Annotated in this window: 52 protein-coding genes and 1 riboswitch (1 of these 53 cut by a window edge); of the genes, 23 read left to right on the top strand and 29 right to left on the bottom strand. The window is 72.7% G+C overall.

Annotated features, from left to right (window positions below; translation table 11 throughout):
* Positions 1–817 carry the 5' portion of a helix-turn-helix transcriptional regulator gene (locus QC282_RS22100; RefSeq protein WP_279551272.1) on the bottom strand. 50 nt of this gene lie to the left of the window's left edge, so 817 of the gene's 867 nt are visible here — the first part of the coding sequence; it begins with the start codon at positions 815–817; its stop codon lies off the left edge, out of view.
* Between the two features lie 185 nt (positions 818–1,002).
* On the opposite strand from QC282_RS22100, the gene QC282_RS22095 reads away from it, so the two are divergent.
* Positions 1,003–1,422 (top strand): ATP-binding protein, encoded by a 420-nt coding sequence (locus tag QC282_RS22095; RefSeq protein ID WP_279551271.1) that lies wholly within the window; start codon positions 1,003–1,005, stop codon positions 1,420–1,422.
* Positions 1,403–1,699: a hypothetical protein gene (locus QC282_RS22090; protein WP_279551270.1), complete on the top strand. Its 297-nt coding sequence runs from the start codon at positions 1,403–1,405 to the stop codon at positions 1,697–1,699. Before QC282_RS22095 ends, QC282_RS22090 begins: the two co-directional genes overlap by 20 nt.
* Here the strand turns inward: QC282_RS22090 and QC282_RS22085 are convergent.
* Positions 1,689–2,537, bottom strand: a complete 849-nt coding sequence (locus tag QC282_RS22085; RefSeq protein WP_279551269.1) for a helix-turn-helix transcriptional regulator — start codon at positions 2,535–2,537, stop codon at positions 1,689–1,691. The two genes, QC282_RS22090 and QC282_RS22085, sit on opposite strands and share 11 nt — an antisense overlap.
* A gap of 257 nt (positions 2,538–2,794) precedes the next feature.
* On the opposite strand from QC282_RS22085, the gene QC282_RS22080 reads away from it, so the two are divergent.
* Positions 2,795–3,028 (top strand): DUF397 domain-containing protein, encoded by a 234-nt coding sequence (locus QC282_RS22080; RefSeq protein WP_279551268.1) that lies wholly within the window; start codon positions 2,795–2,797, stop codon positions 3,026–3,028.
* Between the two features lie 77 nt (positions 3,029–3,105).
* Positions 3,106–3,606, top strand: a complete 501-nt coding sequence (locus QC282_RS22075) for a hypothetical protein (RefSeq protein WP_279551267.1) — start codon at positions 3,106–3,108, stop codon at positions 3,604–3,606.
* Here the strand turns inward: QC282_RS22075 and QC282_RS22070 are convergent.
* Positions 3,587–4,423, bottom strand: coding sequence for an ABC transporter permease (locus tag QC282_RS22070; protein WP_279551266.1), 837 nt, complete (start codon positions 4,421–4,423; stop codon positions 3,587–3,589). The genes QC282_RS22075 and QC282_RS22070 overlap by 20 nt on opposite strands.
* Complete coding sequence (locus tag QC282_RS22065; protein ID WP_279551265.1) at positions 4,420–5,397, bottom strand: ATP-binding cassette domain-containing protein; 978 nt, start codon at positions 5,395–5,397, stop codon at positions 4,420–4,422. The genes QC282_RS22070 and QC282_RS22065 overlap by 4 nt, the downstream gene beginning before the upstream one ends.
* Before the next feature lie 97 nt (positions 5,398–5,494).
* On the opposite strand from QC282_RS22065, the gene QC282_RS22060 reads away from it, so the two are divergent.
* Positions 5,495–6,301 carry a TetR/AcrR family transcriptional regulator gene (locus QC282_RS22060; protein WP_279551264.1) on the top strand — a complete coding sequence of 269 codons (807 nt, stop codon included), beginning with the start codon at positions 5,495–5,497 and terminating at the stop codon, positions 6,299–6,301.
* 244 nt (positions 6,302–6,545) lie between these two features.
* Here the strand turns inward: QC282_RS22060 and QC282_RS22055 are convergent, their stop codons facing one another.
* Positions 6,546–7,520 carry a WD40 repeat domain-containing protein gene (locus QC282_RS22055; protein ID WP_279551263.1) on the bottom strand — a complete coding sequence of 325 codons (975 nt, stop codon included), beginning with the start codon at positions 7,518–7,520 and terminating at the stop codon, positions 6,546–6,548.
* A 99-nt stretch (positions 7,521–7,619) separates the two neighbouring features.
* Here QC282_RS22055 and QC282_RS22050 point away from each other — a divergent pair, with 99 nt between their 5' ends.
* The gene (locus tag QC282_RS22050; protein WP_279551262.1) at positions 7,620–8,294 is read left to right on the top strand and encodes an SGNH/GDSL hydrolase family protein; all 675 of its coding nucleotides are present in this window, start codon (positions 7,620–7,622) and stop codon (positions 8,292–8,294) included.
* Positions 8,295–8,427: 133 nt separating this feature from the next.
* On the opposite strand, the gene QC282_RS22045 is transcribed toward QC282_RS22050, so the two are convergent.
* On the bottom strand, positions 8,428–11,022 hold the full coding sequence (locus QC282_RS22045; RefSeq protein ID WP_279551261.1) for a DUF6185 family protein: 2,595 nt from the start codon (positions 11,020–11,022) through the stop codon (positions 8,428–8,430).
* Positions 11,023–11,183: 161 nt separating this feature from the next.
* Between QC282_RS22045 and QC282_RS22040 the strand changes: the two genes are divergently transcribed.
* Positions 11,184–12,179 (top strand): aldo/keto reductase, encoded by a 996-nt coding sequence (locus QC282_RS22040; RefSeq protein WP_279551260.1) that lies wholly within the window; start codon positions 11,184–11,186, stop codon positions 12,177–12,179.
* Between the two features lie 142 nt (positions 12,180–12,321).
* Here QC282_RS22040 and thpR read toward each other — a convergent pair whose 3' ends face one another.
* From thpR to QC282_RS22025, 3 genes are all read right to left on the bottom strand, one after another.
* Positions 12,322–12,894 (bottom strand): RNA 2',3'-cyclic phosphodiesterase, encoded by a 573-nt coding sequence (thpR, locus tag QC282_RS22035; protein ID WP_279551259.1) that lies wholly within the window; start codon positions 12,892–12,894, stop codon positions 12,322–12,324.
* A gap of 220 nt (positions 12,895–13,114) precedes the next feature.
* Positions 13,115–14,479 (bottom strand): MFS transporter, encoded by a 1,365-nt coding sequence (locus QC282_RS22030; RefSeq protein WP_279551258.1) that lies wholly within the window; start codon positions 14,477–14,479, stop codon positions 13,115–13,117.
* Between the two features lie 26 nt (positions 14,480–14,505).
* Entirely contained in the window at positions 14,506–14,943 is a 438-nt protein-coding gene (locus QC282_RS22025; RefSeq protein ID WP_279551257.1) for a MarR family transcriptional regulator, read from the bottom strand.
* Positions 14,944–15,097: 154 nt separating this feature from the next.
* Here QC282_RS22025 and QC282_RS22020 point away from each other — a divergent pair, with 154 nt between their 5' ends.
* Complete coding sequence (locus tag QC282_RS22020) at positions 15,098–15,280, top strand: ribbon-helix-helix protein, CopG family (protein WP_279551256.1); 183 nt, start codon at positions 15,098–15,100, stop codon at positions 15,278–15,280.
* A 23-nt stretch (positions 15,281–15,303) separates the two neighbouring features.
* Here the strand turns inward: QC282_RS22020 and QC282_RS22015 are convergent, their stop codons facing one another.
* Positions 15,304–16,752 carry an NCS2 family permease gene (locus tag QC282_RS22015; protein WP_279551255.1) on the bottom strand — a complete coding sequence of 483 codons (1,449 nt, stop codon included), beginning with the start codon at positions 16,750–16,752 and terminating at the stop codon, positions 15,304–15,306.
* Between the two features lie 151 nt (positions 16,753–16,903).
* On the opposite strand from QC282_RS22015, the gene QC282_RS22010 reads away from it, so the two are divergent.
* Positions 16,904–17,230, top strand: a complete 327-nt coding sequence (locus tag QC282_RS22010; RefSeq protein WP_279551254.1) for a DUF2530 domain-containing protein — start codon at positions 16,904–16,906, stop codon at positions 17,228–17,230.
* Between the two features lie 95 nt (positions 17,231–17,325).
* Positions 17,326–19,713 carry an HAD-IC family P-type ATPase gene (locus QC282_RS22005; RefSeq protein ID WP_279551253.1) on the top strand — a complete coding sequence of 796 codons (2,388 nt, stop codon included), beginning with the start codon at positions 17,326–17,328 and terminating at the stop codon, positions 19,711–19,713.
* A gap of 9 nt (positions 19,714–19,722) precedes the next feature.
* Here QC282_RS22005 and QC282_RS22000 read toward each other — a convergent pair whose 3' ends face one another.
* Together QC282_RS22000 and QC282_RS21995 are read right to left on the bottom strand one after the other, a co-directional pair.
* Entirely contained in the window at positions 19,723–20,595 is an 873-nt protein-coding gene (locus tag QC282_RS22000; RefSeq protein WP_279551252.1) for a hypothetical protein, read from the bottom strand.
* Positions 20,596–20,787: 192 nt separating this feature from the next.
* Positions 20,788–23,955, bottom strand: a complete 3,168-nt coding sequence (locus tag QC282_RS21995; RefSeq protein ID WP_279551251.1) for a sacsin N-terminal ATP-binding-like domain-containing protein — start codon at positions 23,953–23,955, stop codon at positions 20,788–20,790.
* A 152-nt stretch (positions 23,956–24,107) separates the two neighbouring features.
* Between QC282_RS21995 and QC282_RS21990 the strand changes: the two genes are divergently transcribed.
* Positions 24,108–24,356, top strand: a complete 249-nt coding sequence (locus tag QC282_RS21990) for a hypothetical protein (protein WP_279551250.1) — start codon at positions 24,108–24,110, stop codon at positions 24,354–24,356.
* 145 nt (positions 24,357–24,501) lie between these two features.
* Here the strand turns inward: QC282_RS21990 and QC282_RS21985 are convergent, their stop codons facing one another.
* Positions 24,502–25,134, bottom strand: coding sequence for an HAD family hydrolase (locus QC282_RS21985; protein WP_279551249.1), 633 nt, complete (start codon positions 25,132–25,134; stop codon positions 24,502–24,504).
* A 208-nt stretch (positions 25,135–25,342) separates the two neighbouring features.
* The gene (locus tag QC282_RS21980; protein ID WP_279551248.1) at positions 25,343–26,371 is read right to left on the bottom strand and encodes a hypothetical protein; all 1,029 of its coding nucleotides are present in this window, start codon (positions 26,369–26,371) and stop codon (positions 25,343–25,345) included.
* Positions 26,372–26,691: 320 nt separating this feature from the next.
* On the opposite strand from QC282_RS21980, the gene QC282_RS21975 reads away from it, so the two are divergent.
* Positions 26,692–29,277, top strand: a complete 2,586-nt coding sequence (locus tag QC282_RS21975) for a helicase C-terminal domain-containing protein (protein ID WP_279551247.1) — start codon at positions 26,692–26,694, stop codon at positions 29,275–29,277.
* 286 nt (positions 29,278–29,563) lie between these two features.
* Positions 29,564–29,947: a cold-shock protein gene (locus QC282_RS21970; protein ID WP_279551246.1), complete on the top strand. Its 384-nt coding sequence runs from the start codon at positions 29,564–29,566 to the stop codon at positions 29,945–29,947.
* Between the two features lie 36 nt (positions 29,948–29,983).
* Here the strand turns inward: QC282_RS21970 and QC282_RS21965 are convergent, their stop codons facing one another.
* The 4 genes from QC282_RS21965 to QC282_RS21950 form a co-directional block, all read right to left on the bottom strand.
* The gene (locus tag QC282_RS21965) at positions 29,984–30,832 is read right to left on the bottom strand and encodes a 1,4-dihydroxy-6-naphthoate synthase (protein WP_279551245.1); all 849 of its coding nucleotides are present in this window, start codon (positions 30,830–30,832) and stop codon (positions 29,984–29,986) included.
* A complete protein-coding gene (locus QC282_RS21960) occupies positions 30,822–31,535 on the bottom strand; it encodes a futalosine hydrolase (protein WP_279551244.1) in 714 nt (237 codons plus the stop codon). Before QC282_RS21960 ends, QC282_RS21965 begins: the two co-directional genes overlap by 11 nt.
* The gene (locus QC282_RS21955) at positions 31,505–31,978 is read right to left on the bottom strand and encodes a DUF2771 domain-containing protein (protein WP_279551243.1); all 474 of its coding nucleotides are present in this window, start codon (positions 31,976–31,978) and stop codon (positions 31,505–31,507) included. The genes QC282_RS21960 and QC282_RS21955 overlap by 31 nt, the downstream gene beginning before the upstream one ends.
* Positions 31,979–32,091: 113 nt before the next feature.
* On the bottom strand, positions 32,092–33,477 hold the full coding sequence (locus tag QC282_RS21950; RefSeq protein ID WP_279551242.1) for an MFS transporter: 1,386 nt from the start codon (positions 33,475–33,477) through the stop codon (positions 32,092–32,094).
* A gap of 435 nt (positions 33,478–33,912) precedes the next feature.
* Between QC282_RS21950 and QC282_RS21945 the strand changes: the two genes are divergently transcribed.
* Positions 33,913–34,836 carry a DUF3027 domain-containing protein gene (locus tag QC282_RS21945; RefSeq protein WP_279551241.1) on the top strand — a complete coding sequence of 308 codons (924 nt, stop codon included), beginning with the start codon at positions 33,913–33,915 and terminating at the stop codon, positions 34,834–34,836.
* A gap of 94 nt (positions 34,837–34,930) precedes the next feature.
* Entirely contained in the window at positions 34,931–36,574 is a 1,644-nt protein-coding gene (locus QC282_RS21940) for a DNA repair helicase XPB (RefSeq protein ID WP_279551240.1), read from the top strand.
* Here QC282_RS21940 and QC282_RS21935 read toward each other — a convergent pair.
* Together QC282_RS21935 and QC282_RS21930 are read right to left on the bottom strand one after the other, a co-directional pair.
* A complete protein-coding gene (locus QC282_RS21935; protein WP_279551307.1) occupies positions 36,526–37,575 on the bottom strand; it encodes a glycosyltransferase 87 family protein in 1,050 nt (349 codons plus the stop codon). The genes QC282_RS21940 and QC282_RS21935 overlap by 49 nt on opposite strands.
* Positions 37,576–37,694: 119 nt before the next feature.
* Entirely contained in the window at positions 37,695–37,880 is a 186-nt protein-coding gene (locus QC282_RS21930) for a hypothetical protein (protein WP_279551239.1), read from the bottom strand.
* A gap of 374 nt (positions 37,881–38,254) precedes the next feature.
* On the opposite strand from QC282_RS21930, the gene QC282_RS21925 reads away from it, so the two are divergent.
* Entirely contained in the window at positions 38,255–40,219 is a 1,965-nt protein-coding gene (locus tag QC282_RS21925; protein ID WP_279551306.1) for a UvrD-helicase domain-containing protein, read from the top strand.
* Positions 40,220–40,255: 36 nt separating this feature from the next.
* Here the strand turns inward: QC282_RS21925 and QC282_RS21920 are convergent, their stop codons facing one another.
* A complete protein-coding gene (locus tag QC282_RS21920; protein ID WP_279551238.1) occupies positions 40,256–40,948 on the bottom strand; it encodes a copper homeostasis protein CutC in 693 nt (230 codons plus the stop codon).
* Between the two features lie 216 nt (positions 40,949–41,164).
* Positions 41,165–41,845, bottom strand: a complete 681-nt coding sequence (locus QC282_RS21915; protein WP_279551237.1) for a maleylpyruvate isomerase family mycothiol-dependent enzyme — start codon at positions 41,843–41,845, stop codon at positions 41,165–41,167.
* Between the two features lie 66 nt (positions 41,846–41,911).
* Here QC282_RS21915 and QC282_RS21910 point away from each other — a divergent pair, with 66 nt between their 5' ends.
* The gene (locus QC282_RS21910; protein ID WP_279551236.1) at positions 41,912–42,574 is read left to right on the top strand and encodes a hypothetical protein; all 663 of its coding nucleotides are present in this window, start codon (positions 41,912–41,914) and stop codon (positions 42,572–42,574) included.
* A 27-nt stretch (positions 42,575–42,601) separates the two neighbouring features.
* A complete protein-coding gene (locus QC282_RS21905; RefSeq protein WP_279551235.1) occupies positions 42,602–43,672 on the top strand; it encodes a GNAT family N-acetyltransferase in 1,071 nt (356 codons plus the stop codon).
* 91 nt (positions 43,673–43,763) lie between these two features.
* Here QC282_RS21905 and QC282_RS21900 read toward each other — a convergent pair whose 3' ends face one another.
* Entirely contained in the window at positions 43,764–44,027 is a 264-nt protein-coding gene (locus QC282_RS21900; RefSeq protein ID WP_279551234.1) for a DUF4031 domain-containing protein, read from the bottom strand.
* The gene (locus QC282_RS21895; RefSeq protein ID WP_279551233.1) at positions 44,024–44,419 is read right to left on the bottom strand and encodes a hypothetical protein; all 396 of its coding nucleotides are present in this window, start codon (positions 44,417–44,419) and stop codon (positions 44,024–44,026) included. The genes QC282_RS21900 and QC282_RS21895 overlap by 4 nt, the downstream gene beginning before the upstream one ends.
* A gap of 56 nt (positions 44,420–44,475) precedes the next feature.
* Between QC282_RS21895 and QC282_RS21890 the strand changes: the two genes are divergently transcribed.
* From QC282_RS21890 to QC282_RS21880, 3 genes are all read left to right on the top strand, one after another.
* A complete protein-coding gene (locus tag QC282_RS21890) occupies positions 44,476–45,429 on the top strand; it encodes a MurR/RpiR family transcriptional regulator (protein ID WP_279551232.1) in 954 nt (317 codons plus the stop codon).
* A gap of 88 nt (positions 45,430–45,517) precedes the next feature.
* On the top strand, positions 45,518–46,480 hold the full coding sequence (murQ, locus tag QC282_RS21885) for an N-acetylmuramic acid 6-phosphate etherase (RefSeq protein WP_279551305.1): 963 nt from the start codon (positions 45,518–45,520) through the stop codon (positions 46,478–46,480).
* A 102-nt stretch (positions 46,481–46,582) separates the two neighbouring features.
* On the top strand, positions 46,583–47,152 hold the full coding sequence (locus QC282_RS21880; RefSeq protein WP_279551231.1) for a hypothetical protein: 570 nt from the start codon (positions 46,583–46,585) through the stop codon (positions 47,150–47,152).
* A gap of 25 nt (positions 47,153–47,177) precedes the next feature.
* On the opposite strand, the gene QC282_RS21875 is transcribed toward QC282_RS21880, so the two are convergent.
* The 5 genes from QC282_RS21875 to thrC form a co-directional block, all read right to left on the bottom strand.
* Positions 47,178–48,311 (bottom strand): NADH:flavin oxidoreductase, encoded by a 1,134-nt coding sequence (locus QC282_RS21875; RefSeq protein ID WP_279551230.1) that lies wholly within the window; start codon positions 48,309–48,311, stop codon positions 47,178–47,180.
* Positions 48,312–48,517: 206 nt separating this feature from the next.
* Positions 48,518–50,140 carry a chaperonin GroEL gene (gene groL / locus QC282_RS21870; protein ID WP_279551229.1) on the bottom strand — a complete coding sequence of 541 codons (1,623 nt, stop codon included), beginning with the start codon at positions 50,138–50,140 and terminating at the stop codon, positions 48,518–48,520.
* 300 nt (positions 50,141–50,440) lie between these two features.
* The gene (locus QC282_RS21865; protein WP_004986573.1) at positions 50,441–50,644 is read right to left on the bottom strand and encodes a cold-shock protein; all 204 of its coding nucleotides are present in this window, start codon (positions 50,642–50,644) and stop codon (positions 50,441–50,443) included.
* Positions 50,645–51,059: 415 nt separating this feature from the next.
* Complete coding sequence (locus tag QC282_RS21860; RefSeq protein WP_279551228.1) at positions 51,060–51,338, bottom strand: MoaD/ThiS family protein; 279 nt, start codon at positions 51,336–51,338, stop codon at positions 51,060–51,062.
* Positions 51,335–52,618 carry a threonine synthase gene (gene thrC, locus QC282_RS21855; RefSeq protein ID WP_279551227.1) on the bottom strand — a complete coding sequence of 428 codons (1,284 nt, stop codon included), beginning with the start codon at positions 52,616–52,618 and terminating at the stop codon, positions 51,335–51,337. Before thrC ends, QC282_RS21860 begins: the two co-directional genes overlap by 4 nt.
* An 18-nt stretch (positions 52,619–52,636) precedes the next feature.
* A riboswitch (SAM riboswitch) is annotated at positions 52,637–52,793 on the bottom strand.
* Positions 52,794–52,959: 166 nt separating this feature from the next.
* Between thrC and QC282_RS21850 the strand changes: the two genes are divergently transcribed.
* Positions 52,960–53,904 carry a glucosyl-3-phosphoglycerate synthase gene (locus QC282_RS21850; RefSeq protein ID WP_279551226.1) on the top strand — a complete coding sequence of 315 codons (945 nt, stop codon included), beginning with the start codon at positions 52,960–52,962 and terminating at the stop codon, positions 53,902–53,904.
* An 84-nt stretch (positions 53,905–53,988) separates the two neighbouring features.
* Positions 53,989–55,404 (top strand): trehalose-6-phosphate synthase, encoded by a 1,416-nt coding sequence (locus tag QC282_RS21845; RefSeq protein ID WP_279551225.1) that lies wholly within the window; start codon positions 53,989–53,991, stop codon positions 55,402–55,404.
* Positions 55,405–55,855: the final 451 nt, after the last annotated feature.

Here is a 55,855-nt window from a genome sequence, read left to right as displayed (position 1 = left end):
TCACCTCCGGCGTCAATGCCGCTGAGTGCAGCAGGTCAAACAATCTGGCGTAAACCTCGAGATCGTCGGGGGACTCGAGGACCGACGAACTCATCAGGTCATCCATCGTCACCGCCTCGATGGCCGCCCCGGCGTCGAAGCTGAACGCGGCGAACGCGGAGGCAGCTGCCACGAGCGCTCCCGCGCTGAACGGCAAGACCTGCACAGTGACATTCTCCCGCTTCCCCACATCGAGGAGCGACGCCAACTGCTCCCGGTGAATGTCCATGCTCGCCAGGGGGTGCTCAATGACCGCTTCCCAGAGGACAGCGGCGAACCTGGCCCCGCCCTCCGCGATCTTCTCCTGCCGCCGCATCCTTACCTTCACCAACCGAGCCACCTGCTCAGTAGCGAGGGTGTCGGGTCCGCCGGTGATGACTGCCTCCGCGTACGCCGGAGTCTGCAAAAGCCCTGGAATCAGAACCGGCTGCCATTGACGGATATGGCATGCGTCATCTTCGAGGGCGATGTGATCGACGTAGTCCGAACGCAAGTGCGGGGCATACTCAAGCCACCAGCCCCGCTTCTTGGGCTGCCTGGCCAACTCCTCCAGCTTCATCCGGACTTCCGGGTCCTTGACCCCGTAGGCGTCCAGCAGCAGTCGTACTTCGATGACGCGCGCGGTGACGTGGCCCGTCTCAAGGCGGCTGATTCTGGCCTGACTTGACGCGATCACTTCGGCAGCCTGTGGCTGATCGAGCTTGGCGGCTTGCCGGTACCGCCTGAGCACCGCGCCCAAACGCCTGCTGCGCACCGTCGGCCGTCCACCTGCAGGCATGAAACCTCCCTTTTTCTGTCGCAACCATGCCACACGGCCCTCAAGCCTGGGAGTACTTCACTCGATTGAGTAAACGAGCGCATGCATTCACTGGAATCTGTTGCAGAGCCTACTCATGCATCCGTAGCTTCGTCCGGGCGTCACACAGACGCATCTTGGCGGCACGTCAGGAGGTAGGCACCCCCATGCCCCCAACCGAAACCTTCCTCATCCCCAAGCACAGGCGGCACGTGGCCGGCGCCCGGCAGCGCGTGCGCAAAGTCCTCGCGGACTGGGGCGTCACCGGCGAGCTCGCCGAGGGGGTGACCCTTTTGGCGAACGAGCTCGTCACCAACGTCGTGACCCACTGCCGGATTTCCTACGCCCAGGCCAAGGTCACGCTGACCCTCCACGGCACCGAATTACTCCTGGAGGTCTCCGACCCGGACCGGGACCGCCTCCCCCGGCTCCGCGAGCCCCACCCGGACCAGGAAGGCGGACGCGGACTCGCGCTGGTCGCGGCGCTCGCCGAGGACTGGGGGTGGCGGCAGGACCCGTACACGAAGTGCGTGTGGGCCAGGATCACGCTCGCGGGGACGGAGGCACATGTTCCGGCTGGTTCGTGACGCGGTGGCCCACCTGCTCGGCCGCGAGGAAGAGGCCGAGGAAGAGGTGAACGACAAGGACCTCGCGCGGGAGGTCCGCCCACCGGACCCGTACGTATGGCGGCTCCCCAACCCGTACGACGCCCGCTGGCGCCGCTGGTTCAAGCGCTCCCGCGCCGCCGGTCACTACCTGCCGTTTCCCGCCGAGGATGCCCACTGGCAGGTCCCGTCGCACTCCCGGGCACCGGCCCGGCCGACCGGTGACGACCTGGCGCGGCCGTACGCCCTCAGACCTTGATGCTCCGCCGGACCCGCGCGATGACCTGCTGGGCCTCGGTGCCGAAGACGGCCGCGTCGGCGAAGGTGTCCCAGACGCGGCGGTAGAGGGCAATCGTTTCGGCGTCGTCCAGCCAGAGCTCGGCGTGCCAGTCCTCGACCACGACGAGGCGTTCGTCCATCATCCAGAAGGCGTTACCGGGAGACAGGGACAGCGGTGCGTCCAAAGGCACGATGCCCAGGTTGACCGTGTCCATCCCCACGACGCCGAGCAGACGGTCCAGTTGTGCCGCCAGCACCTCCGGCGGACAGATCCGGGCCCGCAGCGCGCCCTCCCACATCACCACGTTCAACCGCTTGCCCGGCCGGTACAGCCACTCCTGCCGCTTCATCCGAACGCGCACCGCGTCCTCGGTGTCCCTCGGGGACCGGTGAAGCTGGGCATGGCGCTCGAAGACACACCGGGCGTAGTCGGCGGTCTGCAGCAGACCGCAAATGATGGTGCCTTCCCAGACGTGGAGGGTTCTGGCGTCGGAGACGGTCCTGTTCCAGGTTTCCTGGACGGGGCGGTGGCCTGCCGCCAATTGGCGGCGCCAGGAGCGGATCTGGCTTTCGAAGCCTTTGAGCCGGGCGCTCAGCTCACCGAAGACCGCAGGCTGCCCGGTGGCCTCGGCCCATGCCCGCAGATCGTCGTCCGTCGGCGTCCGCCGACCGTTCTCCAGCTTGCTGACCTTCGACTGCTGCCAGCCGAGCCGTTGCGCCAGTTGAACACCGGTGAGCCGGCCGTCAGGGGTCGTGACCCGCAACTCACGCAGCTTGCGCCCGAGTTCCTCACGCGCCCTCTGATAATCCGTGCTCACCGGTATCCGCTCGGTTCCCTACATGTCAGCCGTGAACTGCTTCCACGGTACGGCGTGGTGCCATGCAGCATCCCGGATCATGGCGCAGCGCACCCCATAGGTCTCAACGATGTTGCGCAGTCAGCATGTCGGTGACCGAGAGCGAATGTCCATGCATCCAGAGTGACCACGCGAGAATAACGGAGAATATTCTCCCCGCCGCCGCCTTCCCGCTTCCTACGGTCGTCCCGACCACACCCGACCAGGAAGGGCCGGCCGTGCCGAACCGAAACGACCTCTACCGACTCGACCTCTCCCACGCCTCGTTCGTGAAGGCGTGCGGTGGCAACACCCATCCGGACGGCGAGTCCTGCGTGACGCTCGCCCGGATCGGGGACGACGCCTGGGCGTTGGGCGACAGCAAGCGGCCGGACGCGCAGCCGCTGCGGTTCACCACCGAGGAGCTGAGCGTGGCCGGGATCGACCCGGCGCGGTTCGGGCTCGCCCTCTGACCGTCCCGCCGCTCCAGCCGTTCCGGCCCGCCCACCCTCTCGGGGAGCGGGCCGGAATCACCCCGAACAGGAACCCGGTGCACCATCACGGCTATCTCTGGACCGGCCCGAAGGACCGCTTCGACCAGGAGGCCCTGCGGCGTCCGCCCCACCCCGAACCGCCCCCGCCCGGCAGCCGGCCCGAGCTGGTCCAGCGCTACCGCGAGGTCGCCTCGGCGTTCCCCGCCTCGGAACTGCCGCCGCTGGAAACGGCGTACTGGCTCCTCAAGCCGCCCGCGCTGGTGCGCGGCACCTGGGGCGAGGCGGAGGACGCGGCGGCGTGGCTCGGGGAGCGGCTGGCCGAGTTCGCTCCCCGGTTCGCGGCCGGGGGCGGGCGCGAGGGCGGGTACCTGGCCCGTCACGTCGGCTCCGCCGTCGCGCGGCTCCGGGCGGGCGGGGACGTGTCGCTGGGCTTCTACCTCGAACGCCCCTCGTACCTGTCCCTCGCCCTCGTGACCTGTTCCCCCAACCGGGAGCGGCCGGAACTCCCGTGCCCGCAGCGCTCCCGGGGGAAACCGCTCAGCGACTCAGCTTCTTGAACCTCCGCACCGCCAGCGGCAGGAAGATCGCCGTCAGGATCACCGGCCACACCCCCGCCATCAGCAGCGCGTGCTGCTCGACCCACGTGTCGCCGCCGCCGACCGGCGTGCCGAACAGGTCGCGGGCCGCCGCCGCCGTGGAGGAGATCGGGTTCCAGGCGGCGAGCCAGCCCAGCCAGTCGGGCATGAGCTGCGGGGCGACGAAGATGCTGGAGATCATCGTGAGCGGGAAGGCGACCGCGAACAGGCCGCCAGCCGCCTCCGGGTTGGGGACCAGCAGCCCCAGCCACACGCCGATCCAGATGAGCGCGAAGCGCAGCCACAGCAGCAGTCCGAAGGCGGCCAGGAAGCCCCAGCCGCCGTCCGGCCGCCAGCCCATGGCCAGCGCCGTCAGCATCATGATGCCCAACTCGGCGCACGCGACGACGAGATCGGTCACCCCGCGCCCGGCCACGACCGCCGACGAGGCCATCGGCATGGAGCGGAACCGGTCGATGACGCCCCGCGTGGAGTCGTACACGACGACCGTCGCGGTGTTGATGAAGCCGAACGCCATCGTCATCACGAACATCCCGGGCATCAGGAAGTCCTTGTAGTCCCCGCCGCCGGGCACCTTCATCGCGCTGCCGAAGACATAGCCGTACAGGAGGACCGACAGGATCGGGAAGCCGAGCTGCCAGGCGATGTTGACCGGCTGGCGGCGGTAGTGGGTCAGGCCGCGGCGGACGATGTTCCAGGTGTCGGCGAGCAGCCAGTACGTGCGGCCGCGGGCGGCCGGGGCGGCCGGGGCGGCCGGTTCCAGGCCTACGGCGGTCATGCGGCGGCCTCCTTCTCCGTGCGGTGTCCGGTCAGGCGCAGGAACACGTCGTCCAGGCTGGGCCTGCGCAGCCCGATGTCCTCCACGCGCACGCCCTCGTCCTGGAGGGTGCGCGCCACGTCCGTCAGGGCCGCCACCCGGTCGGTCACCGGGGCGTGCACCCGCAACTCGCCCTCTTCCGCCTCGGGTTCGCCGTCGGCGACCCGGGCGACGACCTTCACCACGCGCGGGATGTCGGAGCGTTCGGCGACGACGACCTCGATGCGGTCGCCGCCGACGAGGTTCTTCAGCCCGTCCGGGGTGTCGTCGGCGATGGCCCGGCCGCGGTCGATGACCGTGATGCGGGAGGCGAGCCGGTCGGCCTCCTCCAGGTACTGCGTGGTCAGCAGCACGGTCGTGCCGCTCGCCACCAGCTCCCGCACCGAGTCCCACACCTCGCCGCGGCTGCGGGGGTCCAGGCCGGTCGTCGGCTCGTCCAGGAAGAGGACCGCCGGGGCCAGAATCATGGAGGCGGCCAGGTCCAGGCGCCGCCGCATACCGCCGCTGTAGTCGCCGACGCCCTTGTCGGCGGCGTCGGTCAGGTCGAACTGCTCCAGCAGCTCGGCGGCCCGCAGCCTGGCGCGCCGTCCGCCGAGGTGGAACAGCCTGCCGAACATCTCCAGGTTCTGCCGGCCGGTGAGGACCTCGTCCACGGCCGCGTACTGGCCGGTGAGTCCGATCCGGGCGCGCACCTCGCGCGGCTGCCGGGCCACGTCGAGCCCGGCGACCTCCGCCCGTCCCCCGTCCAGCCGCACGAGCGTGGACAGGATGCGCACGGCGGTGGTCTTGCCCGCGCCGTTCGGCCCGAGCAGGCCGTGCACGGTGCCCTGGCGGACGGCCAGGTCGAAGCCGTCGAGGGCGCGTTTCTCGCCGTAGCGCTTCTCCAGCGCCTCGGCCCGCACCGCGTATCCGTCGCGTCCGTCGTGTCCCGTCATGTGCCCCTCCCGTGCGTCACACGCTCAACCGAGTACACCGTACCCGATTGCGCGTACGCCGTACTCAGTTTTTCGCGGGGGGACTTAAGCTGACCTCATGACGAGCGGCACGAGCGGGGCGGACAGCGCCGGAAGCAAGGGCGCGGGCAGCGCGGGGGCCAGCGGCAGCGGAGACATCGCGCGCACCCTCGAACTGCTCTGGGACACCGGCCGCCGCCCCAGTCGCGGCCCCAGACCGACCCTCACCCTCGACCAGATCGTGGAAGCGGCCGTCCGCATCGCGGATGCCGAAGGGCTGGACGCGGTCTCGATGCGCCGGGTCGCCACCGAGCTCGGCACGGGCGCCATGTCGCTGTACCGCTACGTCCCCGGCAAGGCCGAACTGCTCGACCTGATGCTCGACCGGGTCCAGCGCCCCAGCCAGGACCCGGCCGCGTACGGCGACGGCGGCTGGCGCCGGGCCCTGGAGGCACTGGCCCACGCCACGCTCGCCCTCTACCGCCGCCACCCCTGGCTGCTGCACGTCAACCAGTGCCGCCCGATCCTCGGCCCCGGCGCGCTCGACGGCATGGAGAGCGTCCTCGCGCGCATCAAGCCGATGGGGCTGTCCGACCCCGAACTGCTCTCGGTGATCATCATGATCGACGGGTACGTCGTCGGGGCCGCCCGCACCCAGGTGCACCAGGAGGAGGCGGAGCGCAGGTCCGGGCTCACGGACGCGCAGTTCTGGGAGGCGCAGCAGCCGGTGCTGGAGGAGGTCATGGCCTCCGGCCGCTATCCGGTGCTGGCCTCCCTGTCGGAAGACACCTTCAGCCCCGCCTTCGACCACTTCAGGTTCGGGCTCCAGCGCATCCTGGACGGCCTGGAGGTCCTGGTGGCCCGGCGCGAGCGCGGGGAGACCTGAGACCGGGCCGGGGGGCGTGAGACCCGGGGGGACGTGGCCGGGAGGACGTGGACCAGGAGCCCTGAGACCGGGGAAGACCTGAGGCCGGGGAGACCTGGGAGCGGGGAGACCTGAGACCGGTCGGCGGGGGGCGACGACGCTCCGGACGCGTGCCCCGTGGTGACCGGCAGGCCGGGGCGGGACTTCCGTACCGGAGCCCGGCACTCGGCACTCGGCGCCCGCAGCCCGGCACTCGGCGCTCGGCTCAGCCCCGGCGCAGCAGCCTGCGCACGCCGAACACCGCGGCGCACACCACGACCAGCGCGAGCGCACCGGTCCTGACCCCGGGACCGTCCCCGCCGCCGGTCCCGCCTCCGGCCCCGTTGCCGGAACCGCCGTTGCCCGGCGGTGACCCGGCGGCACGGCCGGGCGCGTCCTCGGACTGCACGGGGCTCTGTGCGCCCTCGCTGCCGAACAGGACCTTCGTGCCGTCGGCGGAGTACGTGACGGACTCGCCCTGGCCCTGCAACGGCACCTGGAGCCGGCCGCGCCGCTTGAGTTCGCCGCCGTTCCAGTCGTACCAGATGCCCCCGAAGTAGCCGCGTACGGCGAGGTGCCGGCCGTCGGGCGAGAGGGCGGCGTCGGTGGCCCACAGGTCCACGGGGGCGACGGGCCGGAAGACGTTGCTGCCGGAGGCGGACAGCTCGGCCGGGCCCTCGTACAGGTGACCGCCGTCCTCCTTCTTGTCGACGATGTAGACGCGGCCGGTCTTCGGGTGCACGACGAGCGACTCGGCGTCGCGGGGGCCGTCGGCGTACTTGACGACGTACTGCGTGGCGCGGACGACCTGGTTCCTCAGGGTCTTCGGCTCGGGCAGCTCGTAGACCCACACGTAGGGCCAGGTGCCGCCGAGGTTGTCGCCGATGTCTCCGACGTAGAGCCGGTTGCCGGGCCCGACGGCGACGGCCTCCACGTCACGCGGGGTGCCGACGCCGGTGAGGGTGACGCGGGCGACCGTCTGCCCCGTCTCGCCGCTCACCGCGTACAGATAGGGCCCGTCGTCGCTGTCGTTGTGCGTCCAGAAGACGCCCGGGTGCTGCCGGGACGCGGCGAGCCCGCTGGACTCGGTGATGCGCGGGTCCCTGATGGTGAACCCGTCGTCGCCGGCGGCGGCGGACGCGGGCACGGCCAGGGCACCCACGAGGAGGACCCCGGCGAGCAGAGCGAGCAGTCGGCGCATGCCCCAAGACTGCCACCGCGCGGGCCTGTTCACGCAGGGTGGCCGGACTCACACCCCCGGCGGTCCGCCCGGGGGCGGGCCGTCGTCCATGATGAGCGGATGCTCAGGTTCATGCCCGTCGGTGACTCGATGACGATCGGCAGCGCGGGCGAACACACGTGGCGTTACCGCCTGTGGCAGCACCTGTGCGCGTCGTACGGCCGCCCGTTCACGCTCGTCGGACCGCGCGAGGCGCTGTACGACAAGTCCGAGGACGCCCCCACCTCGTACGCGTACGCCGACCCGGACTTTCCGCGCACCCACCTGGCCGGCTGGGGCGAGGGCTGGCTGCACATGGCACCGCTGATCGGGGACGCGGTGCGCACCTGCCGGGCGGACGTCCTGCTGGTCTCCCTCGGCCTGATCGACCTCGGCTTCTACACGAACGCCGAGCAGACCGCGCAGAACGCGCGCCGGTTCATCGCCGAGGCACGGGCGGCGAACCCGCGGGTGCGGATGGTGCTGCTGCCGGTCGTCCCGAACATCCGGGCCGAGCACGACGCCCCGTTCGCCGAACAGGTCACCCGCTTCAACGAACTCCTCGCGAAGACGACGGCCGACCTCGACGAACCCCGCTCCCCCCTGCTGCTGGCGTCCCCGTACCCGCCGTACGACATCCACACCGACACCTACGACGGCACGCACCCCAACGAGAACGGCGAACACCGCATCGCGGCGGCCTTCGCGGAGGCGATGCACCAGGGCTGGGACCTGGGCGCGGCATATGACAGGTGACCGATTCCGGTCGCCTCCTCGTCACCGTGCCCGTCGTTGAACGGCGCGGCCGTGTCCGTCCGGGCGCGGCCGGGGAGGAGCGCCACGGCGACCGGACTGACCGCGAAGGTCACCGTCCGGCGAAAGCCACGGGTCACTGCGCCGGGCCCGAGCCGTTCGTGTCCGGTGGGGTGCCGTCCTGGGACGGGACGATGTCGGGCTCCGCGAAGAACTGCCAGATCGTGATCATGGCGATGAGCTGAGCGATGAGATAGGCGATCTGAAGCGAGTAGTAGCGCATCTGGTACACGGACAGGAGCAGCCCGAAGCGGCTCTGCCAGTAGCGCCGCTCGCCCCCGAAGGTGTCGAAGTCGAGCGCTATGGCCGTGACCGTGAGGACGAAGAGCATCATCGAAAGATGCAGGGCCGCGTTCGACGTGCCCTCACGCGTGAACCAGCCCACCAGCGCGTCGAGCCCCACGGGCAGCGCGAAGGCCGCTGCGAGCGGGAGCGCCTTGACCGCTCCGCGGCGCCCCGGCAGCGCCCGCCACAGGGCGCCCAGCACGAAGCCCGCCGCGGACCAGGTGAACGTCCAGTAGACGAGATTGAGCAGGAGACCGGGGAAGCCGAGGAAGTCCGAGAGGGTGTCCTGCCAGCCCTCGCCGCGGATGCGCCACGACCACGTGCCGAGCAGGGCGGCCGGCAGGCCGGGAATCAGCGCGAACAGCGCGCCGCGCCTGCCGTTGTCCCACCAGTCGTCGCGCGGGCCCAGGGCCAGGGCCGCGTCCACCACCGACACCTTGGCCGGAAGCCGGTCGCGGACGACCGGCGGGGCGCTCACCGGCCAGTCGTGCAGTCTCTCCAACCGTCTTTCCAGGTCGTCCCGTTGGGGAGGCACGTCACCGAACAGGCCCTGGTCAAGGCGGCGCAGCTCGGCGTGGATCTCGCGGTAGGAGCGCGCTTTGCGCAGCAGCGCCGTACGGGCCGCGGGCCCGGTCGCCGTGGCCAGCGGGCGGCCGGAGAACTCGAAGGGCTGGGCGAGGACGGACCGCCGGGCCAGGAGCGCCGTCGTCCCGTACAGCGCCAGCATGTTGAGGGGTATCCACAGGCTCGTGAGCAGGGAACTGGCCAGGTGGTTGCCGCTGTTGAGGCCGGCCGTGACCGCGAAGAAGGTGAGCAGCAGGAGGCGGTCCGCGGGATCGTCCAGGGGCGTTACCGAGGCGGGGCGGCGCCACGCGCGCAGCGCGGCCAGCAGGGCGACGCAGGCGAAAAGCCACATCTGGTCGTTGATCAGCTGCTCCTGGCCGAAGGAGACGGACCACATCACCTGCCAGAGGTAGTCCTCCAGGCGGTCCGTCCCGTTGCCGGGGCCCGCCGGGTCGCTCAGCCAGGAGGCCCGCTGCCAGTCACGCTCCTCCGCCAGCGCGTAGCACACGGCCACGACCAGAGTGGCGACGACGACCGCCGGCCAGGCGACACGGGCCCGCAGGACCCTATCGTTCCCCGGGTGGCGGCGGCTCCCGGGCAGCAACTGCCCCTGGACGGCGAGCCGCCACAGCACCGCGACGACCGCGAACAGGGTCAGCGCCAGGAAACAGGAGCCGAGCAGCCCCTGAACGGCGAGCGCGGGGCCCACACCGATACGGAGGTGCGCCAGTCCCACCGCGAAGACCACGGCCACCGGGTTCAGCAGGAGGACGACCCCGGCGATCCGTCGCCGTGACCACCCGGCGAAGCCGAGCAGCACGCAGATCGCCAGCAGGGCCAAGCCGTACTCCAGGAAGAGCTGCTCCTGGAACGACATCCACCCGTGGAAGGACGCCCAGACGTTCTCGATCAGCAGATCGGCGTGCACCACCGAGAAGAGGAGGACGGCCAGCACGGCCCACGCGCGCAGGTTGCCCAGGGTGAGGAGCTGCTCGGCGGTGGGCGTCCCGGGGCGCCGCCGGTACCACCGGACCGCCGTCAGCAGCAGGGCCGACACCGCCCCCACCCACAGCAGCCGCCCGAGTCCGTCCAGCCCGAGGACGATCGTGCGACTGCTCTGGGCGCTCCAGGAACGCTGCCAGGACGGCGTGAGCCCGACCTCCACCACGGGCACCGGGCGCTTCTCCGCGGCGGTCCTCCGCCCCTGCTCCGGCCCGCGCTCGGCCCCGGGCCGCCACACGAGCGCCGAGGAGCCCTCGCCCGCCGTCGGCCGTGGCCTGGCCCACTCGGCGCCGGGCGTGCCCGGGTCCACCGTGATCTCGTCCCACCGGGCGCCCTTCAGCGCGGGCGGCACCGCGAGCCGCAGGCTCCAGCGCTCGGCGCCCGCGCGGAAGCGCCACAGCCCCACATCGGTGTACGACCGGTACTCGTTGGCCCAGGAATGCGCCCGGTAGACGACCTTGACGCGACCGTCCTTCCACGTCACCACGGGCTCGCCGGCGCGCCACTCGCTCCAGCGTCGCTGCTCGCCCTGCTCGCTCCTGGTGAGACAGGACATCGCCCGGATGTAGTGGCGGCTGTCCGCGCTGAGCAACAGGTCCCGCGCGTAAGGCCAGTCCCCGGGGACGTCGGCCGTCAGTGCGGTGACGATCTTGGTGTAGGTGCGGTGCTCGTGCTGCAACGTCACCGACGTACGGACCCGGGCGTCGTCGAGCCGGTCGCTCGCGCACCGGTCGGCGGCCGGGGAATCCGCCGCCCACGCCGCCGACGGCGCGAGCGACACGCACAGCATCAGCGCCACCAGGGCCGATAACGCCCACACCGACACACGGCTTCGCAACAGAACTGCCCCCCGACAACCCGCCCCGACAGAAACCCGTAGCCGACATCATGACGCATGCCACTGACACGGCCGCGGGCCCGAAGACCGGCGGACCGCAACCGCTTGCCTGGAGCGCACTCCAGGCCGTTGGCTGGTGGACCATGAAGTACACGCAGCTCGGACGCACCGGACTCAAGGTCAGCCGCCTCGTCCTCGGCACGATGAACTTCGGTCCGCAGACCGACGAGGCCGACAGCCACGCCATCATGGACGCGGCGCTGGACGCGGGCATCAACTTCTTCGACACCGCCAACGTGTACGGCTGGGGCGAGAACAAGGGCCGCACCGAAAGGATCATCGGCAACTGGTTCGCGAAGGGCGGCGGGCGCCGCGACAAGGTGGTCCTCGCGACCAAGGTGTACGGGAACATGGCCCCCGACGGCGGCGACCCGTGGCCCAACCACGACAAGCTGTCGGCGCTCAACATCCGGCGGGCCGTCGACGCCAGCCTCAAGCGCCTGCAGACCGACCACATCGACCTGTACCAGTTCCACCACGTCGACCGCAGCACCCCGTTCGAGGAGATCTGGCAGGCCATCGACGTGCTGGTGCAGCAGGGCAAGGTCCTGTACGCCGGTTCCTCGAACTTCCCCGGTTACAAGATCGCCCAGGCCAACGAGATCGCCGCCCGCCGCGGCGGCACCATCGGTCTGGTCAGCGAGCAGTGCCTGTACAACCTCGCCGAGCGCCGCGCCGAGATGGAGGTCATCCCGGCCGCGCAGGACTACGGCCTCGGCGTCATCCCGTGGTCGCCGCTGCACGGCGGGCTGCTGGGCGGTGTGCTCAAGAAGGAGGTCCAGGGCAGCCGGCGCGCCTCCGGCCGGGCCGCGGACACCCTCGCCGACCCCGCCGGACGCGCGCAGATCCAGGCGTACGAGGACCTGCTCGACAAGCACGGCGTGGCGCCGGGCGAGGCCGCGCTGGCGTGGCTGCTGACCCGGCCGGGCGTGACGGGACCGATCGTCGGACCGCGCACCGCCGAGCAGCTGGAGTCGGCGCTGCGGGCCGTGGACCTGGAACTCTCGCAGGAGCTGCTGACCGGCCTGGACGAGGTCTTCCCGGGCCCGGGGCCGTCCCCCGAGGCGTTCGCCTGGTAGCCGGACGGCGCCGGGCGCGGTGAGCGGTACGGCGGCGGCGCGCTACCTTCCGAGCACCGCCGCCACTGCCACCACGACGAACATCAGCACGAGCACACCGGCCATGATCCGGTTCCGCGTCTTCGGGTCCACGGCACCGAGCCTAACCGGCCGCGCCCAGGGGCCACCGGGCGACCGCCTCGTACCGGGGCTGTTCACCGGGCGTCCCGGACTTCGGCAGGTCGCTGCGGACCAGGACCAGGTCCCGCACGGTCCACGTGCGGGACCTGAAGCCGTCCAGGGCCGCGAGACACGACGTCACGTCGACCGCGCCGCGGCTGCGCGCCACCGTGAGGTGGGCCTTGTACCGCCGGTGCTCCCCCATCGGAACGCCCGCCCTGCGCCCGGCGGCCTCGGCACGGTCGGCCAGCAGGCGCAGCGTCTCCAGGCCGCCCTCCGCGCCGGTCCACAGCGCCCGGCCGTGCCCGAACTGCCCGCCGCCGCGCAGGGCCAGCTCGAAGGGCTCGGTGCGGTGGGCCGCCCGCGCCAGCCGGTCCGACAGGTCCGGGACGAGGGCGTCGTCCACCTCGCCGTAGAAGGCGAGCGTGAAGTGCCAGCCGGGGCGCCCGGTCCAGCGCAGCCCGTCCGCGCCCGGCAGCTTCCGCAACGCGTCCACCTCGACGGCGAGTTCCCGCGTCACGTCGTCGGGTGGCAGCACGGCGGCGAAGAGTCTCATGGGCCCAGTCTTCCAGCGGTCCGGCCACGGTCCGGGTCTCCCGGTCGCCGTGCCTCGGCTTCGCCTTCGGCGACGCCGCCGGTGTGACGGGGGACAACCAAGCGCCTGACGGGGACGGCCGGGCGCCTGACCGGGACGGGCGGGGCCTTATCGACCGACCGGCGAGGGTGGCCTGCCGACGACCGGCGAGTTCCCCCGCGACCGCCCCCGGCGCCCTCCGCTACGCCGCCCGGGCCAGGTCCTCCCGCCGCTCCCGGGGGACGAACCGCACGCTCGGGTGGCCGTGCCGCCAGCCCACCGAGAGGCGCAGGCCGCCGACGCGGGCCAGGACGAGGGCGATGACCGCCGCCGCCGTCGCCGCCACCGCGCCGCCGGCCGCGAGGCCGACCCGGGCGCCGTAGGTGTCGGTGATCCAGCCGACGATCGGCGCGCCGACCGGGGAACCGCCGAGGAACACCATCATGTAGAGGGACATGACGCGGCCCCGCATGGCCGGATCGGTGGCCATCTGGATGGTGGTGTTGGCGGTGACGTTGACCGTCATGCCGAACAGACCCAGCGGGATCATCAGCAGGGCGAACATCCACAGCTCGGGGGCGGCGGCGGCCACGATCTCGATCGCGCCGAAGACCATCGCCGCCGCGCTCAGCACCCGCAGCCGCGCGGTGCCGCGCCGGGCGGCGAGCAGCGCGCCCGTGACCGAGCCGACCGCCATCAGCGTGTTGAACATGCTGTAGGAGCCGGCACCCGCCTGGAACACGTCGTCCGCGAACGCGGAGAGGTAGACGGGGAAGTTGAAGGCGAACGTGCCGACGAAGCCGACCAGCACGATCGGCCAGATCAGGTCGGGGCGTCCCGCGACGTAGCGCAGGCCCTCGCGGAGCTGGCCCTTGCCGCGCGGGGCGCGCTCGACGGTGTGCAGTTCCCGGCCGCGCATCATCAGCAGGCCCGCGATGGGCGCGACGAAGGACAGGCCGTTGAAGAGGAACGCCCAGCCGGTGCCGACGCCGGTGATCATCACGCCCGCGACGGCGGGTCCGATCAGGCGGGCGGACTGGAAGTTCGCCGAGTTGAGGCTGACCGCGTTCTGCAGCTGGTCGGGGCCGACCATCTCGGAGACGAAGGACTGGCGGGCCGGGTTGTCGACGACGGTGGCGAGGCCGACGGCGAACGCGGCGACGTACACGTGCCACACCTCGACGTGCCCGGTGATGGTGAGGAAGGCCAGGGCGAGGCCGGTGACGGCCATCGAGGACTGGGTGACCAGCAGGGCGGGCCGCTTGGGCAGGCGGTCGACGAGGACGCCGCCGTAGAGGCCGAAGAGGAGCATCGGCAGGAACTGCAGGGCCGTCGTCACGCCGACGGCCGTGGAGGAGCCGGTGAGGCTGAGGACCAGCCAGTCCTGGGCGATGCGCTGCATCCAGGTGCCGGTGTTGGAGACGACCTGGCCGGCGAAGAACAGGCGGTAGTTCCGGACGCTCAGCGAGCTGAACATCGAGGTCTTGCCGCGGGGGGCGGCGGGGGTGGGCTGCTTGTCGTGGGGGTGCGGTGCGGGGGCGGAGTGTGCTCCGGGTCCCGAACTCAACAGGTTCGCCTCCTCGTCAACGCTGCTTACAGGTGTGCGAGCTTCTCCAGCACGGGGGCGGCGGCGCGGATCTTCGCCCACTCGTCCTCGTCCAGTTCCCCGACCAGCGAGGCCAGGAACGCGTTCCGCTTGCGGCGGCTCTCCTCGAGCATCGCCGTGGCCTGTTCGGTCGGGGTGACGACCTTCTGGCGGCGGTCCTCGGGGTGCGGCTCCAGGCGGACCAGTCCCTTGGCCTCCAGCAGTGCGACGATGCGGGTCATCGACGGCGGCTGGACGTGCTCCTTGCGGGCGAGCTCGCCCGGGGTGGCACTGCCGCAGGTGGACAGCGTGCCGAGCACCGACATCTCGGTGGGGCTGAGCGACTCGTCGACCCGCTGGTGCTTGAGCCGACGGGACAGCCGCATCACGGCGGAGCGCAGGGAGTTCACGGCGGCAGCGTCGTCGCCATGGCTAAGGTCCGGCATCTTGTTAGCGTAACTCATTACTCTGACTAAAGACCACCGCGGACACGTCCAGGTTCCCGTGACCCCGGCCACGGAAACCCGCCCGTCACCCGTACGAGTGAGTCATATCCGGAAAGCGGCGGTCCCGCGGTCCGCTGCGGTGACCCTCGTGTACATGAGGACCAGCGTGCTCAGCCTGCGGATAGACGGGGAGCTGCTCGAACGGCTCCGGGACCACGCGGCGAAAAGAAAAATGAGCGTCCAGGACCATGTGATCCGGACGCTCATTCGCGACGACTTCGACGAGCGGTTCCAGGCCGCCGTCGACGAGACGGAGAAGTTCTACGGGGTCACGTGACCGCGGGGGGCACGTGAGCCCGGTCAGGCCAGGCCCAGCGCCGGCATCAGGTAGTAGAAGCCGAACACCGCGGCCACCACGTACATCGCCGCCGGGACCTCCCGGCCGCGCCCGGCCGCCAGGCGCAGCACCACGAAGGTGATGAAGCCCATCCCGATGCCGTTGGTGATCGAGTAGGTGAACGGCATCATCAGCATCGTCACGAAGGCCGGCACGGCGATCGTGTAGTCCGCCCAGTCGATCTCCTTGATCGAGCCGGCCAGGATCAGGAAGCCGACCGCGAGCAGCGCCGGGGTGGCGGCCTGGGACGGCACCATCGTGGCGACGGGCGTGAGGAACAGCGCGACGGCGAACAGGGCGCCCGTGACGACGTTCGCGAAGCCGGTGCGGGCGCCCTCGCCGACGCCGGCCGTGGACTCCACGAAGCAGGTGGTCGCCGAGGAGGAGCTGGCGCCGCCCGCGGCGACCGCGATGCCGTCGACGAACAGGACCTTGTTCATGCCGGGCATCTGGCCCTGCGCGTCGGTCAGTCTGGCCTCGTCGCTGACGCCCATGATCGTGCCCATGGCGTCGAAGAAGCAGGACAGCAGGACCGTGAAGACGAACAGGACGCCGGTCAGCACGCCGACCTTCCCGAAGCCGCCGAACAGGCTGACCTCGCCGACCAGCCCGAAGTCGGGGGTGGCCACCGGGTTGCCGGGCCACTCCGGCGTCGTCAGGCCCCAGGACGGCACGTCGGCGACGGCGTTGACGATCACCGCCACGACCGTCATGACGACGATGGAGACGAGGATCGCGCCGGGCACCTTGCGCACGATGAGCGCCAGCGTGAGCAGCGCGCCGAGCACGAAGACCAGCACCGGCCAGCCGGTGAGGTGACCGCCGGTGCCGAGCTGGAGCGGGACGGTGGTCTGGGCGGCGTCCGGCATGCGCGTGACGAAACCGGAGTCGACCAGGCCGATCAGCATGATGAACAGGCCGATGCCGATCGCGATGGCCTTGCGCAGCCCGTAGGGCACGGCGCTCATGACGCGCTCGCGCAGGCCGGTGGCGACCAGCAGCATCACCACGAAACCGGCCAGCACCACCATGCCCATGGCGTCCGGCCAGGACATCCGGGGCGCGAGCTGGAGCGCGACGACCGAGTTCACGCCGAGGCCGGCGGCCAGCGCGATGGGGACGTTGCCGATGACGCCCATGAGGAGCGTGGTGAACGCCGCCGTCAGCGCGGTCGCCGTGACCAGCTGGCCGTTGTCCAGCTGGTGCCCGTACATGTCCTTCGCGCTGCCCAGGATGATCGGGTTCAGCACGATGATGTAGGCCATCGCGAAGAAGGTGGCGAGACCGCCGCGGACCTCGCGGGACAGGGTGCTGCCCCGCTCGGAGATCTTGAAGTAACGGTCGAGGGCGCCCTGCGGCTGCCGGGAGGGCTGCTCGGGCGAAGGGGCCTTGGCGGTGGCCGAGGTGGACATGCGGAACCTCATCGCCGGCGGACCTCCCCCGAGCCGCTTTGGCGTTTCCTACGAACAGAAATGGTCAGAGACAAACGGTTTCAGTATGAACATACATTCCGGGATACGCCATCTCCGCGCGTAGACCTGATCACCTCGTAAGCTGTGCCGCATGGCGAAGTGGACTCCCAGGCACGAGGCGCCGGAGCCCCTGGAGGGCCCCGTGGTCGCCACCATCGTTGGCGGCACCATCATCTGGTTCGTCCTCTTCCTGGCGCAGCTGCCGTTCTACGGCTGGTTCGACGACCGCGGGCAGACCTGGTGGGTGTGGACCTGCCTGGCCGGCGGCGGTCTCGGCCTCATCGGCGTCTGGTACGTGCGCAGGCGCGAGGCCGCGATCAGGCGGGCGGCGGCCGAGCAGTCGGCGGCACCTGCCGGGCAGTCCCCCGCAACGGCGGCCGAACAGCCGGGGCAGCCCCCCGCCGGGTCGGCCGAATAGCCGCTACTACCCCGGTACCAGACCCCTCCTCCCCTGGTCGGATCTTCCGGTCGCCCGGCGAGTGAAGCGGTAGTTCCGCCCGTACCGTCGAATGCATGACGCATCTCGACGCGGGCGCCGAAGTCGACTCCGTGCCTCCCGGGCCGCCGCCGGCGACGGGGCTGACGGCTGCCGAGGTCGCCGAGCGGGTCGCGGGCGGGCAGGTCAACGACGTCCCCGTGCGCAGCAGCCGGTCCGCCGTCGACATCGTCCGCGCCAACGTCTTCACCCGGTTCAACGCGATCATCGGCGTGCTCTGGGTGATCATGCTGTTCGTCGCGCCGATCCAGGACGGCCTGTTCGGCTTCGTGATCCTCGCCAACACCGGCATCGGCATCGTCCAGGAGTGGCGGGCGAAGAGGACCCTCGACTCGCTCGCCCTGATCGGGGAGGTCAGACCCACCGTCCGCCGGGACGGGACGGCCACGGAGGTCGGCACGTCCGAGATCGTGCTGGACGACGTGATCGAGATCGGGCCCGGCGACAAGGTCGTCGTGGACGGGGTGTGCGTCGAGACCGACAGCCTGGAGATCGACGAGTCACTGCTGACCGGCGAGGCCGACCCCGTCGTCAAAAGGCCCGGCGACCCGGTCATGTCGGGCAGTTTCGTCGTCGCGGGCGGCGGCGCGTTCCGGGCGACGAAGGTGGGGCGCGAGGCCTACGCGGCGCAACTCGCCGAGGAGGCCTCCCGGTTCACGCTGGTCCACTCCGAACTGCGCTCCGGCATCTCCACGATCCTCAAGTACGTGACGTGGATGATGGTGCCGACCGCGATCGGCCTGGTCATCAGCCAACTGGTCGTCAAGGACAACGACTTCAAGGACTCCGTGGCCCGCACCGTCGGCGGCATCGTGCCGATGGTCCCGGAGGGCCTGGTGCTGCTGACGTCCGTCGCCTTCGCGATCGGCGTGATCCGGCTGGGCCGCAAGCAGTGCCTGGTCCAGGAACTGCCCGCCATCGAAGGGCTCGCCCGCGTCGACACCGTCTGCCTGGACAAGACGGGCACGCTCACCGAGGGCGGCATGGACGTCACCGGTCTCACGCCCCTGAACGGCGCGGACGAGGCGTCGCTGCGCCGGGTGCTGGGCGCCCTCGGCGCGTCCGACCCGCGGCCCAACGCCTCCCTGAAGGCCATCGTCGCCGCCTGCCCCGACCACGACGGATGGCGCCCGACGAGCGCGCTGCCGTTCTCCTCCGCCCGCAAGTACAGCGGCGCCACCCTCGCCGACGGCGACGGCCGGGCCGGTACGTGGCTGCTGGGCGCGCCGGACGTGCTGCTGCCGGACGACGACCCGGCGCTCGCGGAGACCGAGCGGCTCAACGAGCAGGGGCTGCGGGTGCTGCTGCTCGCCCGCGCCGCCCGCGACCTGGACGACCCCGAGGTCGCGCAGGGCGCCGAGCCGGCCGCGCTGGTCGTGCTGGAGCAGCGGCTGCGGCCGGACGCCGCGGACACGCTGCGGTACTTCGCCGAGCAGAACGTCCGCGCCAAGGTCATCTCCGGGGACAACGCGGTGTCGGTGGGCGCGGTCGCGAGCAAGCTGGGCCTGTCGGGGGCGGTGGTGGACGCGCGGCGGCTGCCCGGCGAGCGGGACGCGATGGGCGCGGCGCTGGAGGAGGGCACGGTGTTCGGCCGGGTCGCGCCGCAGCAGAAGCGGGACATGGTGGGCGCGCTGCAGTCGCGCGGGCACACGGTCGCGATGACCGGGGACGGCGTGAACGACGTGCTGGCCCTGAAGGACGCCGACATCGGGGTGTCGATGGGGTCGGGCTCGGAGGCCACGCGGGCCGTCGCGCAGATCGTGCTGCTGAACAACAGCTTCGCCACGCTGCCGTCGGTGGTCGCGGAGGGCCGCCGGGTGATCGGCAACATCACGCGGGTCGCGACGCTGTTCCTGGTGAAGACGGTCTACTCGGTCCTGCTGGCGATCATGGTGGTGGTCTCGCAGGTGGAGTACCCGTTCCTGCCCCGGCACCTGACCCTGCTGTCGACGCTGACCATCGGCGTCCCGGCGTTCTTCCTGGCGCTGGCGCCCAACAAGGAGCGGGCCCGGCCGAACTTCGTACGGCGGGTGATGCGGTACGCGATTCCGGGCGGCGCGGTCGCGGCACTGGCGACGTTCGCGACGTATCTGCTGGCCCGGGAGCACTACACGGGCGCGGGGGCGCTGGACGCGGAGACGAGCGCGGCGACGCTGACGCTGTTCCTGATCTCCCTCTGGGTGCTGGCGATCATCGCCCGGCCGTACACGTGGTGGCGGGTCGCGCTGGTGGCCGCGATGGGCGCGGCGTTCCTGCTGGTGCTGGTCGTGCCGTGGCTGCAGGACTTCTTCGCGCTGAAGCTGGTCGGCGTGACGATGCCGTGGATCGCGGTCGGCGTCGCGGCGGTGGCGGCGGCCACCCTGGAGCTCATGTGGAGGTGGGTGGACCGCCGCGTACCGGCTTAGCGCCTGTGGTTACCGCACGTCGACGAAGTCACCGGTGGCCTTGACCGCCGGGGTGGTCGTGGTGCCCTCGAAGTAGTAGCGGAAGTAGCCGTCCGTCGAGGCGGTGACCGTGGTGCTGAGGTTGCCCGTCGAGTTCGACTTGATGGTCTTCACCGTGGTGTACGTGCTGGAGTCCTTCTTGCGGAACTGCAGCTTCACGTACTGGTTGGTGTAGCCGCGGTAGTCGAAGGTCTCCCAGTTGGCCCGGGACAGCTTGCCCGTGACCGTGATGGTGCGGCCCTTGGTCACCGGCTCCGGGGAGGCGTTGACGGTCAGCTTGGAGTAGCGCTGGACCCGGGTGGTGCCGAGGTCGCCCTGGTCGGAGTAGTCGCCGGTGGTGTAGTTGAGGGCGAGCGCGCCGCCCTTCCAGGTGCCGGCGTGGGCGTTCAGCAGCTCGCCGTAGGCCGGGTAGACGTCGATGTTGCCCTTGCAGGAGGCGGTCGTCGTCGACGTGTCGGTGCAGGTGGCCGCGTAGTCGCCGAACAGCATGTTGTCCGGCTCGTCGAACGAACCGCGGTAGATGTACGGGCCCGTGTCGAAGTCCTCGGCGTTGACGTCGACATCGCCGCCGTGGGTCAGCGTGTAGGTGACCGTGGTGGAGACCTTGTTGGTCGTGCCCACCTTGACCGCCGAGGCGATCTTGAAGTTGGAGAAGGTGATGCCCAGGTCGGCGGCGTCCGCCGTGCTGAACGCGGCCTTGTCGGACGGGCCGTGAGCGGCGGCGAAGGCCGCGGCGGCGCTCTCGCGGAACGTCGGCGCCTCGTCGGCCTGCGCGGCCGGGGCGACGAGGGCGGAGAGGGCCAGGGCGCCGGTGACGGCGGCCACGGTGGCTCGTATGCGCATGCGATCCCCATGTGGAGAAAGGGGCACCCGCGCGCTGGTCGTACCCAACGGCTCGCAGTCCGCGCGGGGCCCAAGTGATCGTGGAGTCTGTTGACTCACGTGATCAGATACGCGACGAGGGTGAATGGTTGTACGGAAGGTTAAGAATGTGTGCACGCCGCTTCACACACCCCCGTCGCGCATGACGCGCCCTCAGTCGAACCAGCGGTCCCGGGCCAGTTCCTCCGTCCGGGTCGGGTCCTCCAGCAGCGCCGCGACCTCGAAGCGGCGCGGCCACTGACCGGCCGCCCAGGCCAGACCCGCGGCGACGCCCTCCAGGGTCGCCGCGTGCAGCACGCCGTCCGTCGTCAGGCGCCAGTCCAGCTCGACGCCGTCGACGACGAGTTCCTCGTGCTCGACGTACGTGCGCGGGGTGCGCGGGCCGAGCAGCACCCGCACGGACTCGGGTACGTCGTGCTCGGTGCCCTCGGACGTGACCTTCCCGGTGACGGACTCGCTCAGCCGCCGCACCTGGAACAGCTCGGCCAGCTCCGCCGCCCGCGACGGCCGCACCGGCAGCAGCGGGACTCCCCCGGTGAACGGCAGCAGGTCAGGCGAGTCCACGACGACCGCCTCACCGGCGTCCACGACCTCCACCCGGCCGTCGACCACGGCACGCAGGTCGTCCGGCAGGGTCACCTGCTCCGGGTCCAGCGCGGCCAGCGCCCCGTACAGGGCGTGCAGTTGGGCGGAGGTGACCTCGCGGTCGGGGTCGGCGAGCCGGTCGAGGAGCTCGGCGGCGCCGCCGGGCTCGTCCAGCAGGGCCGCGACGGACGTGCGCACGCCGAGCGCCCGCAGCACCTGCTCGTCCTCGAAGCCGGTGGCGTCGGCCTCGTCGTACAGACCGCGCAGCAGCCGGTCGCCGCCGGCCGCGCGCAGACCGGCGGGGCGGCGGCCGGCGAGGACGGGGTGCCCGCGCAGCCACCAGGCGGTGTAGGGCCGTACGACCTCGTGGGTGCCGTCCGGGAGCAGGACGCGCACGGGCTGGGTGATCGCGTCGCGCAGCGGCGGCCGGGCGAGCAGGGCGAGCGCCTGCGGCCACTTGTCGTCGGCCACGAGGTCCAGGTCGCGCACGGCGACGAGTTCGGTGGCGACGGGCGGGACGGGGCTGTCCGGGAAGCGGTCGAGGACGTCCTCGCACCACACGTCCACGGCGTCCAGCAGCCCGGCGTCGTCCGGCTCGGCGAAGTCGCCCTCCCGGGGCTCCAGTTCGTCGGGGTCCAGGACGACGTCGGTGGCGCGGACGAGCGCGAAGTCGACCAGCACGCCGCAGGCCGCGAGCGGCTCGGGGCCCCACCTCTCGGCCAGTTCGGTGTCCACGGTGGCGAGTTCGCCCTCGCGCATCACCTGATGGAAGGGCCCGTCGGGGAAGACGAGTTCACCCGCGGGGGCGAGTTCGCCGTCCTCGTCGGGCAGGGCGAGGGCGCCCAGCCAGGGTTCGTCGCCCGGTTCGAGGCCCGCGTCGCGCACCAGGGCCAGCACGGTGTCGGCCAGTTCCTCGGCGTCGAGGGAGTCCTCCTCCCAGCTCTTGCCGCCCTCGTCGTCCAGGGAGGCGGCGACGGCCGCCCGCACCTGCGGGGTGGTGAGCACGGCGCGCGGCGTCGCGGGCAGCGCGCCCAGCTTCTCCAGCAGCGGGTGCGCGGCGTCCGGGTGGACGACCTTCAGACCGAGCCGGGCCAGCACCTCCGGGTCGAGCCCGGCTGCGTCGGGGGTGGGCAGCAGGACCTGCCGGGGCCCGATGGTCGTACGCCGTCCCCCAGAGCCGAAAGCCCGGGAGGTTCCCCCAGCCAGCGGCACGGGAAGCCCGGACAGCCGGTCGGGGTCGACACCGGCCAGGCTGTCGTACAGCCGCCGCCACCAGCCGGGCTCCCTCTCCAGGCCGGCCAGCCGGTCGACCGCGTCGGTCAGCGGCACCCGGGCCACGCCCAGCGTGCGCAGTTCCGCGCGCCGCTCCAGACCGGCGGGCAGCAGGGTCGGCAGCACCTCGGCCAGGACGCGCACGGTGTCCGCGCCCGCGCCCTCGACGATCTCGGCGTCCCTCGGCCGCAGCGACTCCGGCAGCTCGGAGTCGCCGTCGACGGGCGCGACGGCGGGCGGCAGGAAGGACGTGCGGGGCAGCCGCTCCAGAATCGCCCGGCGCAGGGCGCCGTCCAGTTCGCCCTTGCCGAGCGGGCCGGGCACGAGGCCGACGACGCCGGCGGTCACGGGCCGCCAGGCGGCGAGGAGGTCGGCGTAGGCGTCGGCGGCGCGCTGCGCGAGGAAGTCGGTCAGCGGGCCGGGCGCGGCGTGCCGGCGGGTGGAGTCCAGCGGGAACGAGGCGATGAGCAGCGCGGGCACGCCGAGCGGCTCGTCGCTGGGGGTGGGCGCGTGGAGGACGGGGCTGGTGCGGGGCGCGGCCGGGCCGCCGTCGGTGTCGACGGGGACGGCCCAGGTGACGGACCAGTGGGGCCGCAGCCGCTCCTCGACGGGCCGGTCGGCGAGCAGTTCGGGCGTGAGCGGCCCGTGCGCGACGGTGGTGCGCCAGCGGGTGGCGCCGGTGGGGGTCCCGCCGCTCGTGCGAGGCCGGGAGTCCTCGACGACGGTGAGCCCGTCCTCGGTGCGGCGGCGCAGCGTGCGCGTCTCGTGGGTCTCGATCACCACCTCCTCCAGGCCCGGCAGGGCGAGCAGGAGGGCGTCGTCCACGGCGTGCAGGAGCCGCTCGGCGAGGTCGGCGGCGGCAGCGTCCCGCAGCGGCAGGATGACGGCCGTGTCGTACGGGTCGGGGGCGCTGCCCTCGGCGGCGAACGGCAGCCGCAGCAGCGGTACGTGACCGTCGCGGCGGCGGATCTCGTCGCCGAGGCCGGGGCTGTGCCGGGCGGTGCCGTCGGCCAGTTCGCGGGCCTCGGCCAGGGACCAGCGCACGCCGCCGTGCCGGCCGACGACGGCGGGCTCGTCGGTGACGGCGAGGACGGCGGCGAAGCCGACGCCGAAGCGGCCCACGGACGGGGTGTCCCGCTTGGCGGAGGCCCGCAGCGTGGACAGCGACTCGACACCGGCCGCGTCCAGCGGGGCGCCGGTGTTGGCGGCGACGAGGACCCCGTCGCGGAGGGTGAGCCGCAGCCGGCCGGGCCGGCCCGCGCGGGCGGCGGCGTCGGCGGCGTTCTGGGCGAGTTCGACGACGAGCCGGTCCCGGTAGCCGCCGAGGACCAGGTCCTCCTCGGCGTTGGCGTCCTCACGGAACCGGGCGGGACTGGTGGCCCAGGCGTCCAGTACCCCGCGCCGCAGACGGGCCGTCCCGAACGGGTCCGCACCCTCGGGTGCCGGCCGCACGAACTTGCTCACGTTCACTCTCCTCATCGGCGTGACGACGAAGGTACCGCGCTCGGGAGGGCGGTCACGCCGGAAGGCACCGGGGGCGGGTGCCCGTCCGGGGCGGGAGCCCGGGGCCCCGGCCCGGCTGGAGGAGGGTGCGGCGCGGGAACTAACCTGACGCCGTGCGCAATGACAACCCGGCGGACTCCGCCGCCCCCGGAGACCGGCTGGTCCGGGCCGGAGGCATCGTCTTCATCGTCGGCGCGGTGGCCACGCTCGTCACCGTCACCCCGCTGTTCCTCGGGACGACGCCCTTCCCGACGTACATGTTCGGGCTGAGCATGCTCATGGCCGTCGGTTTCCTGCTGGCCGGCGCGGGCGTCCTGCGGTCCGTCGCGGCCGGACGGCGTCGGGCCCGCGCCTCCGAGTAGGCCGGGCGGCGTCGCCCCACCCGCCTCCGATCGGGCCGGGCTCCGGCAGACCGGCGTCGGACCGGCGTCAGACCGACCGGCGTCGAACCTGCGTCAGACCGACCGGCGCCAGACCGGCGTCAGACCGACCGGCGCCAGACCGGCGTCAGGCCGACGTCTCCAGGTGGGCCGCCAGCCACGCCGGGAACTCGGTGAGGTCGGCCAGCACCACGTCCGCGCCGGCCTCCCGCAGCTCGGCGGCGTCGCACGGGCCGGTCGCCACCGCCACCGCCAGGGCACCGGCGGTACGCGCCCCGCGCACGTCACCGGTGTGGTCGCCCACGTAGATGCCCGCGCCGTACTCGCGCAGGGCCTCCGCCTTCTGCTCGGCCCACAGGTCGCCGACGACCGCGTCCGGCTCGATGCCGAGGTGCGCGAGGTGCAGCTTGGCGTTGGGCTCGAACTTGGCGGTGACGACTATCGCCCGCCCGCCGGCCTCCCGCACCGCGGCGATCGCCTCCCGGGCGCCCGTCATGGCGGGCGTCGCGGTGATCGCGATCGCCGGGTACATCGCGCGGTACGTGTCGGCCACGGCCGGTACCTCGTCGGCCGGGAACCAGTGGGCCAGTTCCTCCGCCAGCGGCGGCCCGAGCCGCGTCACCGCCAGGTCGGCGTCGATGTAGGTCCCCGTCCGCTCGGCCAGCGCCGTGTAACAGGCGTGGATGCCGGGGCGGGAGTCGATGAGGGTCATGTCCAGGTCGAAGCCGACAGTCGGCGCGGAGGAAGTCACACGGGCCATTGTGCCCAGGGGGTACGACAGCGTGCCGCGCCGTCCGGAGGGCGGACCGGGCCGCCGCCGCGAGGGGAACCCGAGCGGGGACCAGCCGGCACCACCGCGACCGACACCACCACAACCGGCACTACCAGCCGACACCACAGCGGACCGGCACTACCAGCCGACACCACAGCGACCGGCGCCGACCCGGCCGGCACCACCGCGACCGGCGCTACCCCTTCCGCTGTGAGCGCCACACCAGGAACAACGCCGATGCCACCGCCGCGCCCCGCACCACCCACGGCCAGGTCTCCGCGACCGCGTCGCCCATCCGGCCCTCGGCGATCGGGTCGCCCCAGCGGCCCTCGGTGCGGCCCCACAGCCAGACCAGGCCGGCCGTCACCGACAGGCCGGGCAGCACCATGACCGCCCATTTCGTCTCGGTCTGGGTGAGGCGGCGCGAGCCGTAGGCCAGGAGCCAGCCCAGCAGCAGCGCGTACCAGTTGCCGAGCACCGCGCCCGCGACCAGCAGAACGGCGGCGAGCAGCAGGAAGGGGCTGCTCCGGCCGACGGCGGGCAGGCGCGGAAGGCGTCGGCGGGGAGCCTCGTCCGGGGCGGCTTCCTCGGCGTCGGCGGCGGCGTCGGAGTCGGCCGGACCGGCGGGCGCCGCGCCGTCCGCTCCCGCCTTGCCGCCCTCCTCGTCCGTCTCCTTCGGCGGGCGCTTGAGCAGTTCCGGGATCTCCACGCCGCCGATGAATCCGGGGACGTTGTCGCCGACGCCCCAGGGGCTGCTGTCGACCCGCCACCAGTCGGCCTGCGTCGCGCTGTCCGCGAGTTCGTGCTCGCCCGCGCGGTGCGGCGGGGACGGCACCTCGGAGGGTTCGGGCACGGCCGGGGCGGCGGGGCGGGGCCGGGGCACGACGCGGCGCAGGCCCTTCGTCCGGCCCGCGCCGTCCGCGCGTTCGCGGTCGGGCTGTACGGGCACGGCGGTGACCGTCTCCCGTGGGGCGGGACCGGCCGCGGTGGCGCCGGTGGTGCCGGTGGCGGCGTTGACGATGTCGTCGGGGCTGCCGAGCCGGGCCAGGATGCGCCGGACGGCGGCGGGGCTGTCGACGGTGGCCCTGGCGCGGCGGCGGTCGATCTCGTTGCGCAGTTCGGCGACCAGGCGCATGCGGGTCGCGGACGGCAACTGCCGCTGCTGCGCCACGTCTCCGACGCGGCTCAGATACTCGTAGACGACCTGGTCGCTCTCGATTCCCACGCAGTCCCCTCCGGGGTGGGTGCCGTTCCCGTGGACGACCGTAGCGCAGGGCGGTCGGCGCGCGTGCGGGTCGGGCGGGCTGCCACCCGCGCGGGTCCGCCCGCCGCGCGGTCGTCGCGGGACGCGCGCGAACGGCATGGCCGGGCCCGTACGAAACCGCCCACAGGGTCAGGCATGTGAGGGGACGCCGGACGGGCCGCCGCGCGGCGGGGACGGCCGGTTCCGCGGGCAGGCGCGGGCGGCGGCCACCCGGGGCCGGGCGGGTCCGAACGGCGGTCACGGCCTCCTGCCGTGCACCGGCACCGGCTACCGTGGGTCGGATGAGCACCGAGGAGAAGCCGACGGCCCCGCGTTCGCTCGCGGAAGCGCTCCGCGCCCGCGACGACGCCTCACTGGCCGCCCTCCTGCGCAGCCGCCCCGATCTGATCACGCCCGTCCCGACGGACGTCACGCAGCTCGCCACCCGGGCGGGCACGCGCGCGTCCGTGGTGCGGGCCCTGGAGCGGCTGGACCGGTTCGCGCTGCAGACGGCGGAGGCGCTGGCCGTGGCGCCCGACCCGGCGACCTACGACGACCTGCTCGGGCTCATGGCCGGCGACCCCGGCGAGGAACGGGACCGGGCCGTCGTGGCCGCGCTGCCACGGGCGCTCGGCGGCTTGCGGGAACAGGCGCTGGTGTGGGGCGGCGACGACCGGCTGCGGCTCGTCCGCACCGCCCGCGAGTTGCTCGCGCCCTCGCCGCAGCACCCGTCGCCGACCGGGCTCGGGCCGAGCGTGCAGGAGGCGACGGCGGGCATGTCGCCGGGCCGCATCCAGGAGATCGTCACCGCCGCCGGGCTGCCCTCCACGCACGACTCGGTGTCCGCCGCGGCCTCGCTGGCCGCGCTGTTCGGCGACCGCGAGCGGATGGCCGCGCTGCTCGCCGAACTGCCGGACGACTCCCTGGAGGTCCTGGAACGCCTCGTGTGGGGGCCGCCGTACGGCCAGGTCACCGCCGAGCCGGCGGCCCGGCTGCGCCGCCTGCTGGACCGCGGGCTGCTGCTGCCGACCGCGCCCGGCACGGTCGTCCTGCCGCGCGAGGTGGCCCTGCATCTGCGCGGCGGGCGGGCGCACCGCACCCCGGAGCCGGTGCCGCCGCCCGTGACGGCCCACGCCGCGCACCGTCCACAGGTGGTGGACGCGACGGCGGCCGGGCAGGCCCACACCGCGCTGACGACGGTGGCGGAGCTGCTGAAGGACTGGGACGAGGGCGGCCCGGCGGTGCTGCGGGCGGGCGGCCTGAGCGTGCGCGACCTGAAGCGGACGGCCGTCGCCCTCGACGTGTCCGAACCGGTCGCCGCGTTCTGGGTGGAGCTCGCCTACGCGGCCGGCCTGCTCGCCTCCGACGGCGAGCCCGACGAGCGGTACGCGGCGACCCCGGCCTACGACGAGTGGCGCGAGCTGCCCGCCGCCGAACGCTGGGCGCGGCTGGCCACGGCGTGGCTGTCGGCGACCCGCACGCCGGGGCTGGTCGGCGGGCGGGACGCGAAGGACCGGGCGTTGTCGGCGCTCGGGCCCGGCCTGGACCGCTCGGCGGCGCCCGAGGTACGGCACCGGGTGCTGGCGCTGCTGGCCGCGCTGCCGGAAGGGGCCGCGCCGTCGGCGGACTCGGTGCTGGCCCGGCTGCGCTGGGAGCGCCCGCTGCGCGGACCTCAGCCCGACGACGACCTGCGCGCCCGCCTCGCCCGGTGGACCCTCTCCGAGGCCGAACTCCTGGGCATCACGGGCCGCGGCGCTCTGTCGTCGCACGCCCGGGCCCTGCTGGGCGCGCCCCCGCCGCCGAAGGAGCCGGGCGCCGACGAGCCCGTCGGTCCCGGTGACAAGCTGCCCGTCCACCACCACCGGACCCCGGACGCGGGCCCGTACACGTCCCTCGCCCCGCTCACGCCCGCCCGGCGGGCCGTGGCCTCCGCGGCGGCCGCCCGGGTGCTGGCGCCGCTGCTGCCCGAGCCGCTGGACCACGTGCTGCTGCAGGCCGACCTGACGGCCGTGGCGCCCGGCCCGCTGCGGCAGCCGCTCGCCGACATGCTGGACGTCCTCGCCGACGTGGAGTCCAAGGGCGGGGCGACCGTCTACCGGTTCACGCCCGCCTCCGTGCGCCGCGCCCTGGACGCCGGCCGGGCCGCCGCCGACCTGCACGCCTTCCTCGCCGAGCACTCCCGCACGCCGGTGCCGCAGCCCCTGACGTATCTGATCGACGACGTCGCCCGCCGGCACGGGCATCTGCGGGTGGGCGCCGCCTCGGCGTACGTGCGCTGCGACGACGACGCGCTGCTCAACGAGATCCTCGCCGACAAGCGCTCCGCCGGGCTGCGGCTGCGCCGCCTCGCGCCGACCGTGCTGGCCGCGCAGGCCGATCCGGCGGCGCTGCTGGAGGGGCTGCGCGTGATGGGGTACGCGCCGGCCGCCGAGTCCGCCGAGGGCGACGTGCTGATCACCCGCGCGGACGCCCACCGCACCCCGCCGCGCACCGCGCCCGAGCCGGTGCCGGAGGGCCCGCCGGTGCCCGACGAGACGCTGCTGGCCGCCGCGCTGCGCGCCATCCGGGCCGGCGACCTGGCGGCGACGACCCCGCGCAAACCGGCCGACGGCACGGCCCCCGCGGCCGACGGCACCGCCCCCGCGGCGGGCGGTGACCTGCCGCGCACCAGCTCCGCCGAGACCCTCGCCACCATGCAGGCCGCCGTCCTGACCGGCGAGGCCGTGTGGATCGGCTACGTCAACGCCGAGGGCGCCGCCAGTCAGCGCGTCGTCGCCCCGGTCCGTGTCGAGGGCGGCTTCGTGACGGCGTACGACCACACCGCGGACGAGGTCCGCACCTACCCGCTGCACCGGATCACGGGCGTCGCGGAGCTGGCGGACGACTGACGTCACCCGTACCGGGGTCGCCGCACGGGGCGTTGACCAACGGGTGCCGGGACATAACGAGTTGCCGGACGACACCACGGATGTGCTGAGATATGCCGTGCCTGCCTCGCCCCCTCGCGAGCGCGTCCGCTGCCGATCGGCCAGGTTTGGCCGACTGGAGTGGGCGGGCTTGACGGAGGGTACAGAGCTGAGGAGGCTTCAGGACAACGGCAGGCAAGAGCGAGCGCTGGATAGCCTGACCTGGGACGACAGTGGTTCGGCTGACTGGTGAGATGGGGTGCGTGCTTTGCCTACCGGCAAGGTCAAGTGGTTCAACAGCGAGAAGGGCTTCGGCTTCCTCTCCCGCGACGACGGCGGCGACGTCTTCGTGCATTCCTCGGTCCTCCCCGCCGGAGTCGAGACGCTCAAGCCGGGCCAGCGCGTGGAGTTCGGCGTGGTCGCCGGGCAGCGTGGTGATCAGGCGCTGTCCCTGACCCTGCTGGACCCGGCCCCCTCGGTCGCGGCCGCGCAGCGCAAGAAGCCGGACGAGCTGGCGTCCATCGTGCAGGACCTGACGACCCTTCTGGAGAACATCACGCCGATGCTGGAGAAGGGCCGTTACCCCGACAAGGCGTCCGGCAAGAAGATCGCCGGTCTGCTGCGCGCGGTCGCCGACCAGCTCGACGTGTGAGACCGCGCCGGTAGGAACCGGTAAGGCCTGTCCCGCTCACGGGAAGGCGAGCGCGTTCTGGCCGAGGGGCGGCACCAGCCCCTCGGCCGCCGCACGTGTGAGCAGGCCCCGCACGGCCGCGTAGCCGTCCGCGCCGAGGTCGGCGGTGAACTCGTTGACGTACAGCCCGATGTGCTGGTCGGCGACGGCCGGGTCCATCTCCTGGGCGTGCTCCATGACGTACGGGCGGGAGGCCTCGGGGTCGTCCCAGGCCGCGCGCACGGACGCCCTGATCGAGTCGGCGAGCGTCCGCAGGGTGTCCGCGCCGAGCGACCGCCGGGCGATGATCGCGCCGAGCGGGATCGGCAGACCGGTGGTGTGCTCCCAGTGCTCACCCATGTCGGCGAGCTTGTGCAGGCCGTAGTTCTGGTAGGTGAAGCGCGCCTCGTGGATGACGAGGCCCGCGTCGACCTTGCCGTCACGCACGGCCGGCATGATCTCGTGGAACGGCATGACGACGATCTCACCGACGCCGCCCGGCAGGGTGTCCGCCGCCCAGAGCCGGAAGAGGAGGTACGCCGTCGACTTCTCACTGGGCACGGCGACGGTGCGGCCGGTGAGGTCGGCACCCGCCTCCCGGGTGAGCACCAGCGGACCGCAGCCCCGCCCGAGCGCACCGCCGCAGGGCAGCAGCGCGTACTGGTCCAGCACGTACGGCAGCACCGCGTACGACACCTTCAGCACGTCGGACTCGCCGCGCTCGGCCATGCCGTTGGTGATGTCGATGTCCGCGAACGTCACGTCGAGGGCGGGTGCGCCGGGCACCCGGCCGTGGGCGAGCGCGTCGAAGACGAACGTGTCGTTCGGGCAGGGCGAGTAGGCGGTCCGCAGGGGCTCACTGGTCATGTGGGTTCCAACTCTCCAGGACGGGCGCGAGCTTCCCGAAGCCCTCGGTGAGCGCGGCCAGCGCGTCGCCGACGCGCCAGGCGTCGCGGTCGCGCGGGCCGACCGGGTTGGACACGGCGCGCAGCTCCAGCACGGGGACGCCGTGGGCGGCGGCGGCCTCGGCGACGCCGAAGCCCTCCATGGCCTCGGCGAGGGCACGGGGGTGGCGGGTGCGCAGTTCGGCGGCGCGGGCGGCGGTACCGGTCACCGTGGAGACGGTGAGGACCGTGCCGGTGCGGGCTCCGGTGGCGGCCGCTGCGGCCCGTACGAGGGCCTCGGGCGGGTGGTGGGTGACGACGCCGAAGCCGAGGGCGGTGACCGGCAGGAAGCCGTCGACGGTGTCGGCGCCGAGGTCGGCCGCGGTGATCTCGTCGGCGAGGACGAGGCTGCCGACCGGGGCGTGCGGCGCGAATCCGCCCGCGATGCCCGCGCTGACGACGAGGTCGTAGGGGGCGCCCGCCAGGGCCGCCGTGGTGAGGGCGGTGGCGGTGGCCGCGGCGGCGCGCGCGGGGCCGACGCCGACCGCGAGGACGTCGTGGCGTCCGGGCCCCGGTGCGGGGTGTGCCGGTGCCACCGCGTCCCGTTCCAGGGGGACCGCGGTGGCTACCAGGACACGTGGAGTGGCGGACGTGGTCAGGAGTCCTTCTTCAGCTTGAAGGACCACAGACCGGTGACGTCCTTCTCGCCCTCCTTGATGGAGACCAGGGTCGAGTTGCCCTGGGCGCCGTACTGGGCGTTGAAGAAGACGCTGCCGGGGATCGTGCGGTACGTCTTGGTGCTGGAGTCCGTGAGCGGCTGGCCGTTCATCAGGATGGTCCAGCCCTTGTCGGCGATCTCCGGGTCGACGCCGAAGCGGACGGTCTCGTCCGGGTCGACGGAGATCGACTCGATGTCCGTGTCCTTGAGGCACTTCGAGATGTCGGCGGACTTCAGGGCGTCGCCCGCGCCACCGCAGGTGGCTTCCTCGCTGACCGACGAACTGCCGACGGTCACCGTGGCCAGCGGGGTCGGCTTGTCACACGCCGACAGGACGAGCAGTCCGGCGGATACGGCGCCGGCGGCGGCGACGGCGCGGCGGCGTCGCACAGCGGATTGCAACGTGGTCATGGGCGAAGGCTATCTGGCATGTCCACCCGTCTCCCCACGAGGGGGGCGGCGCGCCGTGCGCGACATGGGGCGGTGGTGCTTCCGGGCCGTGCGGGCCAGGTGTTTTGGCCCTGTCACTCGACCCGGTTGCGGGTCCCGGCGCCGTGGCGCGCCGACGCGACGAGGCCCCGTACCGTCGTCAGCCAGCCCGTGGCCACGATCGCCGCGCCGACCGACAGGCCGAGCGCGCCGATGAGCGGCAGCGCGATGCCGATGGCTCCGCCGAGCACCCACGACATCTGCAGCAGCGTCTCGGAGCGCGCGAACGCCGACGTGCGGACCAGTTCGGGCACGTCGCGCTGGATCAGCGCGTCCAGGGACAGCTTGGCGAGCGCCTGGGCGAACCCGGCGACGGCGGCCAGGCACGCGACCAGGACCGCGCCGAAGAACACCGCGGCGGTGACGGCCGCGCCGAGCACGAGGGCGACGACCGTGACGATGATGATCTCCGGCGCGCGGGACCGCAGCCAGGCGCCCACGGCCGTGCCGATGGCGTTGCCGGTGCCGGCGGCCACGCCCACTATCCCGAGGGACACGGCCGCGCTCTGGCCCGTCATGGGGTGCTCGCGCAGCAGGAACGCGAGGAAGAAGATCAGGAAGCCGGACAGGCAGCGGATCGCGGCGTTGGCGGCGAGGGCGTGCGTAACGGCCGTGCCGACCGTGCGCAGGCCCGGCCGCTTGACGGGTTTGAGGTGCGGCCCGTGCAGGTGCTGTTCGTCGGCGGCGAGCAGGGCGGTGTCCTCGCCCTTCGCGGAGTCGACCTTGGGCGGCAGCGTGAACGACAGGATCGTGCCCGCGACGAAGATCACAAACGCGCCGTAGAGGGGCCAGCGCGGGCCGATCTGCTGGAGGCCGGCGCCGATGGGCGCGGCGATGCCGGTGGCGAGCAGGCCGCCCAGGGTGACCCGCGAGTTGGCTTTGACCAGGGAGAACTGGGGTGGCAGGAGACGCGGCACGACGGCGCTTCTGACGACGCCGTACGCCTTGGACGCGACGAGCACGCCGAGGGCGGCGGGGTACAGCTCGATGCCGCCGGTGACGACGGCGCCCGACAGGACGAGGGCGAGGAGGGCGCGGGCGAGCATGGCGCCGGCCATGGCGGCGCGGCGGCCGTGCGGGATGCGGTCGAGGAGGGGGCCGATCACCGGGGCGAGGAGGGTGAAGGGCGCCATGGTGATGCCGAGGTAGAGGGCGACACGGCCGCGGGCCTCGTCGGTGGGCACGGAGAAGAAGACGGTGGAGGCGAGGGCCACGGTGATCATGACGTCGCCGGCGCCGTTCACGCCGTGCAGTTCGATGAGTTTGCCGAGGCCGGATTCGCCGGCGCCGTGGGCGTGGGTGGCGCGGCGGATCTGCCGGGCCGTTCCGGTGACCGGGAAGTGCAGGACGCGGGCGATCGAGCGGAACGGGCCGCGCGGCCGGCCCGTTCCGCTGAGTCCGCTGGTCCCCTTCAGTGCCACCTCGTCATAGTGCCCCGAGATGGCGGGGGGTAGTGCGGATACGGCCCGGATGGGTGCGGCCTTCCCGGCCAGGTGGGTGGGTCGGGGGTGCGGGGGTGCGGCGTGGGCCGCCGCGGATTGCGCGCCTCCGTCCGCCTTCCCGTCCGGGGTTCTCGCAACGCCGTCACCTCGGTCGTGACGCCGGTGAAAGTCACGCGCAGGCCTCCAACCGTCCCGTCGGTGTATGCCGAGCGCACGCGAACAGGTAGCGTGCCTGGTGCGCCGTGGCGAACGTTCTCGGCCGCGCGCCTCACGGCCATACCGCAGAATGGATGGCGTAGGTGCGCCCGAGCGCGATCGGACGCGGACGTCGACGCGGCCCCCCGGTTCCGCTCCGTCCGCTCCGCCGCCGGTGTGGCGCACCCGTGAGACGGCGTATGGAGAGAAGCGATACCTGTGAGCGCAGCGACAACGCGAAGCCGCACCCCTGACCGCCTGTGCGCCGAGGCCGTCGACCTCGCCCGCGCCGCCGCCGAGGAGGCCGCCGCGCCCGGCGTGGTCGGCGAGCACGTGGAGCTGGTCTCCGAGGGGGACCGGGTCGTCACGCACTTCTTCCAGTGCATGGAGCTCGGGTACCGCGGCTGGCGCTGGGCCGTGACCGTGGCCCGCGCCTCCCGCGCCAAGATCGTCACGGTGGACGAGGCGGTGCTGCTGCCCGGTCCGGACGCGCTGCTGGCCCCGGAGTGGGTGCCGTGGAGCGAGCGGCTGCGGCCCGGCGACATGGGCCCCGGCGATCTGCTGCCGACCGACGCCGAGGACCTGCGGCTGGAGCCCGGCTGGACCGGCGAGGACGAGCCGGTGGCCGGTTCCGCCGTCTCGGAGGAACTGGCCGAGCTGGTGGAGGCGGAGGACGCCGAGGTCACGGCCGGACCCCCGGCGACCCTGGTGCCGCCGTCGCGCGGCTCGATCTCGGCGATCGCCGAGGAGCTGGGCATGGGCCGGGCCCGGGTGCTGTCCCGGTACGGGCTGCACACCGCCGCCGACCGCTGGGAGGAGGCCTTCGGGCCCAAGACGCCCATGGCGCAGGCCGCCCCCGCCGCCTGTGTGAGCTGCGGTTTCCTCGTACGGATCGGGGGGTCGCTGGGGCAGGCCTTCGGAGTGTGCGCCAACGAGTTCTCGCCCGCCGACGGGCGTGTCGTCTCGCTGGCCTACGGCTGCGGCGGGCACTCGGAGGCCGCCGTCATGCCCAAGCCGCCGCAGCCCGCGCCGCCGGTCATCGACGAGACCCGCGTGGACCCGTTCCCGCTGCGGCCCGCGTCCGACTCGGGGTCGGTGCCGGTCACGGAGGACGCGTCGACGGCGGAGCTCGGCCACTCGTAGCCCCTCGGCTGTGGCGTACGCCCCACCGGGATCGGCCCGGGTTGAGGCACACTGGACGTTTGGCCGTGCCGGGCATCCAGAAAGGCAGCCGCGCGTGAATGGTCCGCTCATCGTCCAGTCCGACAAGACCCTGCTCCTCGAGGTCGACCACGAGCGGGCGGACGACTGCCGTCGGGCCATCGCGCCGTTCGCGGAGCTGGAGCGGGCGCCGGAGCACATCCACACCTACCGGGTGACACCGCTCGGCCTGTGGAACGCCCGCGCGGCCGGTCACGACGCCGAGCAGGTCGTGGACGCGCTCGTGGAGTACAGCCGGTACCCGGTGCCGCACGCGCTGCTGGTCGACATCGCCGAGACCATGGACCGCTACGGGCGGCTCAGTCTCGTGAAGCACCCGGCCCACGGGCTGGTGCTCTCGACCACCGACCGGCCCGTGCTGGAGGAGGTCCTGCGGTCCAAGCGGGTCGCGCCGCTCGTCGGGGCCCGGATCGATCCCGACACCGTGGCCGTGCACCCCTCCGAGCGCGGGCAGATCAAGCAGGTGCTGCTGAAGCTGGGCTGGCCCGCCGAGGACCTCGCCGGGTACGTGGACGGCGAGGCGCACGCCATCGAGCTGGAGGAGAACGGCTGGGCGCTCAGGCCGTACCAGAAGCAGGCCGTGGAGAACTTCTGGCACGGCGGCTCCGGTGTGGTCGTACTGCCCTGCGGCGCCGGAAAGACGCTGGTCGGGGCCGGGGCGATGGCGCAGGCCCGGTCGACGACGCTGATCCTCGTCACGAACACCGTGTCCGCCCGGCAGTGGAAGCACGAGCTGATGAAGCGGACGTCGCTGACCGAGGAGGAGATCGGCGAGTACAGCGGCACCAAGAAGGAGATCCGCCCGGTCACCATCGCCACGTACCAGGTGCTGACGACCAAGCGGAAGGGCGTCTACCCGCACCTGGAACTGTTCGACTCGCGGGACTGGGGGCTCATCCTCTACGACGAGGTGCACCTGCTGCCCGCGCCCGTGTTCAAGTTCACGGCCGATCTCCAGGCCCGGCGGCGGCTCGGGCTCACGGCGACGCTGGTGCGGGAGGACGGCCGGGAGTCGGACGTCTTCTCGCTGATCGGGCCGAAGCGGTTCGACGCGCCGTGGAAGGAGATCGAGGCGCAGGGCTACATCGCGCCCGCCGACTGCGTCGAGGTGCGGGTCAACCTCACCGACTCCGAGCGGCTCGCGTACGCGACCGCCGAGACGGAGGAGAAGTACCGCTTCTGCGCCACGACCGCCACCAAGCGGAAGGTGACGGAGACGATCGTCCGCCGCTTCGCCGGGCAGCAGATCCTCGTGATCGGCCAGTACATCGACCAACTGGACGAGCTGGGTGAGCACTTGGACGCGCCCGTCATCAAGGGCGAGACGTCCAACACGCAGCGGGAGAAGCTGTTCGAGGCGTTCCGGCAGGGCGAGATCTCCGTCCTGGTGGTGTCCAAGGTCGCCAACTTCTCGATCGACCTGCCGGAGGCCACGGTCGCCATCCAGGTGTCGGGCACCTTCGGGTCGCGGCAGGAGGAGGCGCAGCGGCTCGGGCGGGTGCTGCGGCCGAAGGCGGACGGGCACCAGGCGCACTTCTACTCGGTCGTCGCCCGCGACACGGTCGACCAGGACTTCGCCGCCCACCGCCAGCGCTTCCTGGCGGAGCAGGGCTACGCGTACCGGATCGTCGACGCGGACGAGCTCCTCGCGGAGAGCTGAGCGGCGCACACCGCCAGCAGGGCGAGGCCCAGCAGCGGGTACGGGGACGCGAGCGGCTGCTGCCACCACGGCAGCCGCAGGTCCAGGTCGCCCTCGTGGGGCAGCAGCCACATCGTGCGGGCCGCGAAGAGGACGGCCACGGCGGCGGCGAGCCGGGTGCGGCCCTCGGCCCACAGCACGGCGAGGAGCGGTACGCACCAGACCCAGTGGTGGGACCAGCTGATCGGGGAGACCAGCAGGGCCGTGCAGGCCGCGAGCAGGACGCCGTGCCGGTCGTCGGCGGTGCGGCGGGCCAGCCACAGGCCGGCGAGGGCGACGGCCGCCGCCGTGACGGCCCAGGCCGGGCCGGGTGCCGGGTCGCCCAGGAGACGGGCGGTCATCCCCTGGAGGGACTGGTTGTCGACGATCCACGCCTTGCCGACGCGGCCGGTCTCGTAGAGGCGGCGGGTCCAGAAGTCGAGGGCGGCGGCGGGCAGGGCGAGGCCGCCCACTGCGACCGTCCCGGCGAAGGCGGCGGTCGCCGTGGCCGCCTCCCGGTACCTGCGGCGCAGCAGCAGATACGCGACGAAGACGGCCGGGGTGAGCTTGACGCCGGCCGCGACGCCGATGGCGGCGCCCCTGAGGCGGGCGCCGGGAGGCCGGGTCAGGTCCCACAGCACCAGGCAGGCGAGGGCCAGGTTGATCTGGCCGAACAGGACGGTCTGGAAGACGGGTTCGAGCCACAGGGCCAGGGCGGTGGCGGCGCACAGCGCCGGGAGGGTGAGCGGCTTTCCCGCGAAGCGGGCGGAGAGGCGGACCAGGCAGGCGGTCAGGAGCACGTTCCCGGCGAGGAAGACCGCCTTGAGGGCGGGGACCGGGAGCCAGGTCGTCGGGACGAACAGCAGCGCCGCGAACGGCGGGTAGGTGGCGGGCAGCCGCCACTCGGTCACGGTGAAGCCGTACAGGTCTCCGCCGCGGGCGGCGGCACGGCCCTCGGCCCGGTAGACCAGCACGTCGGCCATGGGGGTCCGCTGTGCGGCGCACAGGGCGGCGAGGGCGGCGACGGAGACGGCGCAGAGGGCGAGGAGGAGGACGGCGGGCGCGGAGGGTGAGCGGCGGGCCACGCGGGGACCCTAGTGGCTCACCGGCGGCGCACGCCCGCCTCCTCGCCGTACTCGCCGAGGATCACGACGTTGAACGCCGCTCCCACGAACACCTTGACGGCTCGCAGCGCGTCGCCGAGGCGGTGGTGGTGGCTGCCCCGCAGCGCGGTGGCGCCGGAGGGCCGGGGGGCTCCGGGAACGGGGGTGACGGTTGCTGCGCTCATGTCTCCATGGTGGGTTCCGCCGGGCGGGCGGGCATCGGCCCATGGTCCCAACCTGCGGGGCGTGCGGTCCCTCCGGAGACGGACACCGCCCCGGAGACGGGGGGACCTCGCCCCCTAGGGGACGACGCGGCGCGGTGGGGAAATCCATTCGCCTCCGCCTCCCCCGCTCACCTAGAATCTCCGCTCTTGCCCGCCTCCCCTCACGGAGCGCCGCCGACCGGACGGAAACCGGCCGGCAAGTCCCGGCTGCCGCGCAGCCCGTCGCGATTCGTCCCGCAGGTTCCCCCGGAGGCACCCCCTTGTCCACGCCCGTCGACGACCCCCTGTCCCGCGAGCGCGAGCACCTCGCCGCGTCCCGTGCCGCCCTGCGTGCCATGCGCGCGGACGTCGAGTCGCTCGACATCCGCGACGTCACCGCGAACTGGGTCAACGCGCAGATCCTCCAGCGCCAGATCGAGGACCGCGTCAAGGCGCTGGCCGACCTCAGCGACACCCCGCTGTTCTTCGGGCGCCTCGACTACCTGCACGCCCCCGGTGCCGAGCAGGCCGAGGGCGCGGAAGGGGAGCGCTTCTACATCGGGCGGCGGCACGTGCACGACGCCGACGGCGACCCGATGGTCATCGACTGGCGCGCGCCGGTGTCGCAGCCGTTCTACCGGGCGTCCAGGAAGGACCCCATGGACATCGCGCTGCGGCGCCGCTTCGGCTACACGGGCGGCGATCTCACGGCGTACGAGGACGAGCACCTGTCGGACCCGGCCGAGGCGGCCACCGGCAGCAAGCTGCTCCAGCAGGAGATCGAACGGCCGCGCGTCGGACCGATGCGGGACATCGTCGCCACGATCCAGCCCGAGCAGGACGAGATCGTCCGCTCCGGGCTGTCCGGCACGGTGTGCGTGCAGGGCGGCCCCGGCACCGGGAAGACGGCCGTCGGCCTGCACCGGGTCGCCTACCTGCTGTACGCCCACCGCGAGCGCCTGGCCCGCACCGGCACCCTCGTCATCGGGCCGAACAGGTCCTTCCTGCACTACATCGAGCAAGTGCTCCCGGCGCTGGGAGAGTTGAGCGTGCAGCAGGCGACCGTCGACGACCTCGTGGCCCATGTGGAGGTGCGCGGCACGGACGACGCGGGCGCCGCGGTGATCAAGGGCGACGCGCGGATGGCCGAGGTGCTGCGCCGGGCGCTGTACTCGCACGTGAGCATGCCCACCGAGCCGGTCGTGGTGGTGCGCGGCTCCCGCCGCTGGCGCGTCCCGGCGTACGAACTGGAGGAACTGGTACGCCAGTTGCTGGACCGCGACATGCGGTACGGCGCCGCCCGCGACGCCCTGCCGCAGCGCGTCGCGCACGCCGTGCTGGTGCAGATGGAGCGGGCCGGTGAGGCGCCGGACGACCGGGTGCAGGACGCGGTGGCCCGCAACAGCGCGGTGAAGGCGGCCGTGAAGGCGGTCTGGCCGGCCGTGGAACCGGCGAAGCTCGTGCTGCGGCTGCTGACGGACGCGGACTTCCTCGCCGAGCACGCGGACGGCGTCCTCACCGCCGAGGAGCAGAAGGCGATCCTGTGGGCGCGCCCGGTGCGGTCGGTGAAGTCGGCGAAGTGGTCGCCGGCGGACGCGGTCCTGATCGACGAGGCGGCCGACCTGATCCAGCGCACGCACTCCCTCGGGCACGTCGTCCTGGACGAGGCGCAGGACCTGTCCCCCATGCAGTACCGGGCCGTCGGCCGCCGCTGCACCACCGGCTCGGCGACCGTGCTCGGCGACCTCGCGCAAGGCACCACGCCCTGGGCGACCCGCAGCTGGCAGGAGGCGCTGACCCATCTGGGCAAGGACGACGCCGTGATCGAGGAGCTGACGGCGGGCTTCCGCGTCCCGACGGACGTCATCGCCTACGCCTCCCGCCTGCTGCCGCACATCGCGCCGGGCCTGACCCCCGTCGCGTCGATCCGCGAGAACCCGGGCTTCTTCGAGATCCGCCAGATCACGGACCCGGCCGAGACCGTCGCCGCCTGCGCGGAGCTGCTGCGCCACGAGGGCTCGACGGGCCTGATCGCCGCCGACGCCCACGTCGAGACCCTCGGGCGGGCCCTCACCGCGGCCGGCGTCCGGTACCTGTCGCCGGGCGAGGAGACGACCCCGGACGTCCGTCTGACCCTGGTCCCGGCCTCCCTGGCGAAGGGCCTGGAGTACGACTACGTGGTCCTGGACGAGCCGGGGGCCGTGGTCATGGGCGAACCGGACGAGCCGACGGGGCTGCGCCGCCTGTACGTGACGCTGACCCGAGCGGTCTCGGGCCTGATCGTGACGCACCGGGCTCCGCTGCCGCCGCAGCTGGGGTGACGGCCGAGCGCCCGCCGCCCCACCCGCGGTGACGGGCTAGGCCGCGTCCAGTACCCGCCGCCACTCGGCCACGGCCTCCGTCGACACGGGGCCCTCCCAGCCCTCCGGCCGGGCCGCGCCGCCGATGTGGAAGCCGTCGATCCCCGCGGCCAGCAGCCGCGGCACGTGGTCGAGCCGCAGCCCTCCGCCCACCAGGAGCTGCTGCTCGTAGCCGGGCTCTCCGCGCCGTCCCGCCTCGGCGAGCAGCGTGGGGAGGCCGTCGTCGACGCCGGCCGGCGAGCCCGCCGTGAGGTACGTGTCGAGGCCCGGCAGATCGGCGAGCTGCTTGCGCAGCGCGTCCCGGTCGGCGGCGCGGTCGATCGCCCGGTGGAACGTCCACCGGCAGTCGCCCAGCGCCGCGACGACCCCCTCCACCGCCGACAGGTCCACGTCGCCGTCCGCGGCGAGGAAGCCGAGGACGAACTCCTCGGCGCCCGCCTCCCGCATCTCCCCGGCCACCGTCACGAGCCGCTCGACGTCCCCCGCCGCGAACCCGTCCGCGAGCCGCAGCATCACCCGCACCGGGATGCCGACGGCGTCGCGGACGCCGGCGACGGTGCGGGCCGACGGGGTGAGCCCGTCGGCCGCCATGTCGGTGACCAGCTCCAGTCGGTCCGCGCCTCCGGCCTGGGCGGCGACCGCGTCCTCGACGCCGAGGGCGATCACCTCCAGGACTGCACGCTTGCTCATGGGACCCCATTCGGTTGGACGGTTACAGGTCTAGTCCAATCCAAGACTACGCCGCCCCACGCCGAGATCCACTCCCCCGGCCGCCGAAGCTCCGCTCACCGCGGGAAACCGCTCCACCCGCGGAAGCAGGCCCACCCACCGAGCAGGCCCACCCACTGAAGCCGTTCACCCACCGAAGCCCGCCCACCAGCCGAAGCCCTTCACCACCAAGGCCCTTCACCCGCCGAAGATGTTCAGCTCCCCCGCTTCCGCCCCGGCCAGCTCGAAGCCGCCCCCGTCCACCGGCCGCCCCGCGTACAGCCGAACCAGCGTCGCGGCGTCCCCGAGGTACCGGGCCGGCGGCTGCTCCCCGCTCACCTCGCCCAGCACCACCGGCTCGTCCACGTCGTCCAGGTCGGCGTGCACCGCCGGATGGCCCCGCTCCCGGGTCACGCGGGCCAGCAGCTCCAGCGCGTACGGCAGCCCGGCCCCGGCGTACGCCCCCGGCACCCCGAGGACGTCGCGTACGTCACCGGCGTGCACCCACTCGCCCAGCGCGACGGCGTCGAGCGGCCCGCCCGCCTCGGCGATCGCCGCCCCGGCCTCAGTCATGCCGCGCTCCAGCTCGTCGACCACCTGCGCGTTCGTCCAGTCGGCCCGCTCGGCGATGTCCCGGTCGTTCGACTCGGGCGAGAACACGCCCGGCTCGAAGCGGTTCTCCACCACCCGCGTCAGCGCGGCCGAACAGTGCGCGAGCACGTCCCGCACGGTCCAGCCGGGACACGCCCTGGTCGCCCGCGCGAAGTCCGCGTCGGCCAGCGACCGCAGCAGCGGGATCAGCTCGTCCCGCTCGACGGCCAGGAGCCGCCCGGGCAGTTCGGGGTCGCGTACGTTCTGCGTATCTGCGGAAGTCGTCATGCCGACCACGCTAGTGCGGGCCCCGGATGTTCGGGGGAACGAGCGCGCCGGGTGAACAATGACCCCATGGCCGACCTCGACGCCCTCCGCGCCCGCTTCGTCCGCGCCCTGGAAGGAGCCCGCGGCCCCGCCGACCGCCCGGACCCGGCGCGGTACCCGGACCCGGCGCCGTACGCCGACAACCTGCTCGGCCGGTGGCAGGAGCCGCAGCGCCGCTATCACACGCTCGCCCACCTCACGGCGGTCCTCGACCACGTCGACCGGCTCCAGGAGTACGCGGACGACGCCGACGCGGTGCGGCTCGCCGCGTGGTTCCACGACGCCGTGTACCTGCCCGAGCGCTCAGAGAACGAGGAACGGTCGGCCCGGCTCGCCGAGCGCGCGCTGTCCGAGGCCGGCGTGTCCGCCGCGAAGACCGCCGAGGTGGCCCGGCTGGTCCGGCTGACCGCCGGGCACGACCCGGCGGACGACGACCGCGACGGGCAGGTGCTGTGCGACGCCGACCTGGCGAGCCTGGCGTCGCCGCCGTCCGCGTACGCCGCCTACACGGCCGCCGTGCGCGAGGAGTACCACTTCGTCCCGAACGACGCCTTCCGCGCGGGCCGCTCCGACGTCCTGCGCCAACTCCTCGCCCTGCCCCGCCTGTTCCACACCCCGTACGGCCGCGAGAAGTGGGAGGCGACCGCGCGCTACAACCTCACCGCCGAGCTGGAAATGCTGTCGCTCTGACGGGGCCGGGGCCGTACCCTGCCCGGCATGCGAGACATCGGCGCGGAACAGGTGGAACAGGCCGTCGCGGGCACCGTGGCGCTGCTGCGGACGGTGACGGAACGGGACTGGTCGGCGGTACCTGCCGGTCACCTGGAGCGGGACTGCCACCGGACGGTGGTGCACATCGCCGACGACCTGATCGCGTACGCGGGCCAGCTCGCGAGCCGGGCGCGGAACACGTACGTGCCCTTCGAGATCAGCCTGGAGGACGGCACCGACAACGCGGGCCTCCTGGACGTCGTCGAGACGACGGGCGCCCTGCTGGCCGCCGCGGTGCGCACCGCGCCGCGCTCGGCGCGCGCCTTCCACCCGTACCCGTTCCGCAGCGCGAACCGCGAGGGCTTCGCCGCGATGGGCGTGGCGGAGGTCCTGCTGCACACCCACGACGTCGCGCAGGGGCTGGGGCTGGCGTACGAACCGCCCGCGGAGCTGGGCGAGTTCGTGCTGCGGCGGATCTTCCCGCACGTCCGGCCCGGCGCCGACCCCTGGCGCACCCTGCTGTGGGCGACCGGCCGCGCCGACCTGGACGGCCGGGAGCCGGTCACCGAGTGGCGCTGGTCCAACAACCACGTGATCCCCGCCGACCGGCTCGCCCTGGAGGGCGTCACGCCCGCCTCGGCCGCCGATCTCGCCGCCGGCGGCGACGGCGGTTTCGACTGGCTCGGCGGGGGCCCGGCCGAGGGCACCCGGGTCGGGGCCGAGCTGGTGGTGGGCAAGCAGTACGAGGCGGGCACGCACCGGCCGGAGTGGGGCATGTACGCGCTGGTGCGCCACGAGGACGACGCCGCTCTCGGCGCCCTCGGCTTCCACGGCGTGCCGGACGAGTCGGGCCGCGTCGAGGTCGGCTACGACCTGGTGGAGCCTGCCCGCGGCCACGGCTACGCCACGGAGGCGCTGCGCGCGCTGACGGCGTGGGCGCTCGCGCAGGACGCGGTACGGGTGGTGACCGCCCGCGTCGACCTGGGCAACGCGGCCTCCCAGCGGGTACTGGAACGCGCCGGCTTCGGACGTGTGGCGCAGGACGCCGAGAACTGCACGTACGAACGGCGCGGCTAGACCGGGCCCGCGACGTGGCGTCGTCCCCGGAGCGGCAGGCGCCACTTCGCGGACGCGGACGCCCGGGCCGGGGTCCGGCGGACCGCAGGGCTCAGGCGCGTCCCTTCGGCCGGCGCAGGCCCGCCCCGGTCAGCAGCCGCACCACGTCCCGGCTGCTGACCTCGACCGCGCCGGCGGCCACCGCGTCCGCGTACCGGTGCGAGGGAATGTCGTAGTGGTCCCGCTCGAAGGCCCGGCGCGGGACGCCCAACCGCTCGGCGAAGGCGTGCAGTTCCTCGTACGACACGTCGCTGACCAGGTGGGACCACATCCGGCCGTGTCCGGGCCAGGTCGGCGGGTCGATGTAGACCGTCACGAGGACGGCGCCCCGCCGGCCGCCGTGCCCAGCGCGCCCACCGCGGCCACCTTCACGCCGGCCTTGTGGCACACCCAGTGCGGGTCGGGTCCGAGTTCGGGTTCGACGTCGAGCGCGTGCGGGTCGCCGGAGCCGCACACCGGGCACAGCGGCCAGCGGCCGTACCGGTCGAGCAGCGCGTCCTGCACGTCCTGGGCGACCAGCCCGGCCAGGTACGCCAAGCCCTCCGGCCACTGCTCGACCCACCAGCGCCGCTGCGTCACCGACTCCTCGACCAGGGAAACCACGTCCGCCTCGGCCACCTCGCGCGCGATCAGATCGGCGAGCACCAGGGCGCGTGCGGCGTGCAAAGCCTGCTCCAGCGGGCTGACGGGGTTGCCGGTGGGGTTCATAGCACCCATTGTGCGCACTCTTGACCGGACCGCCGAACCGAAAATATCTTTCAAAGGTGACCCAGCATGTGAAGGAAATTTTCGCAACCGAGCGCGGCGGCCCCGGCGGTTCCGGCGCCAACCCGCCCGCGCCCGCCGCCCTCGCCGCCAAGGTTCGCACGCTTGCGCCGTCGATGACCCGCTCCATGCAGCGCGTCGCCGAGGCCGTCGCGAGCGACCCGGCCGGCTGCGCCGCGCTCACGGTCACCGGCCTCGCCGAGCTCACCGGCACCAGCGAGGCCACGGTCGTCCGCACGGCCCGCCTGCTCGGCTACCCCGGCTACCGCGACCTGCGCCTGGCCCTCGCCGGGCTCGCCGCGCAGCAGCAGTCCGGCAGGGCGCCCGCGATCACGACGGACATCGCCGTGGACGACCCGATCGCGGACGTCGTCGCCAAACTCGCCTACGACGAGCAGCAGACCCTCGCCGACACGGCGGCCGGACTCGACACCGTGCAGCTCGGCGCGGCCGTCGCCGCCCTGGCCGCCGCCCGCCGCACCGACGTGTACGGCGTGGGCGCCTCCGGCCTGGTCGCCCAGGACCTCACCCAGAAGCTCCTGCGGATAGGCCTGATCGCGCACGCGCACAGCGACCCGCACCTCGCCGTCACCAACGCGGTGCAGCTGCGTTCCGGCGACGTGGCCATCGCGATCACGCACTCCGGTTCGACGGGAGACGTCATAGAGCCGCTGCGCGTGGCCTTCGAGCGCGGCGCGACGACCATCGCGATCACCGGCCGGCCCGACGGCTCCGTCACCCAGTACGCGGACCACGTCCTCACCACGTCCACGGCCCGGGAGAGCGAGCTGCGCCCCGCGGCCATGTCGTCCCGGACCAGTCAGCTCCTCGTGGTGGACTGCCTGTTCGTGGGGGTGGCGCAGCGGACGTACGAGTCGGCGGCGCCCGCCCTGTCCGCCTCGTACGAGGCGCTGGCCCACCGCCACCGCCCGCGCGGCGGCACCCAACGCTAGACCGGGCCACCGTCCGCTCGTCTCCCGCACCCCCCTCAGCCAGCCGTACGCACGAGAGACACGAGAGAGCCGCCGCCCCATGACCCCCATGTCCGAGAACATGTCCGCCGACAGGTCCGACAACAGGTCCGACGACCGCGATCTCAGGGCCCAGCTGGAGACCCTGCCGACCGAGGCGTTCCGTCCGGACCTCGCCGACATCGACCGGTTGCCCACCCTCGACATCGCCCGGCTGATGAACGGCGAGGACGCCACCGTCGCCGCCGCCGTCGCCGACCGCCTGCCGCAGATCGCCGCCGCCATCGACGCCGTCGCCGAGCGGATGGCGCGGGGCGGCCGGCTGGTCTACGCGGGCGCGGGCACGGCGGGCCGGCTGGGCGTGCTCGACGCCTCCGAGTGCCCGCCGACGTTCAACACGGACCCCTCGCAGGTCGTCGGCCTGATCGCGGGCGGCCCGACGGCCATGGTGACGTCCGTGGAGGGCGCGGAGGACTCCAAGGAGTTCGCGCGGGACGACCTGGACGCGATCGGGGTGAGCGCCGCCGACACGGTGGTCGGCATCTCCGCGTCCGGCCGCACCCCGTACGCGGTCGGCGCCGTCGAGCACGCCCGCGCGCTGGGTGCCCTGACCATCGGCCTGGCCTGCAACCCGGACAGCGCGCTGGCGTCCGCCGCCGAGCACGGCATCGAGATCGTCGCCGGACCCGAGCTGATCACCGGCTCCACCCGCCTGAAGGCCGGCACGGCACAGAAGCTGGTCCTCAACATGATCTCGACGATCACGATGATCCGGCTGGGCAAGACGTACGGGAACCTGATGGTCGACGTCCGCGCCTCCAACGAGAAGCTGCGTGCCCGCTCCCGCCGTATCGTCGCGCTGGTGACGGGCGCCACGGACGAGGAGATCGAGGCGGCCCTCACGGCCACCGACGGCGAGGTGAAGAACGCGATCCTGACCATCCTCGCCGGCGTCGACGCCCAGGCCGCGTCCCGGCTGCTGGCGGAGTCGGACGGGCACCTGCGCACGGCGCTGGCCCGCGCGGGGGGCTGACCCCGGATCGACAAACGCGCCCGATGCGCGGAGTCTGGTGTCCCGCGCGCCCCGCGCGGGTGCCGCAGATGACCGTCAGCCCGAGGACGTACCCGACCCGCCATGAACCACGCCCAGCTCACCGCCCTAGGCCGTGCCCTCCGTCTGCTCGGGGAGCACGGCGAGGCGTTGAACGCCGACACGCCCGACGCCAAGCTGCACGAGGTCAAGGCCGACCTGCGGCGGGCGCTGGACCTGCTCGACGAGACCGTCACGGGAGGGGCGCCCACCACCCGCTGCCCCGAGCACCCGAGCGGGCCCGTCGACACGGCCGCCCCCGACCTGTGCCTGCTGTGCGAGACGCGGCGCCGGGCCGCCCGCCGGGCCGAGTACGGCGGCGGCGCCCCGCAGGCCCGGCCCGCCGGGCCCGCGCCGTCCCGGTACGGCGTGCGCGGGGACCGGCCGCAGCCCCAGCAGCGGTGGCTGCCGGAGCTGTGGAACGGGCGGGAGTGGCAGCTGTGCGGCACGCCCCGCCGGGACCGGCGGGAGGCCGAGGCGTACATCGCCGCCCAGCTGCGCGCGCCCCGGTCGGCGATGGCGTACCGGCTCGTGCACGAGTTCACCGACTACGAGGTGCTGCGGGTGTGGGGCACACCGGTCCGGGTCGACACCGAACCGATGGGCAACCTGTAGCCGGCCCGCCCCGGCCCGCGCGGGCTCAGCTCAGCGTCTTGAGCGCCGCCGGGTCGTACGGCGCCAGCTCCTCCAGGCGGCCGGCGAGGACCTTCTGCGCCCACAGCGGGTCCTGGAGCAGGGCGCGGCCGACGGCGACGAGGTCGAACTCGTCGCGCTCCAGCCGGTCGAGGAGGTCGTCGAGGGCGCCGACGTCCGCGCCCTCGCCCTGGAAGGCCTTGATGAAGTCGCCGTTCAGACCGACCGAGCCGACCGTGAGGGTGGCCTTGCCGGTGAGCTTCTTCGTCCAGCCGGCCAGGTTGAGGTCCGAGCCCTCGAACTCCGGCTGCCAGTAACGGCGCGTGGACGCGTGGAAGGCGTCGACACCGGCCGCGGCGAGCGGCGCGAGGATCGCCTCCAGCTCCTCGGGCGTCTCGGCGAGACGGGCGTCGTAGGCGTCCTGCTTCCACTGCGAGTAGCGGAAGATGACCGGGAAGCCGGGCGACACGGCCTCGCGGACGGCGGCCACGATCTCCGCGGCGAACTTCGTCCGGGCCACCGGGTCGCCGCCGTAGGCGTCGGTGCGGCGGTTGGTGCCCGCCCACAGGAACTGGTCGATGAGGTAACCGTGGGCGCCGTGCAGCTCCACGCCGTCGAAGCCGATGCGCTCGGCGGCAGCGGCGGCCTCGGCGAACGCGCCGACGACGGCGTCCAGATCGGCCTGCGTCATGGCCCTGCCGGTGGGCTCGTCCTCGCCGATGCGCAGACCGGAGGGGCCGACGGCGGGGGCGTCCGGGAAGGGCGGCTCGCCCGGTCGGCGGACCATCCCGATGTGCCACAGCTGCGGCACGATGCGGCCACCGCCCGCGTGCACCGCCTCGGCGACCTTCGCCCAGCCCGCGAGCTGTTCCTCGCCGTGGAAGCGCGGCACGCGGTCGCTCTGCCCGGCCGACTCGTGGCCGACGTAGGTGCCCTCGGTGACGATCAGACCGACTCCGGCGGCGGCGCGGCGGCCGTAGTACGACGCGACGTCCTCGCCGGGCACGCCGCCCGGGGAGAACATGCGGGTCATGGGCGCCATCGCGATGCGGTTCGGGACGGTCATGCCGTTGACGGCGACCGGGCGGGAGAGGATCTCGGCGGCGCGGGAGGCGGCGGTCTCGGTGACGGGGACGGCCATGTGGGGCTCCTCGGAGTGAAGGCTGACCAGCTGGTATGTGCACACGCATTGAAGCGCACCACAGCCCTCAACCGCCGCGCCGGACACGGCATTCCGAGGCCCCGCCGGACCCTTTTGTGATCCCGGACACGCCCGAGGGCGGCACCCCCTGACGTACAGGGAGTGCCGCCCTCGGTCCTGACGGACGGGTCCGATCCTCGTGAGGATCAGAAGTCCATGTCACCGCCCGGCATGCCGCCACCGGCGGGCGCGGCGACCTTCTCCGGCTTGTCGGCGATGACGGCCTCGGTGGTGAGGAACAGCGCGGCGATCGACGCGGCGTTCTGCAGCGCGGAGCGCGTCACCTTGGCCGGGTCGATGATGCCTTCCTTGACCAGGTCGACGTACTCGCCGGTCGCGGCGTTCAGGCCGTGGCCCGGGGTCAGGTTGCGCACCTTCTCCACCACGACACCGCCCTCGAGGCCGGCGTTGACGGCGATCTGCTTCAGCGGGGCTTCCAGGGCCAGCTTCACGGCCTGGGCACCGGTCGCCTCGTCGCCCTCCAGCTCCAGCTTCTCGAAGACCTGGGAGGCCTGCAGCAGGGCCACGCCACCACCGGCGACGATGCCCTCCTCGACGGCCGCCTTGGCGTTGCGCACGGCGTCCTCGATGCGGTGCTTGCGCTCCTTGAGCTCCACCTCGGTGGCGGCACCGGCCTTGATGACCGCGACACCGCCGGCGAGCTTCGCCAGGCGCTCCTGCAGCTTCTCGCGGTCGTAGTCCGAGTCGCTGTTCTCGATCTCGGCGCGGATCTGGTTCACGCGGCCCTGGACCTGGTCGGCCGAGCCCGAACCGTCGACGATGGTGGTCTCGTCCTTGGTGATGACCACCTTGCGGGCCTTGCCCAGCAGGTCGAGGGTGGCGTTCTCCAGCTTGAGGCCGACCTCCTCGGAGATGACCTCGCCGCCCGTGAGGATGGCGATGTCGCCGAGCATGGCCTTGCGGCGGTCGCCGAAGCCCGGGGCCTTGACGGCGACGGACTTGAAGGTGCCGCGGATCTTGTTGACGACCAGGGTCGACAGGGCCTCGCCCTCGACGTCCTCGGCGATGATCAGCAGCGGCTTGCCGGACTGCATGACCTTCTCGAGGAGCGGCAGCAGGTCCTTGACGTTGCTGATCTTCGAGTTGGCGATCAGGATGTACGGGTCGTCGAGGACGGCCTCCATACGCTCCATGTCGGTGGCGAAGTACGCCGAGATGTAGCCCTTGTCGAAGCGCATACCCTCGGTGAGCTCCAGCTCCAGACCGAAGGTCTGGGACTCCTCGACGGTGATGACGCCTTCCTTGCCGACCTTGTCCATGGCCTCGGCGATGAGCTCGCCGATCTGGGTGTCGGCGGCGGAGATGGAGGCCGTGGAGGCGATCTGCTCCTTGGTCTCGACGTCCTTCGCCTGCTCCAGCAGGGCGGCGGAGACGGCCTCGACGGCCTTCTCGATGCCGCGCTTCAGGGCCATCGGGTTGGCGCCGGCCGCGACGTTGCGCAGGCCTTCCTTGACCAGGGCCTGGGCGAGAACGGTCGCGGTGGTCGTACCGTCACCGGCGACGTCGTCCGTCTTCTTGGCGACTTCCTTGACCAGCTCGGCGCCGATCTTCTCGTACGGGTCCTCGAGCTCGATCTCCTTGGCGATGGAAACACCATCGTTGGTGATCGTGGGGGCGCCCCACTTCTTCTCGAGGACGACGTTGCGACCCTTGGGGCCGAGCGTCACCTTGACGGCGTCCGCGAGCTGGTTCATGCCGCGCTCGAGGCCGCGCCGCGCCTCCTCGTCGAACGCGATGATCTTGGCCATGTGAAGTGGTCCCTCCAGGACTGGGGGTGATTACTTCGGACCGCGCCCGCGCCCGCGACGGACGGCCCCGGCCGGTGGTTCCTTGCCCCACCCGGCCCGTGGCCTCACCGACCCGGTCCTTACGTTGTCACTCTCACCTTCAGAGTGCTAACGCCAATGATTAGCACTCGCCCCGTCCGAGTGCAAGGTGCGCCCTCGATGCGGACTCGCCCGGGACCGGTGTCCGGGCACGGCGAAGGGCCCGTACCCGGAGGTACGGACCCTTCGCCTGAAGACCGGTGTGCGGTGGTCGCGCGCGTGTCAGGCAGTGACGCGGACCATGTCGGCCTGCGGGCCCTTCTGACCCTGCGAGATCTCGAACTCGACCCGCTGGCCCTCTTCCAGGGTGCGGTAGCCGTCCATCTGGATCGCGCTGTAGTGGACGAAAACATCCGCACCACCGTCGACCGCGATGAAGCCGTACCCCTTCTCCGCGTTGAACCACTTGACGGTGCCCTGAGCCATGCCTAACTCCCCTATTACTGGCCCTTGCACAGATCCACACTTCGCGGACCCGGGTCAGACCTCACCCCCCACGGTGGGGGTGTGCGCCGGAACGCGTCGACCGCGGCCGAATGTATCTGTCCAACTGCCGTCTGCAACAGGTCAATCGGACGAGAAATCTGGACGGACACGGTCCGGAATGTGGCGAGAATTCGCCCGAATTCAGGGCAAGTCGGGCCCCACAAAAGGCACGAAAGTCGCAAAGAAGCCACACACTTTGGCTACTTCTCATCGCATGCGGAACCGGAACTCATATGCGCTTGGCATACGGATCACATCCGGTTCCCCAACTCTACCGTGCTCAACCATGCAGAATTGCCCCCTCCGTTTCTCTCACGGAGGGGGCAATTCGAGGAACGGTTCGTGATCGCGGCGCTCAGCAGCCGCCGGCGACCGCCGGGATGATCGACACGCCGGCGCCGTCGGGCGTCGCGGTGTCCAGGCCCTGCTCGAAGCGGACGTCGTCGTCGTTGACGTACACGTTCACGAAGCGGCGCAGCCTGCCCTGGTCGTCCAGGACGCGGGCGGCGATGCCGGTGTGGTTCTTCTCCAGATCGGCGATGACCTCGCCGAGGGTCGCGCCCTCGGCGGCGACCTCGGCCTGCCCGCCGGTGTAGGTGCGCAGGATGGTGGGGATGCGAACGGTCACGCTCATGCGAGGCCAGCCTCTCGGAAGGAGTCCAGGTTCGGGCGGATGGTGGCGGTGAGGCCGGTGCCGGCCACCGCGTCGAGGGTCTTGAGGCCGTCGCCGGTGTTCAGCACGACGGTCGTCAGCGTCGGGTCCAGGACGCCGTTCTCGATCAGCTTGCGGGTGACGCCCACGGTCACGCCACCGGCGGTCTCCGCGAAGATGCCCTCCGCCCGCGCGAGCAGCTTGATCGCGTCGACGACCTGCTCGTCGGTGACGTCCTCCACGGCCCCGCCGGTCCGCCGCGCGATGTCGAGCACGTACGGCCCGTCGGCCGGGTTGCCGATGGCGAGCGACTTGGCGATGGTGTTCGGCTTCTGCGGACGCACCACGTCATGACCCGCCTTGAAGGCGGCGGAGACCGGCGAACAGCCCTCGGCCTGCGCACCGAAGATCTTGTACGGCCTGTCCTCGACGAGACCGAGCTCGATCAGCTCCTTGAGACCCTTGTCGATCTTCGTGAGCTGCGAGCCGGACGCGATCGGCACCACGAGCTGGTCGGGCAGCCGCCAGCCGAGCTGCTCGCAGATCTCGTACGCCAGGGTCTTGGACCCTTCCGCGTAGTAGGGCCGCAGGTTGACGTTGACGAAGCCCCAGCCCTCGCCGGCCGGGTCGCCGATCAGCTCGGAGCAGAAGCGGTTCACGTCGTCGTAGTTGCCCTCGATGCCGACGAGCTCGCCGCCGTAGACCGCGGCCATGACGACCTTGCCCTGCTCCAGGTCGTGCGGGATGAACACGCAGGAGCGGAAGCCCGCGCGGGCGGCGGCGGCACCGACGGCACCGGCCAGGTTGCCGGTGGAGGAGCAGCTCAGCGTCGTGAAGCCGAAGGCGCGGGCGGCCTCCAGGGCCTGCGCGACGACCCGGTCCTTGAAGGAGTGCGTCGGGTTGCCGGAGTCGTCCTTGACGAACAGCTTGCCGGGGTCGACGCCCAGCTCGCGGGCGAGGTTGTCGGCCTGGACGAGCTTGGTCCAGCCGGGGTTGATGTTCGGCTTGTCCGCCACGTCGGCCGGGACGGGCAGCAGCGGCGCGTAACGCCAGATGTTCGCGGGACCCGCCGTGATGCGCCGCCGGAGCTCCTCGGTGTCGTACGCCGAGAAGTCGTAGGCGATCTCCAGCGGGCCGAAACACTCCTCGCAGGCGAAAACCGGGCCGAGAGGCACACGGTGACCGCACTCGCGACAGGAAAGCGCCGCGGCGGGACCGAGGTCGACGGAATTCGTGGTGCTTGCAACAGTCTGCACAGCCATGTGAGGCGAGGCCCTTTCTCCTCATCTTCCTCACGACGCATCTCGCCGTGAGACGGATTTGGCACCTTCCCTAGCCGGGAGCCTCGCGGAGAGCGATCGACAATGATCTACGAGACCGGCTGGAGGGTTGCCGGGGCTTCATCGGGCCGTTTCCCTCTGCCCCTCTGGATGAGCTGTATGTGGTTGTTGATCAACGGACGACGGGGTCGTGACCCCCGACATGCGATGGTCATCCGCGTTGTTCAAGACTGTAACCGAAGGCCAGGACAGTTGAGATAGTCGTCCGAACCGCGAGATGGGTCACACCGGCTCGCCGAGAGAACGCAGAGGAGCCACCGACCGTGCTGGAAGAAGTCGAGCGCTGGCTGACTGCACGCTCCTGGTCCGTGTCCGACCGCCCGCTCCACCAGCTGCTGTCCGCGAAGCGCGCCACGGGGCAGTCGGTGAGCGTCGTCCTGCCCGCGCTGAACGAGGAGGAGACCGTCGGCGACATCGTCGCCGCGATCCGCCGCGACCTGATGCGCGAGGCGCCGCTGGTGGACGAGATCGTCGTCGTCGACTCGGGGTCCACCGACCGCACCTCCGAGGTGGCCGCCGCGGCGGGCGCGACCGTGGTGCACCGCGACGAGATCCTGCCCCGCATACCGGCCGTCCCCGGCAAGGGCGAGGTGCTGTGGCGCTCGCTGCTGGTCACGCGGGGGGACATCGTCTGCTTCGTGGACGCCGACCTCAGGGACTTCTCCTCCGACTTCGTCTCGGGCATCGTCGGCCCGCTGCTCACGGACCCGGACGTGGACCTGGTCAAGGCGATGTACGACCGCCCCCTCGGCTCGGCGGCCGGCCAGGGCGGCCGGGTCACCGAACTGATGGCCCGGCCCCTGCTGAACATGCACTGGCCGCAGCTGGCGGGCTTCGTCCAGCCCCTCGGCGGCGAGTACGCGGCCCGCCGCGGCCTGCTGGAACAGCTGCCGTTCCCCGTCGGCTACGGCGTGGAACTGGGCATGCTCGTCGACGCCCTGCACCTGGTCGGCCTCGACGCGCTGGCCCAGGTCGACGTCGGCGTGCGCAAGCACCGCCACCAGGACGGCCAGGCGCTGGGCCGGATGTCCGCCGCGATCTACCGCACGGCCCAGCTCCGGCTGGCCCGCGGCCATCTGGTCCGCCCCGCCCTCACCCAGTTCGAACGTGGCGAGGACGGCTTCGAGCCACGCACGTTCTCGGTCGACACGGAGGAACGCCCGCCGATGGTGGAGATCGCCGAGTACGCCGAACGGAAAGTCGCGTGAGGCCCGGACAGCGGCCCGTATACGACCGGCCACGCGGCCGAACCGTACGTTTGAGCGTTTCCCGGCCGGGCTAGGTTGAGGCTTATGGCTTCAACGCAGGCTGCTGGTCAGGGTGCCCGGGTGCTGGTCGCGTCCAATCGCGGCCCGGTCTCGTACGACGTGCGCGAGGACGGCTCGCTGCACGCGAGACGCGGCGGCGGCGGGCTGGTCTCCGGACTCTCCGCGATCGGCTCCGACGCGGACGCGCTGTGGGTGTGCTCGGCACTGTCCGACGGCGACCGCGAGGCGGTACGGCGCGGGGTCGGCGAGTCCGGGGTGCGGATGCTGGACATCGCGGCCGACGTGCACGCCGACGCGTACAACGGCATCGCCAACTCCGTGCTGTGGTTCGTGCACCACATGCTCTACCAGACCCCGCTGGAACCGGTCTTCGACGCGGAGTTCCGCCGCCAGTGGGCGTCGTACGAGGCGTACAACCGCGCTTTCGCCGAGGCACTCGCGCACGAGGCGGCCGACGGCGCGTCGGTGGTGGTCCAGGACTACCACCTCACGCTCGTCCCCGGCATGCTCCGCGACCTGCGCCCGGACCTGAGGATCGGCCACTTCTCGCACACGCCGTGGGCACCGCCGGAGTACTTCCGGATGCTGCCCGACGACATCGCCGCCCAGGTCCTGCGCGGCATGCTGGGCGCCGACCGCCTCGGCTTCCTCACCCGGCGCTGGGCGGACGCGTTCACGGCATGCTGCGAGGCGTTCGCGGACGGGCTCGGGAACACCCGGATCGGCGTGCACGGCCTGGGAGTCGACGCGGACTTCCTGCGCACGCGGGCGCACGAGGCGGACGTCGAGGAACGCATCGCGGGCCTGCGCGACGAGATCGGCACGGCGCCCGACGGCACGCCGCGCCGCACGATCGTCCGCGTGGACCGCACGGAACTGTCGAAGAACATCGTCCGGGGCCTGCTGGCCTACCGGCAACTGCTGGCGGACCACCCGGAATGGCGGGAACGGGTCGTGCACGTCGCCTTCGCCTACCCCTCGCGGCAGGACCTCGCGGTGTACCGGGAGTACACGGCGGAGGTGCAGCGGGTCGCGGACGAGATCAACTCGGCCTTCGGCACGCCCGGTTGGACGCCGGTCGTCCTGCACGTCAAGGACGACTTCGCCCGCTCGCTTGCGGCGTACCGGCTGGCCGACGTGGCCCTGGTGAACCCCATCCGCGACGGCATGAACCTGGTGGCGAAGGAGATCCCGCTGCTGTCCGACGGCGGCTGCGCGCTGGTGCTGTCGCGGGAGGCGGGGGCGTACGAGGAACTGGGCGAGGACGCGGTGGTGGTGAACCCGTACGACGTGGTCGGTACGGCCGGGGCACTGCACGAGGCGTTGACGATGCCGGTGGGCGAGCGGGCCGAGCGGGCGAAGCGGTTGTCGGCGGCGGCGACGGCGTTGCCGCCCACGCGGTGGTTCCTGGACCAGCTGAACGCGCTGCGCGACGGATAGCCGACCACGCGGCCGCGTTGACGGGCCGCCGCCCCTTCCCGACCCAGCGGTCGGCCCCGCGGCCCGGCGCCGACGGGCCGCCGCCCCTTCCCGCACCCGACGGTTGGCCACGCACCCCGGCGTTGACGGGTTGCCGCCCCTTCCCGCACCCGACGGTTGGCCACGCACCCCGGCGTTGACGGGTTGCCGCCTGCGCCCACCCGTGCCGCCCCAGCGGCACGACTGCCCGCAGCTGGGCGGGACGGGTGCCCGCAGCTGGGCGGGACGGCTGGGCGGGACGGGTGCCCGCAGCTGGGCGGCGCGGCTGGGCGGGACGGCTGCCCGCAGCTGGGCGGCGCGGCTGGGCGGGACGGGTTTCCGTGGCTGGGTGGGACAGTCGGCGGCGTACGGGAGTGGGGCGTGGGGGTGTGGTGCGGCCCGCCGCTTAGCCGGCTACCACCCGGCGGTGCCC

This window comes from Streptomyces sp. DH24 (genome assembly GCF_029813775.1).
Taxonomy (GTDB): domain Bacteria; phylum Actinomycetota; class Actinomycetes; order Streptomycetales; family Streptomycetaceae; genus Streptomyces.
Note: the sequence above shows the minus strand (reverse complement) of the source record. Positions and strands in the feature narration are given on the sequence as shown.

What these genes read in the sequence shown, in the direction of transcription:
- QC282_RS21920 (WP_279551238.1), bottom strand. Translation starts at nt 40,948, where the DNA reads ATGAGCAAGCGTGCAGTCCTGGAGGTGATCGCCCTCGGCGTCGAGGAC.
- QC282_RS22055 (WP_279551263.1), bottom strand. Translation starts at nt 7,520, where the DNA reads ATGCGCCGACTGCTCGCTCTGCTCGCCGGGGTCCTCCTCGTGGGTGCC.
- QC282_RS21895 (WP_279551233.1), bottom strand. Translation starts at nt 44,419, where the DNA reads ATGAACCCCACCGGCAACCCCGTCAGCCCGCTGGAGCAGGCTTTGCAC.
- QC282_RS21865 (WP_004986573.1), bottom strand. Translation starts at nt 50,644, where the DNA reads ATGGCTCAGGGCACCGTCAAGTGGTTCAACGCGGAGAAGGGGTACGGC.
- QC282_RS21860 (WP_279551228.1), bottom strand. Translation starts at nt 51,338, where the DNA reads ATGAGCGTGACCGTTCGCATCCCCACCATCCTGCGCACCTACACCGGC.
- QC282_RS21875 (WP_279551230.1), bottom strand. Translation starts at nt 48,311, where the DNA reads ATGGCCGTCCCCGTCACCGAGACCGCCGCCTCCCGCGCCGCCGAGATC.
- QC282_RS22070 (WP_279551266.1), bottom strand. Translation starts at nt 4,423, where the DNA reads ATGACCGCCGTAGGCCTGGAACCGGCCGCCCCGGCCGCCCCGGCCGCC.
- QC282_RS21925 (WP_279551306.1), top strand. Translation starts at nt 38,255, where the DNA reads ATGCGCGCGGACGTCGAGTCGCTCGACATCCGCGACGTCACCGCGAAC.
- QC282_RS22060 (WP_279551264.1), top strand. Translation starts at nt 5,495, where the DNA reads ATGACGAGCGGCACGAGCGGGGCGGACAGCGCCGGAAGCAAGGGCGCG.
- QC282_RS22025 (WP_279551257.1), bottom strand. Translation starts at nt 14,943, where the DNA reads ATGCCGGACCTTAGCCATGGCGACGACGCTGCCGCCGTGAACTCCCTG.
- QC282_RS22000 (WP_279551252.1), bottom strand. Translation starts at nt 20,595, where the DNA reads ATGCGCATACGAGCCACCGTGGCCGCCGTCACCGGCGCCCTGGCCCTC.
- QC282_RS21965 (WP_279551245.1), bottom strand. Translation starts at nt 30,832, where the DNA reads ATGACCAGTGAGCCCCTGCGGACCGCCTACTCGCCCTGCCCGAACGAC.
- QC282_RS22040 (WP_279551260.1), top strand. Translation starts at nt 11,184, where the DNA reads ATGAAGTACACGCAGCTCGGACGCACCGGACTCAAGGTCAGCCGCCTC.
- thrC (WP_279551227.1), bottom strand. Translation starts at nt 52,618, where the DNA reads ATGGCTGTGCAGACTGTTGCAAGCACCACGAATTCCGTCGACCTCGGT.
- QC282_RS21905 (WP_279551235.1), top strand. Translation starts at nt 42,602, where the DNA reads ATGCGAGACATCGGCGCGGAACAGGTGGAACAGGCCGTCGCGGGCACC.
- QC282_RS22010 (WP_279551254.1), top strand. Translation starts at nt 16,904, where the DNA reads ATGGCGAAGTGGACTCCCAGGCACGAGGCGCCGGAGCCCCTGGAGGGC.
- QC282_RS21915 (WP_279551237.1), bottom strand. Translation starts at nt 41,845, where the DNA reads ATGACGACTTCCGCAGATACGCAGAACGTACGCGACCCCGAACTGCCC.
- QC282_RS22090 (WP_279551270.1), top strand. Translation starts at nt 1,403, where the DNA reads ATGTTCCGGCTGGTTCGTGACGCGGTGGCCCACCTGCTCGGCCGCGAG.
- QC282_RS22095 (WP_279551271.1), top strand. Translation starts at nt 1,003, where the DNA reads ATGCCCCCAACCGAAACCTTCCTCATCCCCAAGCACAGGCGGCACGTG.
- QC282_RS22020 (WP_279551256.1), top strand. Translation starts at nt 15,098, where the DNA reads ATGAGGACCAGCGTGCTCAGCCTGCGGATAGACGGGGAGCTGCTCGAA.
- QC282_RS21845 (WP_279551225.1), top strand. Translation starts at nt 53,989, where the DNA reads ATGGCTTCAACGCAGGCTGCTGGTCAGGGTGCCCGGGTGCTGGTCGCG.
- QC282_RS21975 (WP_279551247.1), top strand. Translation starts at nt 26,692, where the DNA reads ATGAGCACCGAGGAGAAGCCGACGGCCCCGCGTTCGCTCGCGGAAGCG.
- QC282_RS21930 (WP_279551239.1), bottom strand. Translation starts at nt 37,880, where the DNA reads ATGAGCGCAGCAACCGTCACCCCCGTTCCCGGAGCCCCCCGGCCCTCC.
- QC282_RS21935 (WP_279551307.1), bottom strand. Translation starts at nt 37,575, where the DNA reads ATGGCCGACGTGCTGGTCTACCGGGCCGAGGGCCGTGCCGCCGCCCGC.
- groL (WP_279551229.1), bottom strand. Translation starts at nt 50,140, where the DNA reads ATGGCCAAGATCATCGCGTTCGACGAGGAGGCGCGGCGCGGCCTCGAG.
- QC282_RS21910 (WP_279551236.1), top strand. Translation starts at nt 41,912, where the DNA reads ATGGCCGACCTCGACGCCCTCCGCGCCCGCTTCGTCCGCGCCCTGGAA.
- QC282_RS22065 (WP_279551265.1), bottom strand. Translation starts at nt 5,397, where the DNA reads ATGACGGGACACGACGGACGCGACGGATACGCGGTGCGGGCCGAGGCG.
- murQ (WP_279551305.1), top strand. Translation starts at nt 45,518, where the DNA reads ATGTCCGAGAACATGTCCGCCGACAGGTCCGACAACAGGTCCGACGAC.
- thpR (WP_279551259.1), bottom strand. Translation starts at nt 12,894, where the DNA reads ATGAGACTCTTCGCCGCCGTGCTGCCACCCGACGACGTGACGCGGGAA.
- QC282_RS21985 (WP_279551249.1), bottom strand. Translation starts at nt 25,134, where the DNA reads ATGGCCCGTGTGACTTCCTCCGCGCCGACTGTCGGCTTCGACCTGGAC.
- QC282_RS21880 (WP_279551231.1), top strand. Translation starts at nt 46,583, where the DNA reads ATGAACCACGCCCAGCTCACCGCCCTAGGCCGTGCCCTCCGTCTGCTC.
- QC282_RS22005 (WP_279551253.1), top strand. Translation starts at nt 17,326, where the DNA reads ATGACGCATCTCGACGCGGGCGCCGAAGTCGACTCCGTGCCTCCCGGG.
- QC282_RS21955 (WP_279551243.1), bottom strand. Translation starts at nt 31,978, where the DNA reads ATGACCACGTTGCAATCCGCTGTGCGACGCCGCCGCGCCGTCGCCGCC.
- QC282_RS22015 (WP_279551255.1), bottom strand. Translation starts at nt 16,752, where the DNA reads ATGTCCACCTCGGCCACCGCCAAGGCCCCTTCGCCCGAGCAGCCCTCC.
- QC282_RS22050 (WP_279551262.1), top strand. Translation starts at nt 7,620, where the DNA reads ATGCTCAGGTTCATGCCCGTCGGTGACTCGATGACGATCGGCAGCGCG.